The sequence below is a fragment of the Geitlerinema sp. CS-897 genome, assembly GCF_028368005.1.
In the GTDB taxonomy this organism is placed as follows: Bacteria; Cyanobacteriota; Cyanobacteriia; order Cyanobacteriales; family Geitlerinemataceae; genus Baaleninema; species Baaleninema simplex.
Genome location: NZ_JAQNCQ010000138.1, coordinates 1 through 43,819, shown reverse-complemented (window position 1 = coordinate 43,819; position 43,819 = coordinate 1). Strand labels below are relative to the sequence as shown.

General features: G+C 49.0%; 38 protein-coding genes, 1 tRNA gene and 1 pseudogene. 22 read left to right on the top strand and 18 right to left on the bottom strand.

The window, feature by feature from the left end:
- Positions 1-229: pseudogene (locus POG22_RS08725) on the top strand (hypothetical protein); the annotation flags it as partial.
- Positions 169-381, top strand: coding sequence for a PALP domain-containing protein (locus POG22_RS08720; RefSeq protein ID WP_063719027.1), 213 nt, complete (start codon positions 169-171; stop codon positions 379-381). The pseudogene POG22_RS08725 and the gene POG22_RS08720, both read left to right, overlap by 61 nt.
- 25 nt (positions 382-406) lie before the next feature.
- On the opposite strand, the gene POG22_RS08715 is transcribed toward POG22_RS08720, so the two are convergent.
- A complete protein-coding gene (locus tag POG22_RS08715; RefSeq protein WP_017658698.1) occupies positions 407-598 on the bottom strand; it encodes a DUF2949 domain-containing protein in 192 nt (63 codons plus the stop codon).
- A gap of 440 nt (positions 599-1,038) precedes the next feature.
- Here POG22_RS08715 and POG22_RS08710 point away from each other — a divergent pair, with 440 nt between their 5' ends.
- Positions 1,039-1,323 carry a YiaA/YiaB family inner membrane protein gene (locus tag POG22_RS08710; RefSeq protein WP_017658697.1) on the top strand — a complete coding sequence of 95 codons (285 nt, stop codon included), beginning with the start codon at positions 1,039-1,041 and terminating at the stop codon, positions 1,321-1,323.
- A gap of 57 nt (positions 1,324-1,380) precedes the next feature.
- On the opposite strand, the gene POG22_RS08705 is transcribed toward POG22_RS08710, so the two are convergent.
- Positions 1,381-1,454, bottom strand: a tRNA-Pro gene (locus tag POG22_RS08705).
- Between the two features lie 74 nt (positions 1,455-1,528).
- On the opposite strand from POG22_RS08705, the gene rsmI reads away from it, so the two are divergent.
- Both rsmI and POG22_RS08695 read left to right on the top strand, forming a co-directional pair.
- A complete protein-coding gene (gene rsmI, locus POG22_RS08700) occupies positions 1,529-2,398 on the top strand; it encodes a 16S rRNA (cytidine(1402)-2'-O)-methyltransferase (RefSeq protein WP_082901855.1) in 870 nt (289 codons plus the stop codon).
- Positions 2,399-2,670: 272 nt separating this feature from the next.
- Positions 2,671-4,008, top strand: a complete 1,338-nt coding sequence (locus POG22_RS08695) for a hypothetical protein (protein ID WP_498904767.1) — start codon at positions 2,671-2,673, stop codon at positions 4,006-4,008.
- 306 nt (positions 4,009-4,314) lie between these two features.
- Here POG22_RS08695 and POG22_RS08690 read toward each other — a convergent pair whose 3' ends face one another.
- The 9 genes from POG22_RS08690 to phnD all read right to left on the bottom strand — a co-directional run bounded on the left by POG22_RS08690 (position 4,315) and on the right by phnD (position 14,062).
- Positions 4,315-5,136 carry an AraC family transcriptional regulator gene (locus tag POG22_RS08690; protein WP_498904764.1) on the bottom strand — a complete coding sequence of 274 codons (822 nt, stop codon included), beginning with the start codon at positions 5,134-5,136 and terminating at the stop codon, positions 4,315-4,317.
- Between the two features lie 173 nt (positions 5,137-5,309).
- Positions 5,310-6,272, bottom strand: coding sequence for a class I SAM-dependent methyltransferase (locus POG22_RS08685; protein ID WP_082901854.1), 963 nt, complete (start codon positions 6,270-6,272; stop codon positions 5,310-5,312).
- Between the two features lie 641 nt (positions 6,273-6,913).
- Positions 6,914-7,549 (bottom strand): molybdopterin-dependent oxidoreductase, encoded by a 636-nt coding sequence (locus POG22_RS08680; RefSeq protein WP_498904762.1) that lies wholly within the window; start codon positions 7,547-7,549, stop codon positions 6,914-6,916.
- A 2-nt stretch (positions 7,550-7,551) separates the two neighbouring features.
- Positions 7,552-8,316 (bottom strand): formylglycine-generating enzyme family protein, encoded by a 765-nt coding sequence (locus POG22_RS08675; protein WP_498904760.1) that lies wholly within the window; start codon positions 8,314-8,316, stop codon positions 7,552-7,554.
- 28 nt (positions 8,317-8,344) lie between these two features.
- Positions 8,345-8,773 carry a DUF2000 domain-containing protein gene (locus POG22_RS08670; protein WP_017658690.1) on the bottom strand — a complete coding sequence of 143 codons (429 nt, stop codon included), beginning with the start codon at positions 8,771-8,773 and terminating at the stop codon, positions 8,345-8,347.
- 205 nt (positions 8,774-8,978) lie between these two features.
- Positions 8,979-9,701, bottom strand: a complete 723-nt coding sequence (locus POG22_RS08665; protein ID WP_498904758.1) for a bacilysin biosynthesis protein BacA — start codon at positions 9,699-9,701, stop codon at positions 8,979-8,981.
- Between the two features lie 660 nt (positions 9,702-10,361).
- The gene (locus tag POG22_RS08660) at positions 10,362-11,090 is read right to left on the bottom strand and encodes a class I SAM-dependent methyltransferase (RefSeq protein WP_498904756.1); all 729 of its coding nucleotides are present in this window, start codon (positions 11,088-11,090) and stop codon (positions 10,362-10,364) included.
- Between the two features lie 33 nt (positions 11,091-11,123).
- On the bottom strand, positions 11,124-12,995 hold the full coding sequence (locus POG22_RS08655) for a sensor histidine kinase (protein ID WP_498904755.1): 1,872 nt from the start codon (positions 12,993-12,995) through the stop codon (positions 11,124-11,126).
- 173 nt (positions 12,996-13,168) lie between these two features.
- Positions 13,169-14,062 carry a phosphate/phosphite/phosphonate ABC transporter substrate-binding protein gene (gene phnD, locus POG22_RS08650; RefSeq protein WP_498904754.1) on the bottom strand — a complete coding sequence of 298 codons (894 nt, stop codon included), beginning with the start codon at positions 14,060-14,062 and terminating at the stop codon, positions 13,169-13,171.
- Positions 14,063-14,597: 535 nt separating this feature from the next.
- Between phnD and POG22_RS08645 the strand changes: the two genes are divergently transcribed.
- Together POG22_RS08645 and POG22_RS08640 are read left to right on the top strand one after the other, a co-directional pair.
- Positions 14,598-15,911 (top strand): endonuclease/exonuclease/phosphatase family protein, encoded by a 1,314-nt coding sequence (locus tag POG22_RS08645; protein ID WP_498904753.1) that lies wholly within the window; start codon positions 14,598-14,600, stop codon positions 15,909-15,911.
- A gap of 108 nt (positions 15,912-16,019) precedes the next feature.
- On the top strand, positions 16,020-16,454 hold the full coding sequence (locus tag POG22_RS08640; protein ID WP_498904751.1) for a DUF29 family protein: 435 nt from the start codon (positions 16,020-16,022) through the stop codon (positions 16,452-16,454).
- Positions 16,455-16,913: 459 nt separating this feature from the next.
- Here the strand turns inward: POG22_RS08640 and POG22_RS08635 are convergent, their stop codons facing one another.
- Both POG22_RS08635 and gshB read right to left on the bottom strand, forming a co-directional pair.
- The gene (locus tag POG22_RS08635; RefSeq protein WP_498904750.1) at positions 16,914-18,020 is read right to left on the bottom strand and encodes a Gfo/Idh/MocA family protein; all 1,107 of its coding nucleotides are present in this window, start codon (positions 18,018-18,020) and stop codon (positions 16,914-16,916) included.
- 146 nt (positions 18,021-18,166) lie between these two features.
- Entirely contained in the window at positions 18,167-19,144 is a 978-nt protein-coding gene (gene gshB, locus POG22_RS08630; RefSeq protein WP_498904748.1) for a glutathione synthase, read from the bottom strand.
- Between the two features lie 411 nt (positions 19,145-19,555).
- On the opposite strand from gshB, the gene POG22_RS08625 reads away from it, so the two are divergent.
- The 5 genes from POG22_RS08625 to POG22_RS08605 all read left to right on the top strand — a co-directional run bounded on the left by POG22_RS08625 (position 19,556) and on the right by POG22_RS08605 (position 23,925).
- Complete coding sequence (locus POG22_RS08625) at positions 19,556-19,918, top strand: VOC family protein (protein ID WP_063716396.1); 363 nt, start codon at positions 19,556-19,558, stop codon at positions 19,916-19,918.
- 60 nt (positions 19,919-19,978) lie between these two features.
- Positions 19,979-21,298, top strand: coding sequence for a recombinase family protein (locus POG22_RS08620; protein WP_498904746.1), 1,320 nt, complete (start codon positions 19,979-19,981; stop codon positions 21,296-21,298).
- Between the two features lie 242 nt (positions 21,299-21,540).
- Positions 21,541-21,714, top strand: a complete 174-nt coding sequence (locus POG22_RS08615; RefSeq protein WP_017658578.1) for a hypothetical protein — start codon at positions 21,541-21,543, stop codon at positions 21,712-21,714.
- A gap of 744 nt (positions 21,715-22,458) precedes the next feature.
- Positions 22,459-22,725, top strand: coding sequence for a hypothetical protein (locus tag POG22_RS08610; protein ID WP_063716400.1), 267 nt, complete (start codon positions 22,459-22,461; stop codon positions 22,723-22,725).
- Between the two features lie 12 nt (positions 22,726-22,737).
- Positions 22,738-23,925, top strand: a complete 1,188-nt coding sequence (locus tag POG22_RS08605) for an FtsW/RodA/SpoVE family cell cycle protein (protein ID WP_063716402.1) — start codon at positions 22,738-22,740, stop codon at positions 23,923-23,925.
- Positions 23,926-24,793: 868 nt separating this feature from the next.
- Here POG22_RS08605 and POG22_RS08600 read toward each other — a convergent pair.
- The gene (locus POG22_RS08600; RefSeq protein ID WP_498904744.1) at positions 24,794-24,973 is read right to left on the bottom strand and encodes a hypothetical protein; all 180 of its coding nucleotides are present in this window, start codon (positions 24,971-24,973) and stop codon (positions 24,794-24,796) included.
- 44 nt (positions 24,974-25,017) lie between these two features.
- On the opposite strand from POG22_RS08600, the gene sds reads away from it, so the two are divergent.
- Positions 25,018-25,989 (top strand): solanesyl diphosphate synthase, encoded by a 972-nt coding sequence (gene sds / locus POG22_RS08595; RefSeq protein ID WP_498904742.1) that lies wholly within the window; start codon positions 25,018-25,020, stop codon positions 25,987-25,989.
- A 134-nt stretch (positions 25,990-26,123) separates the two neighbouring features.
- A complete protein-coding gene (gene clpP / locus POG22_RS08590; protein ID WP_281166969.1) occupies positions 26,124-26,780 on the top strand; it encodes an ATP-dependent Clp endopeptidase proteolytic subunit ClpP in 657 nt (218 codons plus the stop codon).
- Between the two features lie 30 nt (positions 26,781-26,810).
- On the opposite strand, the gene POG22_RS08585 is transcribed toward clpP, so the two are convergent.
- A complete protein-coding gene (locus POG22_RS08585) occupies positions 26,811-27,374 on the bottom strand; it encodes a slr1353 family protein (RefSeq protein ID WP_498904741.1) in 564 nt (187 codons plus the stop codon).
- Positions 27,375-27,955: 581 nt separating this feature from the next.
- On the opposite strand from POG22_RS08585, the gene POG22_RS08580 reads away from it, so the two are divergent.
- The 3 genes from POG22_RS08580 to POG22_RS08570 are packed head-to-tail and all read left to right on the top strand — an operon-like array spanning position 27,956 to position 31,846.
- A complete protein-coding gene (locus tag POG22_RS08580; protein ID WP_498904739.1) occupies positions 27,956-30,241 on the top strand; it encodes a ribonuclease R family protein in 2,286 nt (761 codons plus the stop codon).
- Positions 30,242-30,293: 52 nt separating this feature from the next.
- Complete coding sequence (locus POG22_RS08575) at positions 30,294-30,920, top strand: flavin prenyltransferase UbiX (protein ID WP_063716410.1); 627 nt, start codon at positions 30,294-30,296, stop codon at positions 30,918-30,920.
- 20 nt (positions 30,921-30,940) lie between these two features.
- Positions 30,941-31,846, top strand: coding sequence for a LapA family protein (locus POG22_RS08570; RefSeq protein WP_150128387.1), 906 nt, complete (start codon positions 30,941-30,943; stop codon positions 31,844-31,846).
- Positions 31,847-31,975: 129 nt separating this feature from the next.
- On the opposite strand, the gene POG22_RS08565 is transcribed toward POG22_RS08570, so the two are convergent.
- A complete protein-coding gene (locus POG22_RS08565; RefSeq protein WP_498904736.1) occupies positions 31,976-32,173 on the bottom strand; it encodes a hypothetical protein in 198 nt (65 codons plus the stop codon).
- A 355-nt stretch (positions 32,174-32,528) separates the two neighbouring features.
- Between POG22_RS08565 and POG22_RS08560 the strand changes: the two genes are divergently transcribed.
- Positions 32,529-34,427: a two-component system response regulator gene (locus POG22_RS08560; RefSeq protein WP_063716413.1), complete on the top strand. Its 1,899-nt coding sequence runs from the start codon at positions 32,529-32,531 to the stop codon at positions 34,425-34,427.
- A 46-nt stretch (positions 34,428-34,473) separates the two neighbouring features.
- Positions 34,474-35,406, top strand: a complete 933-nt coding sequence (locus POG22_RS08555; protein WP_498904734.1) for an NAD(P)H-dependent glycerol-3-phosphate dehydrogenase — start codon at positions 34,474-34,476, stop codon at positions 35,404-35,406.
- Positions 35,407-35,677: 271 nt separating this feature from the next.
- Here the strand turns inward: POG22_RS08555 and POG22_RS08550 are convergent, their stop codons facing one another.
- Positions 35,678-36,364, bottom strand: coding sequence for a cytochrome b N-terminal domain-containing protein (locus POG22_RS08550; RefSeq protein WP_498904733.1), 687 nt, complete (start codon positions 36,362-36,364; stop codon positions 35,678-35,680).
- A 300-nt stretch (positions 36,365-36,664) separates the two neighbouring features.
- Positions 36,665-37,966, bottom strand: coding sequence for a sensor histidine kinase (locus POG22_RS08545; RefSeq protein ID WP_498904732.1), 1,302 nt, complete (start codon positions 37,964-37,966; stop codon positions 36,665-36,667).
- A 1,515-nt stretch (positions 37,967-39,481) separates the two neighbouring features.
- Here POG22_RS08545 and POG22_RS08540 point away from each other — a divergent pair.
- The 3 genes from POG22_RS08540 (at position 39,482) to POG22_RS08530 (ending at position 43,494) form a co-directional block, all read left to right on the top strand.
- The gene (locus tag POG22_RS08540; protein WP_498904730.1) at positions 39,482-40,327 is read left to right on the top strand and encodes a phosphate ABC transporter substrate-binding protein; all 846 of its coding nucleotides are present in this window, start codon (positions 39,482-39,484) and stop codon (positions 40,325-40,327) included.
- Between the two features lie 78 nt (positions 40,328-40,405).
- Complete coding sequence (locus POG22_RS08535; RefSeq protein WP_498904728.1) at positions 40,406-41,653, top strand: competence/damage-inducible protein A; 1,248 nt, start codon at positions 40,406-40,408, stop codon at positions 41,651-41,653.
- A 419-nt stretch (positions 41,654-42,072) separates the two neighbouring features.
- The gene (locus POG22_RS08530; RefSeq protein WP_498904726.1) at positions 42,073-43,494 is read left to right on the top strand and encodes a pentapeptide repeat-containing protein; all 1,422 of its coding nucleotides are present in this window, start codon (positions 42,073-42,075) and stop codon (positions 43,492-43,494) included.
- Positions 43,495-43,819: the final 325 nt, after the last annotated feature.

Genomic DNA, 43,819 nt, shown 5'->3' with positions numbered 1-43,819 from the left:
GTACCCGTGGGCAACGGGGAATTGAAAATGCCTGTGGAGTCAAAGCGGCGGGGGCTGAGGTCACTCAGTCTAGCTGGCGGGCTGTGAAGCAGGAAATCTTTGGGGCGACCCAAGGAATCTCCCTGCATACCCATTAGGGTTGCTGGGAGAGGATGTCAAGTTTCAGAAATGGCGGCCGTCTCGGAAGGGGCGATCGCGAGATCGATGTTTTTTCTGTGGGAACGAATGAAGCTTGTTGTCGAACCGACGGGGGCGTTGGCGGCGGCGGCGTTACTCGAAGGCGCGATCGTCAGGCCGAACACTCGTGTCGGCGCGATCGTGACTGGGGGAAACGTGGCGTTGTCTCAACTTCCTCACCTTCTAAGTCTCGCAGGGAAATAGTTTGAAAATTCCGTGGAGACTCAGTTTAGGCGGTTTCGAGCCAATCGAAGATGCGATCGAGTTGGTCGATCGTAATCAAGCCGTACTGCCACAACACCATTGAGAAGGTATTGGGGGAGTTTTCGCCGCGACGTAAGGCTAAATCGATCGCCGTGGTGGGAACTGATAAATCGTCTTGTAAAAAGCGGATTAGTTTCGCGAGTTTGTTAAATTTCATTGTTTTATTCCGACCCGTCGTGCAACACTAACACTATGCGATAAATTTTATCTCCAATCTGCGATCGACATAACCTTTAGAGTGTGATCTCGATCTCCCGAGCGAGCGATCGCTCGTCAAAGGCTTCGTTTCCTGAAACGGCTCGATATCGCGCGATCCCCGCACTGTATAGCTTATGGACTGTCGGAGACGGCTAAGTTTTTGATTCGATTTCATCGTTAAGTTTTTGCAATCTCAACGATAATTCTCGACACGATTCGTTACAGAAATCACCAGTTTTTTTTTACTTTAGATAAAGGATTGTCAATCTTTCAAATGGTGTAAGTAACACCACTGAGAAGTTTGAGAACCACTTCGTAAACTGTCCGCATATTCCGCAAGGAATAGATCGGTTGCGGATAGGCTGAGGGAAAATATATCCCCATAGCGGTAAGATTCCCATGAAAGACATGGAAAACACCCCAAAACTGCACAGTAGCGGCTGGATCTTCCAAACCTGGATGTCGTTTGTCCTATCCATTTCTGTAACGTCGATCGGAATTTTCTATCTTCCGGTCGATAGCTGGCAGAAAGCCTTTTTAGGGATGGGACTGCTGTTTTCCGTCGGTTCGACACTGAACGTCGCGAAAGTGACTCGCGATCTACACGAATCGAAGCGAATCACGTCCCGACTCGACGAAGCTCGTATTGAGAAGCTTCTCAGCGAACACAATCCGCTGTCTTAGCCGATGGCGATTAGGAAGATGTGGTAAAAGGGCGGTCGTTACACCGCCCTCTTTCAATCGGGATGACTGGATTCGAACCAGCGGCCCCTTCGTCCCGAACGAAGTGCGCTACCAAGCTGCGCTACATCCCGACTTGGGTTGACTATTCTAACACAAACAAGATATCACAAGATCGAAACGGAAGACAGCTTTTTGGAAATCTTTTTTGAAATCCCTGCCATCGATCGAGTCAAACCCCCTTCAACCGGGAACGCTATACGTTGTCGGAACCCCCATCGGAAATCTGGACGATATGACATTTCGTGCGGTGGCGACGCTGAACGCTGCCGACGTCATCGCCGCTGAGGATACGCGCCATACGGGGAAGTTGTTGCAACATTTCCAGATTGCGACGCCTCAGATTGCTTACCATCACCACAATCGCTCGCAGCGAATTCCAGAACTCCTCGATCGCCTGCACCGGGGAGAGGCGATCGCGCTGGTGACGGATGCGGGAATGCCGGGAATTTCCGATCCCGGATACGAGTTAGTGAAAGCCTGTGCGGAAGCGGGGGTTCCCGTGGTGCCGATTCCGGGGGTGAGTGCCAGCATTACGGCGGTAAGCGTTTCCGGTATTGAGTGCGATCGCTTTACCTTTGAGGGGTTTTTACCGACGAAAGGGAAGGAACGCCGAGAACGCTTAGAACAGTTGTCGGGAGAAATCCGAACCCTGATTTTTTACGAAGCCCCCCATCGATTGCGGGAAACGTTGGAGGATTTGGCGTCGGGGTTGGGGAATTCCAGGGCGATCGCCTTGGGGCGAGAGTTGACGAAGCGGTTCGAGGAGATTTGGCGGGGAACGTTAGCCGAGGCGATCGATCTCTATCGGGAACGAGAACCGAAAGGGGAATATACGATCGTCGTGGCGGGGGCGAGTGCAGAAGGGATGGTGTTATCGGAAGAGGCGTTGAAAGCCGAGTTACAGCAGTTAATGGCGTCGGGGTTGTCGCGTTCCCAAGCCAGTCGAGAGTTGGCGCGATCGTCTCAGTTGTCTCGCCGTCAGCTTTATCAGTTAGCGTTGGCGATCGAGGAGTGAACTGGATTAGACGACATTGAAAAAATACGCGATCGATCGTGAATTAATCGAGATCCCCAAAGTCCAATATCTTAGGGCGAGGCAACCGTCCCCACAGCTACCGTTCGGACGTTCGGCGAGTCGCTGAGTTCACAGCAGAATCCCTAACGGGTAGTGTGCGGGGCTTCCCCGATCCCTTTCCCAAAACCCGAACCTCCATCACCGTCGCGCCGCCTCGGGAATTTGCTATAACGATCGGTAAGAGGTTTCACGCTCCCCCTCACTACTGCGTTATGGCTCCCAATCCCCAAATTATCGATGCTGTCGAGCAACTGAACTACCGCGCCACCGTTGGCGACGTAGCCAGCCAAGCCGGACTCGAGGTTAACTTCGCGCAACAGGGACTCCTCGCCCTCGCCTCGGACGTGGGGGGACACCTACAGGTCGCTGAAACCGGAGATATCGTCTATCAATTTCCGAAAAACCTCCGCGCCGTACTCCGCAACAAATTTTTTCGCCTGCGCCTTCAAGCCTGGTGGGAAAAAATCTGGCGCGTGTTGTTTTATCTGATTCGCATTTCTTTCGGAACTCTGCTGATTTTGTCGATCGTGCTGATTTTCGTGACGATCGCCGTTCTCGCCTTTGCCGCCAGTTCGAGTCGCGACGGTGACGGTGGCGGTGGCGGAAGTAGCGATCGCGGGGGGGGTGGCGGCGGTTGGCTGTTCGTACCGCGATTTTGGATTTGGGATTGGTTCTGGTTTTACGATCCGGCAGCGTATCGTTCTCAACGGACGATGCAACGCACGAAACCCTCGAAACGCTCCGAGAAAGACTCCGATCTCAACTTTCTCGAAGCGGTGTTTTCGTTCCTTTTCGGCGATGGAAATCCCAACGCAGATTTAGAAGAACGTCGCTGGCAAGACATCGCGACGGTCGTTCGCAACCATCGAGGTGTCGTCGTCGCCGAACAGATCGCTCCTTATCTCGACGATTTGGGCAGTCAGTTCGATCGCGAAACGGAAGACTATATGCTGCCAGTGTTGGCGAAGTTCGACGGCTACCCGGAAGTCAGTCCCGAGGGACAATTGGTGTATCGCTTCCCCGAACTCCAAGTCACGGCGAAACAGCGATCGCCTCAGTCTGTCGAACCGTACTTACAAGAGCGTCCCTGGCAGTTCAGCCGCGCCAGTTCGGGTCAAATCTTGCTCTCGACGGGACTCGGCGCCCTCAATATCATCGGCGCGTTAATGTTGGGGTCGTTATTGCAAGATCGAGCCTTGGTGGCCGAACTCGGCGGACTCGTGGCGTTTGTCGCCTCGATTTACGGCATTTTGTTAGCCTACGGTACGGCGTTTTTAGCAGTTCCTTTAATTCGCTATTTTTGGATACAGTGGCGCAACAGCCGCATCGGCGATCGCAACGAAGATCGCAAAGCTCGAGCTTTAGCGTTCGATCGCGCGAAACCTCAACTTCAACCCAAGTTAGATTACGCCCGTCAATTCGCCGCAGAAACCGCAGTATCTCAGGAAGATTTGGCGTACACGACAGAAAAAGATTTGCTACAACAGGAGTTCGAGCAGTCCGATAAAATTGACGAAGAATGGCGTAAACGTTTGGAATCGGGATCTTAGATCGACCGAGGGGAGTAATGAGGAGTTAATACTACTTTGGTCGGGTGCATCTCAATGGATGTAAAAATACGAAGATCTGGGTAGGTTGGACTTCGGCAACGCTGCCGTCCACGGGTGGAACGTAGTGGAACCCAACAGCCGATGGTTCGAGTAGATCAGCTTGTATCCGATGAATTTACATTTTTGAGATGCACCCCTTTGGTTTGTGAATCTTTGCCACGAAAGGATTGTAACTGGTCAGTATTATTAGAGTGCAGAACGACCGGGAGTACTTCAGTTTTCTAACACTGAGGCACTCCCTTTAAGTTAAGTATTTTTTTCTTGAATATACTGCCTTGGCGTTACCCCAACCAACCGTTTAAAATGTCGAGTTAAATGGCTGTTATCTACAAATCCAGTTTGAGCCGCCACATCGGAAGCCGAACATCCTGCCGAGAGAAGATTTTTCGCACGATGAATGCGAACTTGAATGAGATAAGCGTGAATCGATAAACCTAGTTCTTTCCTAAAAACACGAGATAAATAAAAAGGACTCAAGTGAGTCAACTTGGAAACTTCATCTAAAGAAATATTCCAAAAATAAAAAGAGTTGATATACTCTTTAACTTGCTTGACCGCTTTGTGTTCGAGACCAAAGGATGAATGAATTACGTGAGGATCGGCATATTTTGAAAACAAAAAAGAGAAAGTATTACGAATTAATATTTCTTGCTGAGTTTTGATACTTCCGCAATCTAGGCTTTTATGGAGCTGCTGAATAAGTTGGTAAAGCTTTACATCATTAAAAATCGGTCTTTCAATAAATGGAATTCCTCGTTCTCGATCGACTAGCTCTGATATAATACGTTCGACTGAATTTGCTTTGAGATATAACATTTTGTAAGCACCCTCAACATTCTCATTTGAGTGAACTTCTCCACAGTGTAATATAATGATGGAACCTTCAGATACAGGATAATAAGTTCCTCGATAGTTTAGGTCAGCTTTTCCTCGCTCCATAATCCCAATACAAAATTCTTCATGTAGATGTGGAGGGAACCGGCGAGACTTATAGGACGCTTTTAAAAGTTCTACAGTTCCGAGGGTTTCGCAATTCCAGAAATTTACAACGGCTTGTTGATTCGGCATAAAACAATAAACTCCAGTCAATTCAACCTAGAACAACAACATAGCAATCCTAAATCACTTGTGGATTCTCGATCTAGCGATGACAAGGGTTTAGGCATCTCGATCTTTTCACGACGCATCTAGGATTGCTATAGTTTCTTTTTGACTCACTGATTTATTTTAATATCAGTGAATCAATATTCTTTACTTTTGAGAATGTATTGATAAAAAATACCAAAATTATCAGTGCATTTGCGATCGATCGTTTTAAGTCCTGCTCGATCGATGGATGCCAACCACCGAGGAAGATCCAAAAAGTAGTCATATCTTTCAGCGACAGGAGAATAAGCCTTATCTAGTTGTCCTAGGCACCACTGATTAATAATGCTGTACCAACGTTCGGCCATTCCATCACCATCGTCTTGAATTGCCTCAGCATCTAAGAGAAGAGAAAATCCAACACGCCGCACGTAAGCTTCTATTAAATTATTGACTAAAAGGGGATGTCCAGAAGGTAGACCCAAATCCGAGTAAAAATCAGCTTCGTTAAGAATTCCCAATCCTTGTCGAGGCTTGAGTGCCTTTGCGATCTCTTGAAGGATCTCGAGTTTGCCAGACCCTTCAAGACCATGATTTCTGCGTTCGTTAGCATCCATACCAGCTACATGGTGAAGAATCAAACTGCATACGACTGCATCTGCTTCTCCAAGCTCTACGGTTTCGACTGGCGCTTGAATTGAAACTAGGGAAACGCCAGGTGGCAGTTTCTGACGAACCTGCTCGTGAACTTCCGAAGCAGGATCTACGACCACTAATTCTCCTTCATCTTCTAAGTTCAGCACGTAAGACCAAAGTCTTCCATCTCCTCCCCCAATGTCTATGACTCGCCACTGACGACGGCTTTGCAACCAATTTCTCAAAATAAGAGCATTGCTGGTGTAAAGTTGGTGCATTAACGTACAACGCGTCCAAGCAGCAAATAAAGAATCTCCGTTAAACTGAGTATTCCACTCCTCTTTTTGGGCAGGAATATTAAAAATCGAACGTAGCTTAGCTGCTGCCTCAAACTGCTCGTGAGGAGGTAGACTTAGCAAGTTCCGAAAAGCTTGTCCGAAATCGAGAGAGGTTTGAGTGGGGGTTGGATGTATACCGTACATACAAAAGCTCCTAAATTGCTAGTTGTTTTAATTTCTACAAACAAAAGAGTAAAAAATCATCGGGTCTTCGGGATATACGGTGATTTTTTGTGTCGAGATAACGTGATACCAAGGGTTTCAGCGATTGCAGCTTGAATTTTATGTAGTCTAGGATACAGTTCTCATCACAAACCCAGAAGACCCAAATCATCGATAGGAACATTAATTCCTTTTGAGGACGAAATTAAAAAGATTTCATATTTATTGATTAACCTCCGATCGCTGTGTTCTGATTTTAGATTTAAATTAACACAACTTTTTTAAACTATCAACACAAAAAACAAACAAAATAATTTTAAACAGTTTTGTTTATTGGTGACTTTTGGTTTGTTTATTAATTTTATCAAAAAAGCAATAAACAAAACACTCAAAACCTTGAAGTAAATCACGATCTGAAATTACAATTACAAATTAGGTTAAGTTAAAAGAGTGCATCTCAATGGATGAAAAAAACACAAAGCTCTGGGTAGGCTGGACTTCGGCAACGCTGCCGTCCACGGGTGGAACGGAGTGGAAACCAACAGCCGCTTGAAAAGCGTCGATCGATGCGTAGCACTATCGAGTACGGAAGCTTGTCTCCTATGAATTTGAGATGCACCCAGTCAAAATTCTTTTATTTCACCTTCTTGAGGTGTAAAATGCCATTTGGCTAGATCGACTATCCAATATTTCTTCGGTTTAATAATTCCATTAATGTTGTAACCTGCTTTACGCTCCCATTCTCCCAACTCATATTCTGTAGTCACTTCTAATTTAGATAACCCTTTGACATTTTTATATCCATACAATCCAAAATCCAATAGTCTTAATGGATACCCTTGTTCTATCGGTAGAACTTGACCATCAACTGAGTGAATTAACATCGCTCGCCTATTTATTGCACTTTCTAAAGGAATTGTAGCTTCGTAAACTCCCTTTTCCGGTGTTCCTATACTCGTTTGTTTTAAAAAAAGTTTTTCTGGCTCTAATACACCAGCAATTTCGATGACTTCAGACAAAAGAACCCCTTGCCAAGTTCTCCGAATACTCCAATTACAAACACAAACCATACGACGATTTTCTTCAACTTGAGGCAACTTTAAGATATCCGTATAAGAAAGCGCCACTGGTTTTTGAACGAGACCCGTTATCTGTAATCTCCAAGTTTTTAAATCGATCGACGTTGGGGGGCCATCTTGATAGTATCGTAAGGAAGAAGGTTTGCGATGTAAATTTTTTGTTGGAATTAGACTGCTCATAGTTAAAACTTGGTAATTTCATTAATTACACATCGAAAGCCGACGAGGTTATCTCTGAGAGATGCTGGATAGTAATCACGACTAGCACATCTCAAAAATTCTTCATTGTGTAATCCACATCCTCCTTTAACGATGTGGTCTTCTTCTTCTTTAGTCCAAAAAATTGGATTGTGTCCTGTCAAATCCCAGTCATAATTTATTGACGCATTGTCAAGACACCATTCAGCTAAATTACCAACTAAATCCAAACATCCAAAATCCGATTTATTTTTGGGATGAGCGTACACTGATGTCGCTTTTCGATCGAGTTCTTCTGGATCGCAATCTATGGCAAAATTAGCATATTCTAAGGTTGGAAGTTCGTTACCCCAAGGATAAACATAACCCTGTTTTCCTTTACAAACATATTCCCATTGAGCTTCTGTCGGTAAGGTTTTTTCGACGAATTTTGCATAGGCTAGAGCCTCCCACCAACTTACACCCGTTACCGGAAAATCATCTTGATTCCAGTTGCTATCCAACCAGTAGTTAGGCATACTGATTTTATTTTTTTGAATATATTCCCATCCTTTAGAAGTCCAGTATTTTGAATTTTGATAACCTCCTTTTTCGATAAAGGTGCGAAATTGTCGATTCGTTACAGGTGTAATATCGATCGCAAAAGAGTCTAGCGTTACATTTTTTTTGGGTTGCTCTTCTGGCGAGTCATCGCTGCCTCTCAGAAACGTGCCAGATTCGATGACGATCGTTTGATGTAATTTATTCATGAGTTAAGTACACTTGCTTTTCGAGCTGTCATCTTAAAAGAGGCATATTTCCAGTCAGTTTACTGACTTTCTTTTTGTTTCCTAATACTGCAATCCCCAAGTAGCGTAATTCTTCAGTGGGATGTTGCGATATCTTTTGGCTATAGTCTTCGTAGTTTTTTGTACTTTGAGCGACGTCAGAAAAGTCCACTACAAAAAAATCGAGAAAATCTTCTTCATAAAGCTTATTTCTGATTTCTTTGATTTGCTCTCGATCGGCTTTCAAAATAGGAATGGGAACGGTTGTTATACCAACGTGAATACGACCTGACATATCGTAGAGATCTGAGCCAATAATGCCTTCTATTTTAGCTCCTAAGGTTAGAGACAAAACGGCGGCTGTATTTGCAATCAATCCCGTAGGTAGATCGGCATCTACAATAGTCACACATTTGGTTTTAGATGGTTCTATTTTCATATTTTCGATCTCCATGTTTTATTTTTTAAAAAACAAGCCAAATATCGAAATGAAGTTGAAACTCAACAGTTTTTGAGGCTCGATCGAACGTTAACTCAAACAAGACAAGATTGTCAAGAAAGAAGGTTAAAATAATTTCGATCGCACTCCACAATCTTTTAAAATCACAAATTTATTATATATAAATTTGCAATATTTGAGTTTATCAGATTAAATCTAAATCGCACAAAAAGTTGTCTTCTTGGTTTTTTCTGAGAGCAAACACCGACCAAAGCATACAAATCGGTCGCAGTCTGGACATAAATTCTAGACCATATCGATCGACGGCATTCATATTAGTCAAACACAAATCCGATTCTCCTTTTATTACTTGGATTGCTGCTTCACTGGTCGAATTAACTTCAACGATTTTGTAACTTTTGACGACCTTATCACTGAACCAGGGAATCAAACTGGATGGAGCATGATGAGTTGCAATTTTCAAAGGGCGATCGTCTACAAGTTGACTCTCTTTTTTCTTAGCCAATCCATATAATGGCGTTTCCCACATGAAACTCAGTAAAAGTTTGAGATTTGCGTTCATGTAAATCTTATCGATCGCCTTATAAGCATTCGCGACCAGCAACAGGTTTGACGGCCCGATTGAAAGATTATCACAAGCCTCTTCATACGAAGAAAACAGCAAGTAGCTCGTCGGTGTTTTTTTCAAAGTTTTTAACAAATAACACGCTGCGGCCTCACTGCTAGTTCCTTTAGGTCCTAATGTGGCTATATGAATGTTGCTTGAATTTTCAAGACGCTCGACAATTTTCTTCGACCTGTCAAAATACTCAATTAACTTCGATGTGCTGTTATTAATCTGAGTAGAGATCGAATTTGTTTGTGTTTGATTTGTCAGCGTTATGGAAAACCTTTTCTGCCTAAACATAGCTCTATCCCAAATGGTTGTAGGACTAATTTTCCAGGCTTTGCCGAACTGGACACTCTGAAGGTTCCTTAAAACTTGGCTGCACGATTCCAACCCAAGATCGCACCCGATCGCTTGAAACACTGTTGTCAAGAGTTTTCAAGTTTACGTGCTGCGGATGGTTTATTTGGGTATGGCTTGCGATGATAAATTTTGGTTATGTGTGACAGAAGCCCAGTGGTGCGAGGAATACAAGTCGATTGCTGTGGAGTAGCTATCGTAATCTCCCTATTTCTTTAACATAAGTCCAAGAGACTCTAATATGGGTTTCAGTCATCTCTCATAGGAGTTCGACGAACGAGAAATCGAGCGTTTTCAAAAAAAATTATTTGGACTCTCGATCGCCAATATGACGATAACATCCATCAGGTGAAACAACTTGTACGATCTTGCTCTCTCGATCGCACGAGTACCTCGATCGGTATGTAGGCGTGTGAGGGTGAAAAAAACAGAAAAAATCGGGGTAATGCTGCGTTCTAACGATCGTAATGTGCCAAAAACCTAAGATGACAGGGATTTGAACGCAAAAGCAGCATTACTTTTCATGGTAATACTCGCATCTTTTCACCGCGAGCAGTGAGGACAGGTAACAGTATCTCCCCCTTTCCCTATCTCGTCACCTCATCCTCTCCCGACATAGCCGCCAAAGATGGCGAACCCGTAATATTTCCAGGGAACGGCGATCGCATCGAATCCGGCACTTTTCAACATCTCCAAGTGTGCCTCGAGGGTGGCCAGGCGATCTTGTCCTGAATGGCCTTGAGGCTGGCTGATACCGATTTTTGCTCGTACTGCTTCGAGCGTCGTTCCTTGTTGTGCGGCCCACTTTTCGCGAACAGTTTTGTAGACTTCTGCCAGTTGCGGCGTCTCCGGTAACACGGGATCGACGTTCCAGAAACAGCCACCGGGTTCGAGAATCGACGCAATCCACTGAAACAGCGTCAGTTTCATCTCGTCGCTGAGGTGGTGAATCGCCAGAGACGAAACACAGGCTTGGGTGCTTTGAATGGTGTGTTTGTCCTGGGTTGGCGTGGCGAGATCGCCGAAATCTCCGTAGATGGCGTGCCAGCGATCGCCGTATCCGGCACCGGTGACTTTGGCGCGGGCAAATTCCACCATTCGCGGCGAGTAATCCACGGCGAGAACTTGCGCCTTGGGACAGTGTTGGAGGATTTTGAGGCTCAGTTCTCCGGTGCCGCAACCGAGATCGAGTACGGTTTGGCAATTGCTGGGAACGCAGGTCGTTACGGCCTCGAGCATTTCGTCGTAGCGAGGCAGCAGTTGGCGAATTCCACTGTCAAAGTCGGCGGTGTTGGTGAAGACTTCACCGGGGTAAATGGTTTGGGTCACGATCGCGTTGGGTTGAAACTACGGTTTTATATTTTAAGAAGTTTTGGCCGTGCGATCGACCGTTTTGTTCTCGAAGTGGCAAGGAATTTGTATGATAAATTCTGTGCCTTTCCCAACGGTTGAAAGGCATTCCAGTTTTCCACGATGTTTTTGGGTGACAATCTGATGGGATATCGAAAGTCCCAATCCTGTCCCTTTGCCAATGGGTTTGGTGGTGAAGAAGGGATCGAACAAGTAATTTTTTACAGATTCGGGAATTCCCAAGGCGTTATCTGCGATTCGGACTTCAATGCGATCGCTGTCGATAAGGCGTGTTTGAATTTGAATCGTTAAGGGGGGATCGTCACCGTTTTGTAGTTCGGTGTTGGGAGCGTTTTCATAATGGCGATCGAATTTTTCGTCTAACGCATCGATCGCATTGCTCAAAATATTCATAAAAACTTGATTGAGTTGTCCGGCATAACATTTGAGAAGTGGGAGTTCGCCGTATTGTTTGACAATTTGAATTTCGGGTCGATGGGTTTTGGGCTTTAAATGGTTAAACAGGATGGTTAGCGTGCTATCAATTCCTTCGTGAAGATCGATCTCCTTAATTTCTGATTCGTCTAAACGAGAAAACACGCGCAAAGACTTGACGATTTCTCGAATGCGTTCGGCTCCAACCCGCATTGACCTGTGTAGCTCGATCAGATCCTCTGTCAGAAAATCTAACTCAATTTCCTCGATTTTATCTTGGATTTCAAATTCTGGATTGGGATAGTATTTTTGATAGAGTTGAATTAATTCTAATAAATCTTGAGTATACTCATCTGCGTGAGTTAAATTTCCATAAATAAAGTTCACGGGGTTGTTGATTTCGTGAGCGACACCTGCAACCATTTGCCCCAAACTCGACATTTTCTCGTTTTGGACGAGTTGCATTTGCGTTTGTTGGAGTTCTTTGAGCGTGTCTTGCAATTCCTGGGTTCGTTCGGCTACCCGTTCTTCTAAGTTATCCCGTGCAGCTTCTAACTCCTCAGTATAATGTCCAACCCACTGAATGAGTTGGTTGAGCGATTTGGCTAACGAACCGATTTCGTCTCGAGTGGTGACGGGAGCTTGAAGTGTAAAGTTAGCGTCTTCTGTAACCTGTTTTGCCACGTTCGTTACGCTGAGAACAGGATTCGCGATCGCTCGACTCGTTCGTGTAGCAAGAAATGCAGAAATCGCCGCCGAAAGTATCATGCTTAAAGCGATCGCTCCAGTTTTAAAATTCGCGGCGCGAGTGTGCTGTATTTTGGCTCGCTCCATACTCCGCTGAGACTGCTGTTCGATGCGCGTAAGCCGTTCTGACAGTCGCTCGAAACCAACACGTAACTCAGTGGCTTCTTTTTCAGTCAGTGTTTTTACAAATTCTGTCCGAGCAATCTCATAAGGTTTAGGGTCTAAACTATCTGGAGCTACGTTTTGCTGGAGACTGTTAACCCATTGTACATAAGCGTCAATCTCTCGATGGTAATCTCGTACAAGTACCTTTAATATTTCCGCGTCGTCGTCCAAAAAATCATCGTTTTGATTTACAAATGTTTCAAGTATAGATAGATTGGATTTGACTTCAGTGATATTGTTGTGAAATTGGCTGACTTCGTAACGAAACCAGATTGGAGTTTTTAGCACTGATAGCAATTCGAGAGGATGAGATCGTACCTTCAGCACATCTTGCTCGAGGTCTTTAATTTGATATTGCTGCTCGTCGCTCAATTCTAAAAGTGTGTGCGCCTGCCATTCGTAATAATTGCCCACGAGCAATCCCACAGTCGTTCCAGAAATGGCAATACCAATTGCCAACATATATCCGTAGCTGAGTTTTTTTCCGACACTCAGACGATCGAGTAAAGATTTTTCCCAAAATTTAAAATATTGCATCAAGATTGAAACGCTCGTCAATGGCGATCGAGAGTGAATGCGATCGCTGCAACCTATTTGCGGGGACGATAGTTCGCCAGGTTTGGAAGTCTTTATTATATTCCACATAATTCGCATAAAAGTTATGGGTACTTCCGTTTAAACAGTAGTTTAAAGATCGAGAAGATGGATAACTATTGAATTAATGCTTCTTGACCGATCGCTTGATAAATCTCGCGAAGTTCGTCGTAGTCTGCATCGCTTGCTGCAACGAACTCAGACTCACTGTATTTTTCGTTAACGGGGGAGGCTAACAAGGCATTTAACAGTCGATCTTGATGTTCGAGCATTCGATCGCGCATTTCTGAAAGAAATTCTGGAGCGAGATTGACATTAGCCACAAAAACATCACTCGGTAGGGGTTCCCCTTCCACGAGAATTGGTACGTCGCGTTCTGATAAACCCGCTTCTCGGACAAGACGAGGATAGATGTTGTTCGATGTCACCCACGCATCTACGTCACCGTTGACGAGTGCGTCGAGTCCCTCGTCTCCCAGCATCCGAACCGTAATATCCGACACTGGATCTAAACCCGCATCGAGAAGGAATTTAGATGCATAAATATGTCCGGCCGTTGAGCCAGGGGTTCGCATGGCGACGTTTTTTCCTTTTAAATCGGTGAGGGATTTAATGTTGCTATCGTGACGAACAACAACGACTGAGTAATACGTCGGCCGGGTTACGGCGACGACGGGAACGGCTTTGGCTCTGGCGTTCAGGACGAGATACTCTGACGGCCCGGCAAACGCGAGATCTAGCTGGTTCGATAGCATAGCTGGTGCGGCGGCGACAAAGTTCTCGACGGGAAATAATTCGACCTCGATCTCGAGAACGTCTACCAGAGCTTCCTGAAAAGTCCCGTATTCTTGCTGTAATCGTTCTAGTCCGGTTACATCGGTGACCGCAAACCTTAAGATATCTGGCTTGCTGGTACTGTAGGTTGTTTGCTGTTCCCCAGAGCTTTCGCAAGCCACTACATATCCAGAAAGAAATAGAAGGCTATAAAACAGAACATTCCGTCGCTTCATGTTTTTTATCTCTGACTCAGGACTGGAGTGACATAAAGTCACGTTAGATGAGTTGCATTTGTAATGTTTGCAAACAATTTCGCAAAAATCAATAGCAATTTGTTTTTTATCATTATGAAGTATAATTCAGGTAGTTTATAATTGTCATCCGCGATTCTAACATATTGTTTTACGCAAATTCACGGATATCGTTTTTTGTGGCCGATGAGGCCCTTCTTTTAAATTTACTAGAGAGCAATCGTAGAATCTGGCACTTGCTTCTCTACTATAAAAAGCACCATATTTTGTTGATTTTTAAATCTATTTTATTTATTGCTCATAAAATTTCTGAGCTATTAAAAATATGTTAAAATAGTTTAATATCAATCGAAAATACACCTTGCAGTTCAAAAGATATTTTAAAATTTAAATATTATTTATTTTAAAAAAATCGATATTTTTGAGCGATCGCATCCCCTTTAATTATCTTACAAAACTCTGTTAGAGTGAACGTGTAAGTTCCGAATAAGTTACCATCGCTGCTGGAGTCGTTGCCGTGTCGATCGATCGTATTTCTCAGGCTTTACAAGATTTCGTCCCCGACGTCTACCAAGGCAGCGACGAATATCTCGATATTATTACCTGGAACGTCCGCTTCTTTAATGATCTCGACCCCGAACGAGTTCGCATCGTTCGCCAGATTTTCGAGGAACTGAACGCCGATATCTTCGTATTGCAAGAAGTCGCCGAAGGCTCTCTCGACGGAATCGCCGACGAACTCACCCAACGGGGAGCGGGATTTTACGAAACCATCTACGGCTTAAGCGGCGGCGATATTCGCGTGGCGTTCCTGTACGATACGGAGTGGGTTCGCGCCACCACCGAACCCGAGGAACTGTTTGCAGAAGATTCGCCGACGGTGCAAGTGGGACGAGTTCGCAAACCCGTTTTTCCCCGCTATCCCCTCCAGACGCGGTTTGTAGCCTTGTCTGCACCGGGAAGTCCCGAACCGCCGTTTGACTTTCATCTGGTGGGGGTTCATTTGAAGTCGCAGCGGGATTCTCGTCGGGGACATCGCAGCGAGGAACAGCGGACGGCGGCGGCGAAGTTGCTGGCGGAGTGGCTGCAAAACGAAGCAGTGGATGAGGATGTCATTATCGCGGGAGATTGGAACGCTTCACCGTTTCAGTCGGAATGGGAAGTGTTGCGGAATTTGGAAGCGGCGGGACAGCTTCGTTTTGCGAACTGGAACCACGACAGCGAAGGAAGTCACTTTTTCTCTAGCGGGTACAGTTCTCGGTTAGATTTTATTGCGGTGACGTCTCAAGTCGAAGGTGTGGAGACGTTACAGGAGCGATCGAAAGTCATTAACTGGAACCTGTTGCTGGAAAATGGGGTATCGCAGTCGTTGCGGGAACAGTTGCGATCGAAAATTAGCGACCATCTCCCCGTGTTGACGCGATTTTATTTTACCGAGAGCGATCGCGACGAGGAAGTTGTCGAACTGCCGTCGGAGTCGGTGGAGTTTCCAGGCGTGGCGGTGTTAGGAAGTGTGAAAATCGTGGCGGCGAACGTCAATCCTGCGGGAAAAGAAGCGGGACACGAAACGGTAACGCTGTTGAATTTGTCGCCGGATACGGTGGATTTGTCTGGTTGGGGAATTCGCGATCGCCTCGGCCGCCAGCATAGCATTACAAGTTTAACGGTTCCCGGTGGCGAGACGGTTCGCGTTGTCCTCGATGCAGGTACGGCACAGTTATCGAATCGCGGTGGTTCGATTATTTTGGTGAACGATCGCGACGACGAGGTGCATTCGGTGACGTACACTCGCCAGCAAGTGTCGAAACAAGGATGGTCGATCGCGTTTTAAAGTTCGCTTCGCCATATCTCGCCTCGAGTCCTGTCATGGAAAACTCAGACAAGTGGTGTTCGACCCTCCTGAAAATTAAATTTCAACAAAGGAATGAGGTGTTTGGCGATGGAAGAACTACTCGAACTCAAGCAAAGACTGTTAGGTGGAGACATTACCGGATCGCTCGAAATCGTTGAAGAATTAGAGGAAATGGGAAGAAAAGGCATTGTCAAGACGATTCGCAGCTATGCCGTCGTTCTCCTGATTCACCTCATTAAACAACAAGCCGAAAACCGAACCGCTCGTTCCTGGGACGTATCGATTCGTAACGCCGTGCGCGAAATTCAACGGGAAAACAAACGCCGCAAATCTGGCGGGTATTACTTGTCTTCTGAGGAGTTGCGGGAAGTCCTCGAAGAAGCCTATCTCAACGCGATCGATCTGGCGTCTCTCGAAGTGGCGGAAGGACGTTACGAACCCGAAGAACTTTCTGAATTGGTGAATCGGGAAGAATTGCTCGATCGCACCCTCACCCTCATCACAGGCGATCGCATAGGATAAAAATAGCAGTCACGAGGAAAAGCTGATGACTGGGGGAACCGTACAACAGACAGAATACAGTTTTGAGTTGGCGATTTACTTAACATTTGATGGTTCGTGTAGCGAGTTTCTGTTCGCTTTTCAAGAAATGGAGTTCTACAAAGAGCTTTGGACAGAGAAGTTATCTCAGATCGGTAGAATGATGAGTTCGACAGCTTGACTCGGTAGTGTAAAATTTGCCTGACTCGATCGGGCAATAAGCTCGATTCAGAAACCGAGCTTCTCCAAGAAACCCGGCTTCTGCCTTCTGTAGGGTGCATCTCAAAAATGCAAATTTATCAGATCGGAGTCCCTGCACAGAATTGAGCTGTTGTTGGGGTTCGCTATCGCTCAACCCCTGGACTGAGCGAAGTCGAAGTCCAACCTACCCCAGACTCATATTTTTACAAAAGTTAAGATGCACCCCTTCTGCGACCATGCCTATCCCAAAAAGACTTCTAAATTGGGAACGTCTACCCATTGACCCGTTTCGCTGGATTCGTGGGTTAAATCCATCAACAACTGCGAGTAAACGCCTTCTCGGAACGATGGCTCGATCGCCTGTCCTCCGTCAATTCCTCGTACCCACAAATCCACCATCCGCACAAAGGGTGCAAGTCGTCCGTCGGGATAAGTACGCGGGAACGTCAAGCGATCGGGAATCTCTAACTCCGTCAAAGGTTCGCCGTTTTGAGACCCCATTAAGCGGAAGCCGTGAACGTAATCCTGTTGGTTGCCACTTCCGAGAACCAAGGTTCCGCGATCGCCGTACACTTCTACCCAATGCCCCCGTCCGGCATACGCCACGGAACTGATACTGACTTGGGCGGGGGTTCCGTCGGCGAACTCTACCATTAACAACGCTGTATCGTCCGCATCGACAGGCTTTCGTTTGCCGCCCTCAGCCGGATCGGGGCGATCGCAAATGGAGGTGTTCAACTGGGCGAACATCCGTTTCACCGGCCCGAACAGCCATGCCATATAGTCGAAAGTGTGCGATCCTAAAGCCCCTAACGCCCCGCCGCCTTTATCTTTCTGGGCGTACCAGTTCCAACCGCGATCGGGATTCGCCCGACTCGACATCAGCCAGTCGATTTTGACGAGGCGTTTGTTGCCGACGTAGCCTTCTGCCAGTAATTCCGCCAATCGCTGCCAGGTGGGAACGACGCGATACTCGAAATCCATCGTCGTGACGACGCCTTTCTTGTTCGCCAGTTCGTAGAGATTGCGGGCGTCGGAGACGTTTAACGCGGTGGGTTTTTCTAGTAAAACGTGCTTTCCGGAGTCGATCGCTGCTTTCGCCATGTCGTAGTGTAAAAATGGCGGCGTGGAAATGCTGACAGCATCGACATCGGGTGAGTTTAACACCTGTTCGAGAGAATCGCAGGCGTTGGCGATATTAAATTCCTTTGCAACCTCTTGCGCTTTCTCAAGGTTTGGGTTAAAAACTGCCGTAACTTTGGTGCGGTGGTGCAGTTGAAAACCGGGGATGTGGACTTTTCGCCCGAATCCGGTACCGATAACAGCGACGTTGATGCGTTCGTTCATATCTTGCCAGGTGAGTAACGTTAACGTGACGGCGGCGTAATGTCACCAACAAAAACCGGATCTCTGTCTGACGCCCGACCGGTTAACGGTGAGTCACGGACAGACACCCGGTTTTCTTCATCTTACGACTGCGACGGTACGGCAATCTAGCGACGTAAGCTCGTTACGCGATCGATAACCCACTGCATCGTGGTTTCCCCCAGTCGCACGTTGTCGAGGCGATCGATCTCTCGAATTCCCGTGGGACTCGTCACGTTGACTTCGGTGAGATACCCCCCGATAACGTCGATTCCGACGAAATACAAGCCGTCTCGCTTCAACGTCGGGGCGAGTTGGCGGCAAATTTCCCGCTCGCGATCGCTGATTTCGGCTTTCGCCACCCGTCCGCCAACGGCCATGTTGCCGCGAAATTCCTCCCCAGTGGGAATCCGGTTCACCGCCCCGATGGGTTCCCCGTCGAGGAGAATAATCCGTTTGTCGCCGTCCTTGGCTTCGGGAAGAAACTGCTGCACCATAATTGGAATGCGACCGTAGTTCGTACTCACTTCCATCAGCGAGTTGAGGTTGCGATCGCCGGCCGACAACATGAAAATCCCTTCTCCGGCTTTGCCTCCCAAGGGTTTGAGGATGGCTTTACCCCGTTGGTTGACAAATCCTCGGGCAACGGCTTTGTCTCGCGTGACGAGGGTTTCAGGAATCGCGTCTTTAAACTGCAACGCATACATCTTTTCGTTGGCCGCCCGCAACCCTTTCGGATCGTTCAACACCAGGGTTTTCGTGGGATCGACGTAATCGAGAATGTAAGTGGTGTATAAATACGGAACGTCAACCGGCGGATCGGTTCGCATCAACACCGCATCCATATCTTCCAGCGGTTGCCAACTGGCTTCGCCGACTTCGTACCACAGTTCGATCGCCACCCAGCGATCGCCCTTTAACTCCACGGGTTTAAACGTCGCCGGAGATAGCCAACCGTAGGCTTTTCCCTCGACGACGCCGAGTTTCTCGGCTTGGGTAATCCAGACCTCGTGTCCCAGAGCTTGCACCGCTTCCATAAACGCGACGGTGGTATCGTGGCCGGGGTCGAGGTTTTGAATGGGGTCGATGATAAATGCAAATTTCACGGCAACCGTTCTCTGAGCCTGTGTTGAGTCTTGTGAGATGGGATGTTGTGACGCGATGGAATTCCTCGCGTCTTTCCTATTAAAGCGTCAAACGTCCCTCGCTTCGTCATGGGACTCGATCGCCCGTCTCTGACTTTCCAGGATGAAAACACGGAGAATCGCCAATAGCCTTCGAGAACTTCCCCCCAAAAAACACCGACAGCTCGGTCAGGGTTTGTTTTCGCCATTGAAACTCGGTCTCGAGGTCTCGATCGATCTCGAAATTTTCGTCAATTGAAGGGAGTTGAAAAACTGCCGAACGACGGAGATCGCGCCCCCTCCCGGTTCTCTACCGCAGCCAGATCTGACACCTCTCCAAAAAATCCTCAATATAATGAGGATCGATCGCCATTTCGACAAACGAGGCTATTTATGCAGGTTACACGCTACTTCCACACAGCAGTTCTCGTGTCCGACCTCGAACGCGCCGAGTGCTTCTACAGCGAAGTTCTAGGTTTGCCGAAGATCGATCGACCGATGACGTTCCCAGGGACTTGGTACGGTGTCGGAGACGCCCAACTTCACCTCATCGTCGCCGACAGCTTCGAGGAAAATCTAGAAAACACCGAAAAATGGGGACGCAACCGCCACGTTGCTTTTGGTGTCACCGATTTACCCGCCGTCGAACAAAAACTCAGAATTGCAGGCTATCCTGTCCAAAGAAGCGCCTCGGGACGAGAAGCCCTCTTTACTCGAGATCCCGACGGTAACGTTGTCGAACTCAGTGCAGCTTAAAACGTGGTTTCAACGCGGTTTCAACGCGGTTCGATCGTCATTCAATCTAGTGAACCCATAATGAAAATCGTCGTTTACAGCTACAGCGATCCCCTATACGAAGTGCCGCCACCTCCAGAAACCTGGGGTTGGGAAGTCGATCGCATCTATAGCGATTTCGGCAAACGACAGCAACTCCAACAGCTTCTCGAAGACTGTTCCAGCGACAAAATCGCCTACGTCCTCGTGCGTCGCCTAGAAGAATTCGGCGAAACCGTCGAACAGGTCTTTCATCGACTCGATCGCTTTGGCGAACTCGGCGTTCGCGTCGTCGCCACAGACGTACCTCTCGAAACCACCGATCGCCGCGATCGCGCCGCCGTCTTGGAATTCCTGCAAAACCTGCAAAAACAGCAACGCAGCCAACGCATTCGCCAAGGCCACGCCAGAAACCGCGTCAAAGCCCTACCGCCCCCCGGAAAACCTCCCTACGGCTACCGTCGCGGCAAAGATCGCTACGTCATCGATCGCAGTACCGCTCCCGTCGTCAAAGACTTTTTCGATCGATTCCTCATCTACGGTTCCCTGCGAGGTGCAGTACGCTACATCGCCCAACGCTACGGAAAGCGCATTTCCGTCACCACCGGACGCCGCTGGCTTACCAATTCCGTCTATCGCGGCGATCTCACCTATAGTAACGGTTCCACCATCTCCAACACCCACGCCCCCATTATTTCCCGAGAAGAAGCCGCCCAGATCGATCGCCTGTTGCGCCGCAACCGACGCCTTCCCCCTCGCACCGCCAGCGCACCTCGCGCCCTGGCCGGACTCGTCGTCTGCGGTGAATGCGGCTCGTCAATGACCGTCGCCTGTGTCACCCGCCGCCGCAAACCGGGAGAATATTTATACCTGCGACCGACCCACTGCCTTCGAGAGCCGAAGTGCAAAAGTTTGCATTACGATGCGGTATTACAGCAAACGATCGAAACCGTGTGTTGCAATTTAACGGAGATCGCCGACGATCTCCCCCTACCCGATCTCGATGGGGCAAAAAGTACCTTGGAACGGGATATCGTCAAACGGCAGCAAATTCTCGACGCCTTACCTCCCTTGCTCGACGAGGGCATTCTCGATCGCGAAACGCTCCAACTGAGGTCTTACACGCTTAAATCTGAAATTGCTCGATTGCAGGAACAACTGTCTCAAATCCCACCGGTCAATTTACGGGAAACGGCGAAAACGGTTTCTCTTCCGCAGTTTTGGTTCGATCTGACGGAATCCGAACGTCGGTTTTATTTTCGTGAATTCGTGCGACAAGTCGAAATTCAACGGGATGGCGACGAGTGGCAGGTGCGGTTACAGTTCCTCTTTCAGCCGATTCCTCAAGACGAGAACGTTTAGCGATGGGCGATCGCTTGACTGAGAATCGAGGTCTTCGTTTTAAAGTTCGATTTTGTGATAGAATCACTTCAGTTTTATGGAAATTTCGTTGCGTTAAACGCTTCATATTTTTTTTAATATAAAAAAAAGCTATTAGACTTAAAAGAAATCCAAACCGAACAACCCTAGCCATCTTCCGTACTATCCGTCATAATTGAATATTATTCGCAGCTACGGCGAGTAGAAATACGGAGAAAAGCGATATGTTTGAGAATTGGTGGGGATTGTTACTGTTAACGCTATTCAATACCGCTGTTTGTTTGGCGCTGCCTCGTCTCGTGACGCTCGATCGCGATCGATGGTTCCGGCGTTTGAAACCCCAGGCGATCGCTGCCAAAGCCTCCGAACCCACAGCATTTTCCGATACAGTTGCCTAAGGGTTTCCTCCTCAATTACCGCTTTCCTCCCGATCTCTTGACAACTTGACAATCGAGGTCGGGAAGCGTTTTGCGTGTCTTCACAGCCGTTCGAGTCACCGATCTAAAAATTTTTCCAGTTTCCCCCACACCCCTATAAATCTTTGTTATACTACGAACTAGAGGTAAATCTTTCGGGTACGGCGTTTCCAGACGCAGTCTTTACGATCTCAAAGACGATCTGAAAGTCATCGATCGAAACCGGACTCAACCCTCTACTGGTTAGGTTGAGAATCTGGTCGGAAATCATCGGCTGAAAGCTGAATCTGAAAAAAAGTCTCCAGACTCCATCACTTTTGCTGTGTCGAAACCGATCGCGCACTGTTAAGACGTGCGATCGAGCGGTAGAGGTGTCGGACTGGCGCGTGTAGACAACGTCACTCGAGATAGCTCGCGTGCGAAGCTGGCGATCGGGTCGCAGTTCCCAAACCCCCGATCGTCGAACTTGCATCGTGGGGTATCGTCGTGCGTGCTGTCGAAATGCCGAGTCGCCGAATCGAATTTGCTGTTTGTTGTTATTGGGGAGGTACGTTTGTGACCGTTCGCTTGTCCGTTTCGCGGTGTGTCGTTACACTGTCAATCGGTCTACTGGTGGTTTTGTTTGCCGTTTTACCACCGTCGCTTTTGTGTTCGAATACATCTTCAAAACAGGCTTCGCTTTTTAAGTTTACCAAACCGTCGAGAATCTATCTCGACAACAGAGGTATGTCTTCCCTGGCGATCGAACCTCTAGCTTTGGCGAACCTGTCCGTCGTCGCGTCTAAGGGTGTGGCGTTCGAGTTCGGGGACAGCAATCTGCTCGATCGCCGACGGGATCTCGTCCAATTGAACGAAATGCTCGATCGCTTGCGTCGTCTGTTCTGGACTTTCGCCCAGCGTTGGCAAGCCCTGTTACAGCAACCGGGACTCAATCTGCTCCTCGAAGCTAACCTTCCCCATAAAGGAGAAGATATGCTAGAGAGTGCTGCTTAGTTCCGAGTTCGAGTGAACCTTCGCTATCTCGTCCCGCTATATGACCCGTCCGTTTCCGAGTGGAGTTGGGAAGCCCGCCTGCTGCGCTGGCTGACTCTCTTCTGGCTTGTCATCGGGTTACTCGTTCTGTTTTCTGCCTCCTATCCGAGCGCCTATGCCGAACTCGGAGACGGAACCTATTATTTTAAACGTCAGATTCTCTGGGCGATGGTAGGACTCGTCGGGTTCAATATTATCGTCCACACTCCCCTGCGACTGTGCCTGTCGATCGCCCGCTGGGGATTGTTAGCCCTGTTGGGCTTGCTCCTGGCGATCCTGATTCCGGGTTTGGGAACCACCGTCAACGGTGCCACCCGCTGGATTGCCATCGGTATCGTTCCCATTCAACCCTCCGAGCTGATCAAGCCCTTTCTCATCCTTCAAGGGGCGATCGTTTTCGGACGGTGGAATCGGCTGACGTTTCGAGAACGAGCGATCTGGTTGGGTGTGATGGTCTTAGTTCTCACCAGCATTTTATTTCAACCGAACCTGAGTACGACTGCCATGTGTGGCATGATGCTGTGGTTGATGGCCATGGCGGCGGGATTGCCCTATCGCTTGTTAGGGGGAACCGCTTTGTCTGGGCTGCTGTTAGCGATTCTCAGCCTCAGTATTAAGGAATACCAGCGACGACGAGTCATGTCGTTCCTCAACCCCTGGGCAACGCCCGATCGCGACGGTTATCAACTGGTTCAAAGCCTGATCGCGATCGGCTCGGGGGGCTTTTGGGGAACGGGTTTTGGAATGTCTCAGCAGAAGCTGTCCTATTTGCCCATTCAGGACAGCGATTTTATTTTTGCAGTGTACGCTGAGGAATTTGGATTTCTCGGCAGTTTTTTGCTGTTGTTGTTTTTGTTGGTGTACGGGACGTTGGCGTTACGGGTTGCCTTGAAAACCCCGAACGTTGTCTATCAACTGGTTGCCGTCGGTGTCATGGTGGCGTTGGTGGGACAGTCGTTGATTAATATTGGCGTGGCGACTGGAGTACTACCCACGACGGGTTTACCGCTGCCGTTGTTTAGTTATGGAGGCAGTTCGACGATCGCGAGTTTAGCTGCTGCGGGGTTGTTAGTGCGGGTCGCTCGCGAAAGCAATGCGGCTGCAGTGGTGTCTCTGTCACAACAACGACAAAAACGCCGCAGACCGGCATCGAAGTCCTAATCACGGCGTTTCAGGCTGTCATCTCGAATGTGAAGAAATACGACAAATAGCTTGGCGAACCTAAAGAATATCCTATAGATGATATAATGAGGTGCTGGCGGAAAGGTATCGACTGAAAAAAACGCTTCAAGCTTTCAGTGGGTAAACCAACGCCACCCGAAACGATAACCTCGAGCGAAAATTCCCAGACTAACTCCTGGGAATTTTCAGCGACGATCGGCCGCTGCCCGAAGTAAGCGACTTTGCCCCTTCGTGACGGCGTAGAGTGGCGAGGCGTGCGTCCGACGACAACTTACGAGCTACTCGATTCTTCAGCTTTCCGGCGCACGAAACGCAACAGAAGATGGATGAAGAACAGGTAGCCCGTTGCCAGGACGAGGATGGTTAGAGAGAGATTGTCGAAGGTCATAGGAGGGAGAGAAGTGAGAAGCGGGACACAAAAGAGAAGCGCGAAAGCGAAACACAGCACGATTTAGCAGGACACCGAGGGCGATCGCCTCGGCCTGCAAGTGCCAAACCACCGTAACTGAAGTACGAAACCGTCCTTCATCTGCGAGCAATGCGACCGAACTTTGCCTTACAAACTGCAAGGCTGACTGGGCAACCTGAGCAACCCAGCTTGATATCCGGTTGAGGGGGTTGTAAAAACCTTCGCACGACCGACCGTCAGGAGGCTGTCCCTTCGATCGTCTGTCTCTACTAACACAAGCCGAGTTTCGACAGGGCGAGAACGATCGGGTCTTCCAACGCGCTCCTCACAACTGCACTCGCGTTGTAGGGGTATTTGGGGTTACAACAATCCTTACCATTAATGTAACATAAGTTTCCGAATTTTTCGGGAGATCCTCGGGGGTGACTTAATAAATCTTTAAGATGTGCGATCGAAAACGTCCAACCCAGACCCGACGAGAGCTTTCGTCAGAGCGATCGCCCCGTGGCGTCCTGCCCGATCGGTCTTCAGGCGTTGACAGAGTTTCCAAAAGCACGTAACCAACTCGCGATCGGAAAACTTCCCTACTCGAGAGGCTTCGCTTAGAATAGAAATCATATATGTAAACTTTCGTAACTTAGCCCCTGAGTCAGCCGATCCCCATGACCTCAGTAACTGCACTTTTTTCCCCAGTTGAAGACGACCTGCGCGTCCTCAACCAAAACTTGCGAGAGCTTGTCGGGGCGCGTCACCCTATCCTTTTCGCCGCAGCAGACCACCTGTTCCAAGCTGGGGGCAAGCAACTGAGGCCGGCGATCGTGCTGCTTGTCTCGAGAGCCACAATGCCCGATCGAGACATCACGTCCCGACACCGCAGACTGGCCGAAATCACCGAAATGATCCACACCGCCAGTCTCGTCCACGACGACGTCCTCGACGAATCCGAACTACGACGGGGCATCCCCACCGTTCACAGCAGCTTTGGCAATCGAGTCGCCGTTCTAGCCGGAGACTTTCTGTTTGCCAAATCCTCCTGGTATCTGGCGAATCTGAACAACCTCGAGGTGGTCAAACTGCTCTCTCAAGTCATCGTCGATCTGGCGGAAGGGGAAATCCTGCAGGGGTTGAGTCGTTTCGACGCCGATCTCTCCCTCGAAGCGTACCTCGAGAAAAGTTACTACAAAACCGCCTCTCTGATTGCCAACAGCAGCAAAGCCGCCGCCGTTCTCAGCGGCGTCAGCCCAGAGATGGCAAACCATCTGTATTATTACGGTCGCGACGTAGGCTTGGCGTTCCAAATCGTAGACGATATCCTAGATTTTACGGGTACGACAGAAACCCTGGGCAAACCAGCCGCCTCCGACTTGCGAAGTGGCAACCTCACCGCCCCAGTTCTCTATGCCCTCGAAGAACAACCACTTCTCGAAACCCTTATCGCTCGAGAATTCGCCGAACCCGACGATCTCGATCGCGCCCTGGCGTTAATCGAAGAAAGCAATGGCATCGAGCGATCGCGAACTTTAGCGGCCGAACATACTCGGTTGGCGATCGAACATCTCGAATGCCTTCCGGCCTCAGAATCCCGCCAAGCCTTAACCAATCTCGCCGACTACATCCTCCGCCGCTTGTATTAGAGGTCAGGAGATGACGAGATGATGAGAGACTATTACCTGTCCTCACTCTTCTCTCTTGCCTCTCTCTTCCCGGTTAAAGTTTCCCTGTCCCCCCTGCTCCCTTGCTCCCTATCTCTCCTCTTGGGAAAACAGATATTACACTAAAACGAAAGACTTCAGCAAATACAGCATCGAACCCGCTTATGATTCCTACCGTTATCGAACAATCCGGACGCGGCGAACGTTACTTCGACATTTACTCGCGACTACTGCGCGAGCGTATCGTGTTCCTCGGCGAACAAGTTACCCCCGAATTAGCCAACCGTATCGTCGCTCAACTGCTGTTTCTCGAAGCCGACGACCCCGATCGAGATATCTATCTCTATATCAACTCCCCAGGGGGGGCTGTGTCTGCCGGAATGGGTATTTTCGATACCATGAACCACGTGCGGCCTGATGTTTGCACCATTTGCCTGGGTTTAGCAGCCAGTATGGGAGCGTTTCTGTTGAGTGCGGGAGCGAAAGGCAAACGCATGAGCTTGCCCCACTCGCGGATTATGATTCACCAACCCCTCGGCGGAGCCCAGGGACAAGCCGCAGACATCGAAATTCAGGCCAAAGAGATCCTTTACATTAAAGACCGCCTGAATCATTACCTGGCCGAACATACCGGTCAACCCCTCGAGAAAATCCAAGAAGATACCGAGCGAGACTTTTTCATGTCCGCCGAAGAATCTAAAGAGTATGGGTTGATCGATCGCGTCATTACCCGCAGTCCCTCGGCGTCGCGTCCCACCGCTGTCGAGGCTTAAGAGTCGGTCGAGACGTCAATGGGCTAACGCTTAAGACCTTGACGTCGGTTGTGCCTGGAGATGCTGCAAAAACGACGACAGTTCCGATCGCGTGAGTTGCTGTCGCGATCGCTTCCCGTAGGTTTGCTCCAGGTGCGATCGCCCCCGGTCGGCGTCCCATCCAAGCCGTCGCAACTCCAGCGTCGTTTGAACCATCAAATCTGAGTCGTCCGTCGGTTCGGTCGAACTGTTTTCTTCCATCGCTAAATTAGAAGTTGGGGAAGACACAGAGGTCGAAGGTTCGACCCCTTGAGAAGATTCAGCATCGGGGGAAGCCGGAGATGTCACAGAAGGAGACGGTGTGACAGACGCCTCAGTCTCCAAAAGCTCGACCTTCGTGGGAGTCGCCTCCCTCTCGAAATCTAACATCGCTAACACTCGTTCTCTGGCGCGATCTTCAGCAGTTTCAACCGAAGTCGCAGCAGCCATCCCCGACGCCAAACAAACGCCTTCAACTTCAACTGTCGCTCGAACGATATATTGTCCCTCGTGTATCGTGACGAGGTCGGCGCACAGACTTCCTGAAGGATAGCGTTGGTGGAATAATTGCAACATAGCCCAAACCGTCGATCGACTCGCGAATCGCTTTAGTTTAATTCTAGCGATCGCCGGTATTGATAGTCGATCGTTGAGAGGGGAATCGTAGGGTGCCGTGACGCGGGCAGAAAATGTAATGGCAAGACCGTTCAAAGAGCTTTCCCGCGTCACGCACCGCCCTCACAGGAAAATGAGGTGAGGAGATTAGGAGATGAGGCGATCGGGCGAACTTTCCCGTTCCCCATTCCCCGTTCCCGTTCCCCATTCCCCGTTCCCCATTCCCCGCAAAAGACGGGGCAAATTATGGTGTAAAATGAGCAGAAGTCGCCTCAGCTTCGCTCGTGTCGGCCGGTTCGTGACAAAAACGCTCCATCGAGTTCGCAACTGCACCCATCACGCACCGATCTCTTTTCGATACTCGCGCTTTTGCCGTGCAGATCGAGCGACAGTCACAACTTCTTTGGCGGCATCGACGCTTCGACTCGAGCGACGGCATCCGTGTCTCGAAATCTTGTCGATCGCGCTCGGAGCCGTCCTTGTAGGTTCGAGCTGCGTTACTAGCCAATACAGATCGAGATATATAAGGATTACAGAATTGCATGAACTTTTCGATCGCAACACTCCTGTCCAACTTTCCAGACGATAAATCAGTCGCACCCAAAGTCCTCGAGAAAAAACTGGACTGCGAAGCCACACCCGACCTTCAAAAACTGCACATCGTTCTCGACGCACTAGAACGGTCTGGGATTCTCATGAAAGATCGCGGACGCTACCGACGGGACGATCGAGAAGAACTCGTCGAAGCCAAACTTCGATGCTCGAGCAAAGGATTTTGCTTCGCCATCCAAGACGCCGAAGGCGCTGAAGACATTTACGTTCGCGAGTCCTATCTCAGCACCGCCTGGAACGGCGATCGCGTCCTCGTCAAAGTAATAAAAGAAGGAAGTCGCCGCCGCTCTCCTGAAGGCGAAGTGCGCTTAATTCTCGAACGGGCGAATCCCTCCGTCCTCGCACGCATCAAAGAAGTTCCCGGCCGGGGATATCGCGCCGTTCCCCTCGACGATCGCTTGCTGTTCGAGATCGACCTCGAAGACGACGAACGCCTCAAAGACGCCGTCGATTACCTGGTTCACGTCGAAGTCCAGCGCTATCCCTTGGGTGCGAAACCGCCGCTGGGACGGGTAGTGCAAGTTCTCGGAAGCGACGCCGAAGCGGCCAACGACATCGACATCGTGTGTTGCAAACACGACCTTCCCCGAACCTTCCCGCAAAAAGTCCTCGATTCTCTCGAGACCGTTCTGCAACCGATCGACGACAAAGCGATCGCCGATCGCGTGGACTTGCGGCATCTCAACACCCTGGCCTTTGCCAACAGCGAAAACGAACCGGTCGATCGCGCCTATAGCCTCACGCGCAACAAGCAAGGCAATTGGCAACTTGGAATTCACATCGCCGACGTAGCCCGCGTCGTTTTCCCCGATTCCCCCCTCGATCGCGAAAGCTTCAAACGCGGTACGAGTATTTACCTCGGGGACATGGTACTGCCCCTGTTTCCCGCTGACCTGTGCCGAGCCGTCGGTTTCGCCCCAGAGTCCGACCGCCTAGCCGTCTCGGTACTGGTGACGCTCGATGAAAACGGCGAAATCGTCGAATACGAAATCCAGCCGACGACGATACGCCTCGATCGCCTCGTCAACAACGAGCTAGCCCGTCAAGTCTTCGATCGCTCCGAGGACGAAAACGATACCGTTCCCGACGTTCCCGCCGACCTTCTGAGCGCCCTCGAAGACTTCGCCACCGTCAGCCAAGTTCTCCGCGAACAGCGATATCAGCGAGGATCGTTCGACCTGACCCTTCCCGAGACACACAACCACTTCGACGACGAGACGCCTCTCGGCGTCCCCGTATTCGCCCCCGAATCTCGCGGTCGGGATATCTTATACGAATTCGTAGTGTTAGCCAACCAACTGGTAGCCGAGCATCTCAACGCCTTGGGGGTTCCAGCGTTGTACAACATCAACCCCGTCCCCGACCTGGCCGACGTGCAAGACGCCATCAAACTGGCGGCGAACATGGGAGTCGAACTGTGGCTCGAAGACGAAGAAGAAGTCTATCCCAGCGACTTCAAGCAGTTTTCCGAACAGTTTGCCGAATGCGAAGACGCGAAAATTCTCAACTATCTCCTCGAGGCGATCGTGCGTCCGAGTTATTACAGTACGAAGCCGGGGATGCACTTCGGCTTAGCGCTCGAAGAAGGATACACCCACGCAAACGCCCCCTTGCAACGCTATCTCGACCTGTTCGTACAACGGGTGTTACAGGCCGTGTTCGAGAAAGGGCGCGATCGCCGCACCACGAGATCGAAAGAACGGGTCGACCTGCGGCATTCCTCCTGTCACGGTAAAATCAACTGGAACGTCTTGCCGCCCGACATACAGCACGAGTTTGAAGAGCGTCTCTCGGGATTGGCGATCGCCCTCGGCGAACGAGAACGGCTGGCTCTCGAAGCCGAAACCGACCTCAACGGCTTGCAAAAAGCCGGAGCGATGAAAGAGCGTACCGGCGAAATTTTCCGGGGCTTGATTACCGGGGTGCAGTCTTACGGATTCTTCGTCGAGATCGAATCTGGCGAAAACGGCGCGGCTCCAGCTCGCTTAGAAGGCTTGGTTCACGTCTCTTCCCTCAAAGACGACTGGTACGAGTATCGCTCGCGCCAACAAACTCTCGTCGGACGCAAAAACCGCAAACAGTACCGCCTCGGCGATCGCGTAGACGTGCAAGTCAAAAGCGTCGATTACTATCGCCAGCAAATCGACCTAGCCCCCGTCGGCGGCGGGAGCGAAGCGCCATTGACTGACGACGACTATTTCAGCGAAGAAGAGTAAGACAGAGCTAGGGGAAGTGGCCGCGGACGGACAACTTCCCCCGAGCAGCACAATGAACGAGTTCAAACATCTCCGACCCCTCGTTATCGGCGTTTCTGGGGCGTCAGGGTTAATTTACGCCGTGCGAACCCTCAAATATCTGTTACAGGCCAACTATCGCGTCGAACTGGTGGCCTCGAAAGCTGCGTATATGGTGTGGCAGGCAGAGGAAGGGGTCAAAATGCCGGCCGACCCCCAAAAACAAGCTCAGTTTTGGCGGGAGAAAGCCGGAGTCGAAACGGAGGGATTTCTACGCTGTCACCCAGCAGGGGACGTCGGGGCTAACATTGCCAGCGGCTCCTTTCGTACCCTAGGAACGATCGTGATTCCCTGTAGCATGAGTACCGTGGCCAAACTCGCAACGGGGGTCAGTTCGGACTTGCTCGAGCGGGCTGCCGACGTACAACTCAAAGAAGGCCGTAAACTGGTAATCGTACCGCGAGAAACGCCCTTGAGTTTGATTCACCTACGCAACCTTACGACCTTGGCAGAAGCGGGCGTTCGCATCGTTCCGGCAATTCCCGCCTGGTATCACCAGCCTCGAACCATCGAAGATTTAGTGGATTTCGTCGTGGCTCGGGCGTTAGACCAGCTCGAGATCGATTGCGTTCCCCTCAAACGGTGGAAAGAGGAGTCGTAGCCGTTTTCAAGCGTTCCACCATGAAACGAAAGTCGAAATTGTCTGTGTTTTGGCTGTTGGCGATCGCGCTGGCGGCCGTGTTCGTCGTTCAGAACGGTGCGCCTGTGGTGGCGCTGCGGTGGTTCGGATTGCGATCGCTGGCGTTACCGTTGGGGGTGTGGGTCGTTCTGGCGGTGCTGGCGGGGATTTTCACGGCAATGCTGTTTGCGTGGCTGTTTCGGTCGTCCCGATCGCCGCACGGTCGTATTGAGAGTTCTCCAGCTTCAGATTTTCCACCCGATACCCACCAACGCCGTTCATTCACGCCCCAACCTTCTCGGAATTGGGTCGATTTAGAACCCGACGACTCTGGCGACGAACGCTTTCAAACGCCGACGGTCGCTTACGAACCTGTCTCGTCCTCCCCATCTCGTCCCGCCTTCGTCCGACTCGAGGCAGAAGACGAACCTGACGACGAGGAGGAAGTGTGGGACGACGAAGACTGGGAAGCCGAGAACGCGGACTATCCCGAGGAGGAGAACGTCACGCCGCAGAGCGATCGCGCCTACGAAGTCCAACAGCGACCAGTCGAGTCCTATCGCCAGGGAACCATGTACTCTTACAGTTACGAAAAAGCGCCGAAGCCGCCTCCGAGGGAGTCTAAAGCCGAGGTGCGAACCTCGATGGCTGAGGAGGACTTTGTCGAGGAAAGGGTCGCATCCCCGTCAGAACCGGCGATCGATCCAGAGCCGGACGAGGAAGACATCCCCGTGGCGGCCGACTGGGAAGACGATACCGAGTGGGAGGACGAAGCAGTCGAGGATGCCGTAGAAGAGCGCTTCGACGACACGCCATCAGCGCCTCGGGAGCGAGATCGCCCAGAAACATCGGATCGACGAGTCGATGACTGGACGCAACCGACCCGCGACGACGATCGAGATTGGTAAAACCGTCGCCGATCGAGACCCCATCGAGGGTAGTTAATGAGGAGTAATGCTACTTTGGTTTTTGAATCCTTGCCACGAAAGGATTTTGACTGACCCGCATCATCAGAGTGCAGCGCTACCGGGTGAGCTTCATTCGCAGCCAATCCGAAGGCAGCGATCGCGTAGTTTTACAGGCGTGTTACGATTTGGGGTCGAAGCTCCAAGGCGGTGAAGCGATCGCTCGTCCGATCGCGATCGCTCGTCTCGAGCGATCGACAGTCGGTGAGAGTTTCTGGCACAGCCGAAAGACCGTTCGTCGAGTCGGGAGCCAATCGGACAGGATGCCACACGCACGACCCCGAGCCTCTCCGATCGGAGTAGGTCGCTCGAACCGAGGAGGATGTCAAATTATTGATTTATGATGTCTGGTAGGGGCTTGCCTGCCGCAACAACCCGGACTCACTCACGGCGACCGTTCGACCCCTCAATAACACCCAGTTGAGTCGAACGCCGTCGGAAGTTTGTATTACGATCGAAGTGCGGTCAGGTCGCGTCGTTCGAAGCAAAAAATGCTTTTGGGGTTGTCCCAACGAGCGCAGTTTAGCGACAGCGGTTTAGCGACGGTCGCCACGTTTTCTTTGTATGTTTTCCCATGCCCAACGGCGAAAATTCCCCCGTATCGTCCACTATTTCCCCCGACGCAATGAGTAGTTCTTCTTCCCAGGTGTCGAAAGGCAATATTTTGATCGTTGACGATACGCCAGCCAATCTCGAACTGCTCAATACAATTCTGACCCGAGCGGGATACGACGTGTGTGTCGCGGTGGATGGGACGACTGGGTTAGAAGGCGCCCGTTACGGACAACCGGATTTAATTCTCCTCGACATTATGATGCCGGGCATGAACGGTTACGACGTCTGCCGCCACCTCAAAAAAGACGACACCACCCGTCATATTCCGGTCATTTTTATTAGCGCTCTCGACGACGCCCTCGATAAAGTTCGCGCGTTTACAGTCGGGGGAACCGACTACATTTCTAAACCGTTTCAGTTTAAAGAAGTGTTGGCGCGAGTTCAAAATCAACTGACGATTCGCGACTTACAACAACAATTGCGCGATCGCAACGCCCGACTCCAGCAAGAAATTCACGATCGCACCGTCGCCGAGGCCGAAGTCCGACAGCTCAACGAACAACTCGAACAGCGCGTGGCGCAGCGCACCGCCGAACTCGAATCGGCCAACCGCAAACTCGAGCGGGAAATTCTCGAACGCAAGCGGGCCCAGGAACAACTGATGTACATGGCGTTGCACGACGCCCTAACGGGATTGCCCAACCGGGTGCTGCTGATGGAGCAGCTCGACAAAGCGCTGGAACTGACCCGAACTTCCCCCACTTATAAATTTGCCGTCTTGTTTATCGACTGCGATCGCTTCAAAGTCGTCAACGATTCCCTAGGCCATCTCGCTGGCGATCGCCTGTTGAGCTTGATTTCCCACCGCCTCGAGTTGTGCTTGCGTCCCGTCGATACCCTGTTTCGCCTCGGGGGAGACGAATTCACCATCCTCCTCGACAACATCGACAGTATCGATGACGCCATCGCTACCGCCGAAACAATTCAAGCGCAACTGATGTCTCCTTTTCACGTCGACGGTCACGAAGTCTTTATCGGTGCCAGCATCGGTATCGTCTTGGGAACCGCCGCCTACGAACGTTCCGAACACGTGTTGCGAGACGCCGACGCCGCCATGTACTGCGCCAAGGACTTGGGAAAAGGCCGCTATCGCGTTTTCGATACGGGAATGCACGTCCGCGCTGTTAACTTTTTACAGTTGGAAACCGACTTGCGCCGCGCCCTCGAACGGGAAGAGTTTCGGGTTCACTACCAACCGATCGTAGACCTACGCAGCGGCAAAATTGCCGGGTTTGAAGCCCTGGTGCGCTGGCTCCATCCCGAACGGGGATTAGTTTCGCCAGTGCGGTTCATTCCTGCGGCGGAGGAAACCGGACTCATCGTTCCCATTGGGGCTTGGGTGTTGCGACAAGCCTGCTCTCAACTGCACGAGTGGCACCAACAGTTCCCCCACGCGCGACATTTGACGATCGCCGTGAATATTTCGGTCAAACAGTTCGCCCAAACCGATCTCCTCGAACAGATCGATCTCATTCTCGAGGAAACGAAACTCAACGGAAAATTTTTAAAATTAGAAATCACCGAAAGTACCATCGTCGGCAATTACAAAGCGGCTAAAGCGATCCTCGAAGAACTCCGCAACCGTCGCATTCAACTGAGTATCGACGATTTCGGAACGGGCTATTCTTCTCTCTCTCACCTGCACCGCCTTCCCGTGGATATGCTCAAGATCGATCGCTCCTTTGTCGATCCCATCGACGACGACAGCGACGAACGAGAAATCGTTCAGGCGATCGTGACCCTGGCCCACAGTTTGAATATGACCGTGATCGCCGAAGGGGTCGAAACCGCCGTTCACGTGGCTCAGTTGAGAACCCTCGGTTGTGAGTTCGGACAGGGGTATTATTTTTCCAAGCCCCTCGATTGTGAGGGTTGCACGGAAACGATCGCCAACAATCCGCAATGGTAAACTTACGGGGTTGCGAACCGATCGCGCAAGTCACTTTAACGCAACTATGACTAAACACGTCACCATCTTAGGAACAGGGGCCTGGGGAACCGCACTCGGCCATCTCGCCAATTACGGCGACAACCGCGTGACCTTTTGGTCCCGTCGCGGCGAACTGAGTCTCGAAGCGGCGATCGCCAACGCCGACGTTCTCGTCTCGGCCATTTCGATGAAAGGAGTGGCCGAAACTGCTGAAAAAGTTCGCCAAATCGGACTTCCCAGCCATACGATTATCGTCTCGTCTACGAAAGGACTCGATCCCGCCACCACCCGCACCCCCTCGCAAATTTGGCAAGAAACCTTTCCCAACCGTCCCGTCGTCGTCCTGTCGGGGCCGAATTTATCGAAAGAAATCGACGCGGGACTTCCGGCCGCCACCATCGCCGCCAGTCGCGATCTCTACGCTGCCGAAACGATTCAAACAGTGTTTTCGTCGGATATTTTCCGGGTGTATACCAATACCGACCCCATCGGCACCGAACTCGGCGGAACCTTAAAAAACGTCATGGCGATCGCCTCTGGGGTATGCGACGGCTTGAATTTGGGAATTAACGCCAAATCTGCACTGTTAACGCGAGCGTTAATTGAAATCGTGCGCGTTGGAACGACGATGGGAGCGGATGTCGAGACGTTTTGGGGACTGTCGGGGTTGGGAGATCTTCTCGCCACTTGTAACAGTAATCTCAGTCGGAACTATCGCGTCGGTTACGGTTTGGCTCAGGGAAAATCCTTAGAAGGGGTTCTCGAAGAAATTCAAAGTACCGCCGAAGGGGTAAATACGACGAACGTTCTTATCGAGTTGGCACGAAAACAAGAGGTTGAGGTGCCGATTTCTTATCAAGTCTATCGCCTGCTCAACGGTCAAATTTCGGCTGAAGAAGCAGTGGCGGCGTTGATGGAACGGGATCTCAAGCAGGAAGTGGTGACGCCGGAAGAGTAGGGAATTTGGAGGGTTAAAAAACCCGGCGATCGCTTTGATAGACCACGGCGATCGCTCGGTTTTTTAGTTTTTCTGAGTTCGCTAACGTGGCGAGTTCGACTCGAAATTTTTCGGGTTCCCACGCAATTCATACGGAATCCGAATCTCAAATACTGGTTTTGCCTAATCTGACAAGTCCCTCTATCCCCCCAACCCCCCTCTTCTTTGGGGGGCTAAGGGGGGATGTGGTGAAGACTTCTTGAAACCTAGCTTATCGGGAAAGGATGGAGTATCAAGTGCGATCGAGGACTTCTTCGGGGCGATCGCGTTCGCGGAGAATGCGATCGAGATCGGATTCGAGTTTAGCTTTGCGGCGATCGTGCAACGCCTGTTTTTCTTCGCGATCTTGACGCAATACACCCCACAGATGCACCGCCGCTAACGCCACTACACCAGTCGATAACACGTAGCTGTGGAGTGCATACATCCGTTGTAGCGTATCGGTATTAATCCCGCCGCCTCCGGTGAGGAGTTCTCGAATCGTGGAACCGACAACGGGAAGGGATTCGATAATTCCCAATTCTACCGACAGTCGCCAGAAGCCTTCTTGCGTCCACCCGAGAACCATGGCCGTCCACGCTAGGGCAATTCCCGCTAAAATTAGCAAGATGCCACTCGTCCACGAGACCGTCCAACTCAGACGAGATTGACGAGAGAGAAACATCAGAACCATTTGAATCAGTCCCAATGCAATAACGAAATTCCCAGCGTAGTGGTGAATTCCGTAAACGATCGCGCCAAAGTTTACTTCTGTGGCGATCCGAGACAGCGATCGATAGGCTTCTCCTGCGGCGGGTTGGTAATAAAATGCTAGCAAAACGCCAGAAATTCCACTGAGAGCCACTAAGCTGACGATCGCTACGGCGATAAGGGTGGTCGATCGCCGCAAGAGATAGTTGCGGTTGATTTGAGTTATCATAGTAAGTTTAGTTCGATAGCGACAAAGTTGCATGGTAAAAGACCGGGTCAGTGCCGATAGCACCTCCCGTTTCGCTCGTACCGTTCTTTTTATTTGCCCGAATGTAAGTCTGCTTATCTCGAGCTTAACAAATATTTATGATTTGTGAGAGTCTGCGATCGCCGTTTCCTCATTCGATCTCGATAATTGTTTTAATTCGTTTAAAATAAGTGTTTTTAGCGAATATATTTGCTATTTTGAAATATTAAGCGACTTTCGGGCTATTTTACGATGCCAGAACGCGACGATCGCTTCATATTCTTACGTTGAAGCTTGGGGTTGTCGCCTTGGAATTTCAATGATGAATTCTGCCCCTCGTCCGACTTCAGAACGACATCGAAGCGTTCCACCATGCTTTTCTACAATAATTTGGTGGCTTATGGATAAGCCGAGACCCGTTCCTTTTCCGACCTCTTTTGTGGTAAAAAAGGGATTGAAGAGTTGATCTTGAATTTCGGATGGAATTCCGAGGCCGTTATCGGCAATCCGAATTTTTATCGAGTCAGGATTTTCGAGTTCTGTATAAATGTCGATCTGGTTGGGATCGTTTTGAATCTCTCCGTAAGAGCGTTGTTTGTTGTTTTCTTCTACAGCATCTATCGCGTTACTCAATAAGTTCATCAACACCTGATTGAGTTGACCGGGATAACATTCAAGTTTGGGAAGTTGTCCGTAGTGTTTGACGACTTCGATCGCTGGACGATCGGGTTTAGCTTTCAAACGATTGAACAGAATCATGAGCGTACTGTCGATCCCTTCGTGAAGATCGACTTCTTTAATTTCGGCTTCATCGAACCGAGAAAAAATGCGTAAAGATTTAACAATTTCTCGAATTCGCTCTGTACCGACTTGCATCGATTGAAAGAGTTTTGGAAGATCGTCGCTTAAAAACTCAAGTTCGATCGCTTCGATCTCATCTTGAATGTTAGAATTGGGATTGGGATATTGCTCTCGATACAGTTCGACTAAGCCGAGCAAATCTCGGACGTACTCGTCTGCATGGACGAGATTTCCGTGAATGAAGTTTACTGGATTGTTAATTTCGTGCGCGATTCCAGCGACCATTTGTCCCAAACTGGACATTTTTTCGCTGTGAACCATTTGTATTTGTGTTTGCTGAAGCTGTTGCAACGCATTTTGAAGATCGGAATTTTTAAGCTGGAGTTCTTGCGTTCGCGATCGCACCTGCTGCTCTAAATTTTGACTGTACGATTCGAGTTGTTGGTTGGCTTGAATTTGTTCGTCGAGTAGCTGCTTGACTCGTTCGATAAGATAATCGATCGATGTACCTAGAGTTCCAATTTCATCTTTCGTATCGATGGATGCTTTGCGATCGAAGTTGCCATTTTCGGCTGCGTCCCATGCAACCTGTGTTACTTTTTTAAGAGGACGTGTAATTTCCAAGCTCGTATAAATACAAAGGACGATCGCGAGTGCGATCGAGACAATTAAGCTGATTTGAATGACCTGATTTTCAAGATTTCTAGCTCGTCGCAGCTTAGTATCCTCTTCAAGCTCGAGCTGGCGAGATTCTCGAATAATTTCGGTTAAGTCTCGATTCATGCGATCGAGTGCTAATGCTTCTTCAGAGTTCGCGAATTCTAGTAGAAATTTTTGACGACTTTCAATGTCTAGAGTTTTGTCGTTTTCTATCTTTTTTAAAACATTTTTTAATTTTTGTTGATATTGAAATATAGTTTCTTGATGTTCTTTTAAAAAGAGTTCAATATGTGTTAAATGTGAATCAATATCGTTAGATTGAAGTTCGTTGAATGCAAATTTTTCAAATTCAAGAATTAATTCTTCGATTTGTTGAGAGCGATCGATTAAATAGTAGCTATAATTCTCCAACAGTTCTGGATTTTTGAGATAAACGACGATCGTCGATTTTGATTCGAGAACTGAATCTTTGATTTCAGTTAAAAATCCGAATTTTTTTTGTTCTAATTCTCGAATTTGAAAAGCAGGCTTTTCAATAAAAGTTTCAGCAATGAGATGTCCTACTGTTGTCCCCAAGGCAGCGACACCAATTCCAATAATATATCCAATTGCAATTTTTTGTCCGATATTCAATCTAGAAAAATTGTATTTCAAACAAGATTTCTGGGACAGAATAGATCGAAACATATTTTTATGTCTGGAAATATTTGATGCTTTAGATATTAAATCAAACATGATTCTTGTCGCCTCTGTTTTTTTGCTTAAAAGCAAATATTAAATCAGTATTGGCGAATTGTTCGTTATTATATAGCAATCCTAAATCAGTTATGTAACAAAATTGAGACAAAAAGGGAATCGAGAACGAGGAATCATATTTTTTCTGCTGTTTTAATTTTTGACAACTCATTTGGGACTGCTATACGTCAGTTTTTTAGTTTAAATTTGTTTTAGGTGTTCGATCTAACTTGCTCGATCGTCAATGTTATTCACTTCTTCTTGTAAACAACGATTGGATTTTTTGACAAGCGCTATCCGAGCGATCGACTGGTTTTTTAAGCTCGTATCTTGTTTAATTTAAACTGAGACGCTCGAAGTTGAAAACGCTAAATTTTCGGAATTATATCTCAGTAAATTTCGCGATCGAAGTATCCGTGTTTTTACAGACATTTTTTTATCTTCGTCGATATTTTTCTTTAGCGTACGGTATGTACTGTAAATCTTATTGCGATCGTTTAAAAATATGATTTCATGACTGCTTTATTAAATAGGCATAAACAAATAAAAGCATAAAATAATTTGCTTAAGACTCACAAAACTTAGATTACGGCCTCGATCGAATAAAAAAACTCGAGCGATACAATATAGCAGAATCATTTGAGTTGTGAACGCACTCTTTAGTTGGGATCGCCGTGCTACAGTACTTTCAGATTACAGGATTTCATGAATTAGTTAGACTGGCTATATATAGCAACTCTAAATCAGCGGTGTAACAAAATCAGGACAAAAAGAACAAGAAATCGATTTTTTTGGATATTTTAATTTTTGACGACTTATTTAAAACTGCTATATAAATATAACAGGTGTGCTTATAATCTAAAAAACAAAACAACTTAATAAAATAGGGAGATCGCAATTTTAATGAAGTATCGACGAATTTTTAGCCTGTTTCTTATTCTATCGGTCGTTGTCGGGGGGCAGGCGTGTCACCTTTTTTCAGGAAATAATTTAGGCTCGAATGCCAAAAATAAACTCCTCGTTTCTGGATCGAGTACCGTTGCGCCCCTAGCTGAGAAAATCGCCGATCGCTATCAAGTCAAACATCCTAGAATTCAAATTCAGATCCAGACTGGCGGATCGTCCAAAGGCATTGAAAACGTTCGTCAAGGTATTTCAGATATTGGCATGGTGTCTCGAGATTTAACTGAAGACGAAGCCGACTTATTGGCTTTCCCCATTGCTCGAGACGGAATTTCAATTTTAGTTCATCAAAACAATCCAGTTGACTCGCTATCCAACGAGCAGATCGTCAAAATTTATACGGGTGAAATTGACAACTGGGGCGAGGTGGGAGGCGAGAACGCACAGATTTCCACAATTAGCAAACAAGAAGAACGGGCAACTTACGAGGTTTTTGTCTCGTATTTCGATCTCCAGTCGAGTAAAATAGAAATAAATGTCGAAATTGGCGATAACTCAGAAGCGATCGAGACCGTTCTCAACAATCCCCATGCGATCGCCTACGTTTCCATCGGCGCAGGCGAATACGAAATCGTCCACGGAACGCCCATCAAATTACTCCCGATTAACGGGGTAGACGCGACGATCGCCAACGTTCAAAACGGAACCTTTCCGATTTTGAGGACGCTTAATTTCATCACGGCGTCGCCACCGACAGGTATTCAAAAAGATTTTCTCGAGTTCGCAACGTCCGATCGCGTCAGCGATCTCGTCCGAGAACAGACTTTGATTCCCATTGCGCCCTAACACCTGTCGAGACTGAAGAAAATCCGAGTATCCTAGTTGTTTGTGGCTCCACCTCGACCATCATCACCTCCAACCATTATGAGTGCCGAACTAATCTGCGTCGGAACCGAACTCCTCCTCGGCGACATTCTCAACACCAACGCCCAATACATCGCCCAGCAACTGGCCCGTCTCGGAATTCCCCACTTTTATCAAAGTGTAGTGGGTGACAACCCCGATCGCATCAAACGGGTCGTTCGCACGGCGATCGAGCGATCGAACCTCCTCATCTTCACCGGAGGACTCGGCCCCACTCCCGACGATCTCACCATCGAAACCCTTGCCAGCTTCTTCAACACCGAACTCGAAGAACGTCCAGAGGTGCTGCGAGACATTCAACAAAAATTCGAGCGACGGGGACGCACCATGTCGCCGAGCAACCGCAAACAAGCCCGATTTCCCCGAGGGGCTAACGTTCTACCCAACCCCATCGGTAGCGCCCCTGGCATCATCTGGCAACCCCGTCCCGATCTCACAATTCTGAGCTTTCCCGGCGTTCCGGCGGAAATGCAGCGAATGTGGCAAGACACTGCCGTCCCTTACCTGAAACGTCAGGGTTGGGGTAAAGAACTCTTTTACAGTCGCCTGTTGAAATTTTGGGGCATCCCCGAATCGGAACTCGCCGAAAAAGTCTCGCACCTGTTGAACTCCGCCAACCCCACCGTCGCCCCTTACGCCAACTACGGCGAAGTCAAACTGCGCGTTTCTGTCAGGGCTGCTTCAGAAGCCGACGCTCGAACGTCGATCGATCCGGTAGCACAGCAAATTCAAGAGATTGCCGGGTTACACTACTACGGTTGCGACAGCGACACGCTCGCCTCTGTGGTGGGGCAGTTGCTGCAAACTCGAGGCGAAACCCTTGCCGTGGCCGAATCCTGTACGGGGGGCAGTTTGGGCAAAGCCCTCACGGAAATTTCCGGCAGTTCGGTTTACTTTTGGGGGGGCGTCATCGCCTACGATAACCGCATTAAAGAAGAGTTGCTGGGAGTGAACGTCGAAGATCTCGCCACGTACGGGGCCGTCTCGGCGACAGTAGCCAAACAAATGGCGTCGGGAGTGCGCGATCGCGCTCGGACGAACTGGGGCATCGGCATTACAGGGATTGCAGGGCCTGGCGGTGGCACTCCCGAGAAACCGGTGGGGTTGGTGTATATCGGCTTGGCGTCTCCCGACGGAACGGTCGAAAGTTTCGAGTATCGCCTCGGGGATACGCGGGGACGGGATTGGGTGCGTCGCGTCAGTGTCAGTCACGCTCTCGATCGCCTGCGTCGGGCGTTACGATTTTAGCGGTCTCGTTGCCTGCGGGATTTTCTACGATACGAACGGGGATGGATAGACTGCGATCGCGATGCGATTTCGGGTGCATCTTGACTTTTGCGATCGGAACCCCATCCATCCTCCCCAATGTTCTCCTAATTTTTGCTGAAATTTATGTTTTGTGGGTGAGAAAACGATATTTCGTACGATCTCGTTTACAACCTGGAGTTGTGGAAGTGTTAGCGTGGTACGACGAACGGGGCGATCGCTATCTCGCACCGGAAAAGGCGCTCGAAGCCACTCAACGCCAACTCGATCGATATCGCTAACAGTTTGGTGGGTTAAGTGTCTGAACTCTAGTTGAAAAAGTTTCACCAACTTTCCTGTTTCGGCGGTTATGCTATGGAAAACTTCTGTAATCCCAAGATAGAACAGATGCGATCGTACCGATGAACCCTATTTTTCGTAGATCTGTAGTTTTAGCAACTTTAGTATCGATAAATTTTATTGTCCCAGACAAGACAAAATCGGAAAACTTACTTTTATCACAGAATCCTTCTGGGCAACCTTCCTCAATACAACCGACACCCGATCCAGAAGTCGTTAATCTAGAAAAAGAGAAATTAAAGCAAGAAATTGAAAAAATAGAGGCAGAAAAAAGAAAGATTGAAAATGACGATCGCAACAATAGTCGCGATTTAACCACCACTCGAGGGTGGATTAATTTACTATTTGGCAACGGCTCGGTTATTATCGCAATTATACTTGGATTTAGCGGATTCGTTCGCTACTTACAAGAACTTCGTGAAGAACGGAAAAACAAAGAAGACGAACGATTTGAATCGATCGTTAAAAGTCTCGGAAGCGAACATCTTCAAGAACGCATTGGGGCGGCGGTGCTTCTGCCGACTTTTTTACGCCCAAAGTACGAGCGATTTTACATTCAAGTTTTTAACTTAGCGGCTGGAAATTTAAAAGCATTTAAAATTATCTACCAAACTCGAGAAAACGATCGAACAGATTCTCAAAATAATTCGTTAGATCCCTTAGAACCAATTTTAGCTAACGTGCTGAGAGAGTCTTATCCTCAAGCTCGCGATACATTGTTTTTTTGCCCTCACTTAAAAGCCCGTCAGCTATGGACTTACTGGCTCTCTAAAAAATATTTTTGGAATCGCATTTTACATAAAATTAAAGCTATAAAAATTTCTGATGAAGATTGTTTGGAGATGGTTAGATCTCAGCTAAACGCAACGGCTGTTCAGTTAGATGAAAGTTATCTTTCTAATGCCGATCTAAGATATATTTGGCTCAGACACGCCTCTTTACAAAAAGCAACACTCTCGAATTGTGTTTTACAGAACGCCAATCTAGAGAAGGCGAACCTAGAGTATACCGTTTTTTACAAAGCTGATTTAAAAGGGGCGAACCTCAAATACGCGAACCTCGCTGGAGCTAACTTGAACGGAGCGAACTTGAGTGGGGCGAAACTCTACAAAGCTAACCTCGAGTACGCTCATCTCTACCAAAGTACACTACAGTCTACCGATCTCAAGGAAGCTAACCTACGAGATACAAATCTCATTGGTGCGAAATTTATCGGTGCGAACCTACACTTTACCAAACTACCACGCGCCAACTTACAGTATGCTAACCTAAAGGATGCCGATCTATTCTGCGCGACCTTAGACTCCGCGAATCTAAAAGGAGCGAACTTCCGAGGAGCTAAATATCTACTCCCAAATATCATCAAACAAGCCTGTTACTGGCAGCAAGCTAAATTTGACGACGATTTTTGGGCAGAACTGAACGAAGCTCCCAATCCCAACCCTCCACCGGATTGTAGTATCTGGAAGTATTTGGAAGACTAGATTTAGGGTTTGCTGAAAAAGACAGTTGGTTGAGGTTGGGAACAGGAAACACTGGATCTGGGAACAGTTGGGAGAACTAGCGATCGTTTAATTTCCAGAGGTGAGAAAACGATCGGTCTAGGTCTAAAGATACCTCCCTATCCAAAGTCTTGCACTTTTGCGATCTCCAAAATGTGGGAACCCTTACCTAGTGCAGCGTCAACTCTAAGAATTAGGGTTAACGGGAGTATTGAGGTAATCTGTAGGGAGCGAGCCGGAGTCCCATGCAGAAAAAATACATTGTGCGCCTGACAGCAGAAGAGCGTCATCAGCTACAGGCAGTGAT

Coding starts and splice junctions, on each gene's coding strand:
- POG22_RS08545 (WP_498904732.1), bottom strand. CDS start 37,966: ATGAATCGAGACTTAACCGAAATTATTCGAGAATCTCGCCAGCTCGAG.
- POG22_RS08670 (WP_017658690.1), bottom strand. CDS start 8,773: ATGAAAATAGAACCATCTAAAACCAAATGTGTGACTATTGTAGATGCC.
- POG22_RS08540 (WP_498904730.1), top strand. CDS start 39,482: ATGAAGTATCGACGAATTTTTAGCCTGTTTCTTATTCTATCGGTCGTT.
- POG22_RS08690 (WP_498904764.1), bottom strand. CDS start 5,136: ATGCCGAATCAACAAGCCGTTGTAAATTTCTGGAATTGCGAAACCCTC.
- POG22_RS08580 (WP_498904739.1), top strand. CDS start 27,956: ATGAACTTTTCGATCGCAACACTCCTGTCCAACTTTCCAGACGATAAA.
- POG22_RS08635 (WP_498904750.1), bottom strand. CDS start 18,020: ATGAACGAACGCATCAACGTCGCTGTTATCGGTACCGGATTCGGGCGA.
- POG22_RS08600 (WP_498904744.1), bottom strand. CDS start 24,973: ATGATTTCTATTCTAAGCGAAGCCTCTCGAGTAGGGAAGTTTTCCGAT.
- POG22_RS08685 (WP_082901854.1), bottom strand. CDS start 6,272: ATGTACGGTATACATCCAACCCCCACTCAAACCTCTCTCGATTTCGGA.
- POG22_RS08665 (WP_498904758.1), bottom strand. CDS start 9,701: ATGTTTAGGCAGAAAAGGTTTTCCATAACGCTGACAAATCAAACACAA.
- POG22_RS08715 (WP_017658698.1), bottom strand. CDS start 598: ATGAAATTTAACAAACTCGCGAAACTAATCCGCTTTTTACAAGACGAT.
- POG22_RS08535 (WP_498904728.1), top strand. CDS start 40,406: ATGAGTGCCGAACTAATCTGCGTCGGAACCGAACTCCTCCTCGGCGAC.
- POG22_RS08695 (WP_498904767.1), top strand. CDS start 2,671: ATGGCTCCCAATCCCCAAATTATCGATGCTGTCGAGCAACTGAACTAC.
- POG22_RS08680 (WP_498904762.1), bottom strand. CDS start 7,549: ATGAGCAGTCTAATTCCAACAAAAAATTTACATCGCAAACCTTCTTCC.
- POG22_RS08675 (WP_498904760.1), bottom strand. CDS start 8,316: ATGAATAAATTACATCAAACGATCGTCATCGAATCTGGCACGTTTCTG.
- POG22_RS08625 (WP_063716396.1), top strand. CDS start 19,556: ATGCAGGTTACACGCTACTTCCACACAGCAGTTCTCGTGTCCGACCTC.
- POG22_RS08710 (WP_017658697.1), top strand. CDS start 1,039: ATGAAAGACATGGAAAACACCCCAAAACTGCACAGTAGCGGCTGGATC.
- POG22_RS08655 (WP_498904755.1), bottom strand. CDS start 12,995: ATGCAATATTTTAAATTTTGGGAAAAATCTTTACTCGATCGTCTGAGT.
- POG22_RS08620 (WP_498904746.1), top strand. CDS start 19,979: ATGAAAATCGTCGTTTACAGCTACAGCGATCCCCTATACGAAGTGCCG.
- POG22_RS08530 (WP_498904726.1), top strand. CDS start 42,073: ATGAACCCTATTTTTCGTAGATCTGTAGTTTTAGCAACTTTAGTATCG.
- POG22_RS08570 (WP_150128387.1), top strand. CDS start 30,941: ATGAAACGAAAGTCGAAATTGTCTGTGTTTTGGCTGTTGGCGATCGCG.
- POG22_RS08720 (WP_063719027.1), top strand. CDS start 169: ATGGCGGCCGTCTCGGAAGGGGCGATCGCGAGATCGATGTTTTTTCTG.
- POG22_RS08640 (WP_498904751.1), top strand. CDS start 16,020: ATGGAAGAACTACTCGAACTCAAGCAAAGACTGTTAGGTGGAGACATT.
- POG22_RS08555 (WP_498904734.1), top strand. CDS start 34,474: ATGACTAAACACGTCACCATCTTAGGAACAGGGGCCTGGGGAACCGCA.
- POG22_RS08575 (WP_063716410.1), top strand. CDS start 30,294: ATGAACGAGTTCAAACATCTCCGACCCCTCGTTATCGGCGTTTCTGGG.
- POG22_RS08560 (WP_063716413.1), top strand. CDS start 32,529: ATGAGTAGTTCTTCTTCCCAGGTGTCGAAAGGCAATATTTTGATCGTT.
- POG22_RS08610 (WP_063716400.1), top strand. CDS start 22,459: ATGTCTTCCCTGGCGATCGAACCTCTAGCTTTGGCGAACCTGTCCGTC.
- sds (WP_498904742.1), top strand. CDS start 25,018: ATGACCTCAGTAACTGCACTTTTTTCCCCAGTTGAAGACGACCTGCGC.
- POG22_RS08585 (WP_498904741.1), bottom strand. CDS start 27,374: ATGTTGCAATTATTCCACCAACGCTATCCTTCAGGAAGTCTGTGCGCC.
- POG22_RS08550 (WP_498904733.1), bottom strand. CDS start 36,364: ATGATAACTCAAATCAACCGCAACTATCTCTTGCGGCGATCGACCACC.
- POG22_RS08615 (WP_017658578.1), top strand. CDS start 21,541: ATGTTTGAGAATTGGTGGGGATTGTTACTGTTAACGCTATTCAATACC.
- phnD (WP_498904754.1), bottom strand. CDS start 14,062: ATGAAGCGACGGAATGTTCTGTTTTATAGCCTTCTATTTCTTTCTGGA.